This window comes from Paraburkholderia aromaticivorans (assembly GCF_012689525.1).
Classification (GTDB): Bacteria; Pseudomonadota; Gammaproteobacteria; order Burkholderiales; family Burkholderiaceae; genus Paraburkholderia; species Paraburkholderia aromaticivorans_A.
This window is the reverse complement of sequence record NZ_CP051516.1, coordinates 1,669,784-1,727,454: the sequence shown is the minus strand read 5'-3', so window position 1 is coordinate 1,727,454 and position 57,671 is coordinate 1,669,784. Positions and strand designations below refer to the sequence as shown.

48 protein-coding genes and 4 pseudogenes (2 of these 52 running past the window's edge) are annotated in these 57,671 nt (G+C 63.5%); 21 read left to right on the top strand and 31 right to left on the bottom strand.

Features of this window, described 5'->3' with window-relative positions:
- The 6 genes and pseudogenes from HF916_RS35600 to HF916_RS35575 form a co-directional block, all read left to right on the top strand.
- Positions 1-2,315: pseudogene (locus HF916_RS35600) on the top strand (acyl-CoA dehydrogenase); it begins 183 nt to the left of the window's first position.
- A gap of 156 nt (positions 2,316-2,471) precedes the next feature.
- Positions 2,472-3,893 carry a 3-oxoacyl-ACP reductase gene (locus HF916_RS35595; protein ID WP_168793479.1) on the top strand — a complete coding sequence of 474 codons (1,422 nt, stop codon included), beginning with the start codon at positions 2,472-2,474 and terminating at the stop codon, positions 3,891-3,893.
- A 2-nt stretch (positions 3,894-3,895) separates the two neighbouring features.
- Positions 3,896-4,831: a MaoC family dehydratase gene (locus tag HF916_RS35590; protein ID WP_168793478.1), complete on the top strand. Its 936-nt coding sequence runs from the start codon at positions 3,896-3,898 to the stop codon at positions 4,829-4,831.
- Between the two features lie 149 nt (positions 4,832-4,980).
- A complete protein-coding gene (locus HF916_RS35585; protein ID WP_168793477.1) occupies positions 4,981-6,282 on the top strand; it encodes an acetyl-CoA C-acetyltransferase in 1,302 nt (433 codons plus the stop codon).
- 135 nt (positions 6,283-6,417) lie between these two features.
- Positions 6,418-8,232 (top strand): AMP-binding protein, encoded by a 1,815-nt coding sequence (locus tag HF916_RS35580; RefSeq protein WP_168793476.1) that lies wholly within the window; start codon positions 6,418-6,420, stop codon positions 8,230-8,232.
- A 214-nt stretch (positions 8,233-8,446) separates the two neighbouring features.
- The gene (locus HF916_RS35575) at positions 8,447-9,352 is read left to right on the top strand and encodes a DUF1571 domain-containing protein (RefSeq protein ID WP_431311464.1); all 906 of its coding nucleotides are present in this window, start codon (positions 8,447-8,449) and stop codon (positions 9,350-9,352) included.
- On the opposite strand, the gene HF916_RS35570 is transcribed toward HF916_RS35575, so the two are convergent.
- The 6 genes from HF916_RS35570 to HF916_RS35545 form a co-directional block, all read right to left on the bottom strand.
- Positions 9,349-9,789 (bottom strand): hypothetical protein, encoded by a 441-nt coding sequence (locus HF916_RS35570; protein ID WP_168793474.1) that lies wholly within the window; start codon positions 9,787-9,789, stop codon positions 9,349-9,351. The genes HF916_RS35575 and HF916_RS35570 overlap by 4 nt on opposite strands.
- A 46-nt stretch (positions 9,790-9,835) precedes the next feature.
- A complete protein-coding gene (locus HF916_RS35565) occupies positions 9,836-11,413 on the bottom strand; it encodes an FAD-binding oxidoreductase (protein ID WP_168793473.1) in 1,578 nt (525 codons plus the stop codon).
- 92 nt (positions 11,414-11,505) lie between these two features.
- Positions 11,506-11,976 carry a hypothetical protein gene (locus tag HF916_RS35560; protein WP_168793472.1) on the bottom strand — a complete coding sequence of 157 codons (471 nt, stop codon included), beginning with the start codon at positions 11,974-11,976 and terminating at the stop codon, positions 11,506-11,508.
- 258 nt (positions 11,977-12,234) lie between these two features.
- Entirely contained in the window at positions 12,235-13,077 is an 843-nt protein-coding gene (locus tag HF916_RS35555; protein WP_168793471.1) for an anti-sigma factor family protein, read from the bottom strand.
- Positions 13,077-13,607: a sigma-70 family RNA polymerase sigma factor gene (locus tag HF916_RS35550; protein ID WP_168793470.1), complete on the bottom strand. Its 531-nt coding sequence runs from the start codon at positions 13,605-13,607 to the stop codon at positions 13,077-13,079. Before HF916_RS35550 ends, HF916_RS35555 begins: the two co-directional genes overlap by 1 nt.
- A 14-nt stretch (positions 13,608-13,621) precedes the next feature.
- Positions 13,622-13,762 (bottom strand): hypothetical protein, encoded by a 141-nt coding sequence (locus HF916_RS35545; RefSeq protein WP_168793469.1) that lies wholly within the window; start codon positions 13,760-13,762, stop codon positions 13,622-13,624.
- A 407-nt stretch (positions 13,763-14,169) separates the two neighbouring features.
- Here HF916_RS35545 and hfq point away from each other — a divergent pair, with 407 nt between their 5' ends.
- The gene (gene hfq, locus HF916_RS35540) at positions 14,170-14,721 is read left to right on the top strand and encodes an RNA chaperone Hfq (protein WP_168793468.1); all 552 of its coding nucleotides are present in this window, start codon (positions 14,170-14,172) and stop codon (positions 14,719-14,721) included.
- Positions 14,722-14,741: 20 nt separating this feature from the next.
- Here hfq and HF916_RS35535 read toward each other — a convergent pair whose 3' ends face one another.
- Positions 14,742-14,972 carry a hypothetical protein gene (locus HF916_RS35535; RefSeq protein WP_168793467.1) on the bottom strand — a complete coding sequence of 77 codons (231 nt, stop codon included), beginning with the start codon at positions 14,970-14,972 and terminating at the stop codon, positions 14,742-14,744.
- A gap of 330 nt (positions 14,973-15,302) precedes the next feature.
- On the opposite strand from HF916_RS35535, the gene HF916_RS35530 reads away from it, so the two are divergent.
- Positions 15,303-15,491: a hypothetical protein gene (locus HF916_RS35530; protein ID WP_168793466.1), complete on the top strand. Its 189-nt coding sequence runs from the start codon at positions 15,303-15,305 to the stop codon at positions 15,489-15,491.
- A 385-nt stretch (positions 15,492-15,876) separates the two neighbouring features.
- Here the strand turns inward: HF916_RS35530 and HF916_RS35525 are convergent, their stop codons facing one another.
- The 5 genes and pseudogenes from HF916_RS35525 to HF916_RS35510 form a co-directional block, all read right to left on the bottom strand.
- Positions 15,877-16,599, bottom strand: coding sequence for a DUF2968 domain-containing protein (locus HF916_RS35525; protein WP_168793465.1), 723 nt, complete (start codon positions 16,597-16,599; stop codon positions 15,877-15,879).
- Positions 16,600-16,646: 47 nt separating this feature from the next.
- Positions 16,647-18,038 (bottom strand): sigma 54-interacting transcriptional regulator, encoded by a 1,392-nt coding sequence (locus HF916_RS35520; protein ID WP_168793464.1) that lies wholly within the window; start codon positions 18,036-18,038, stop codon positions 16,647-16,649.
- A gap of 10 nt (positions 18,039-18,048) precedes the next feature.
- Complete coding sequence (locus tag HF916_RS35515) at positions 18,049-18,450, bottom strand: hypothetical protein (protein ID WP_206002039.1); 402 nt, start codon at positions 18,448-18,450, stop codon at positions 18,049-18,051.
- Complete coding sequence (locus tag HF916_RS49985; RefSeq protein ID WP_206002038.1) at positions 18,347-18,664, bottom strand: hypothetical protein; 318 nt, start codon at positions 18,662-18,664, stop codon at positions 18,347-18,349. Before HF916_RS49985 ends, HF916_RS35515 begins: the two co-directional genes overlap by 104 nt.
- 2 nt (positions 18,665-18,666) lie before the next feature.
- Positions 18,667-18,997 (bottom strand): annotated as a pseudogene (locus HF916_RS35510) (type II secretion system F family protein); the annotation flags it as partial.
- Positions 18,998-19,016: 19 nt separating this feature from the next.
- Here HF916_RS35510 and HF916_RS35505 point away from each other — a divergent pair.
- Together HF916_RS35505 and HF916_RS35500 are read left to right on the top strand one after the other, a co-directional pair.
- Positions 19,017-19,466: pseudogene (locus HF916_RS35505) on the top strand (ShlB/FhaC/HecB family hemolysin secretion/activation protein); the annotation flags it as partial.
- Between the two features lie 257 nt (positions 19,467-19,723).
- Complete coding sequence (locus HF916_RS35500) at positions 19,724-20,209, top strand: DUF2147 domain-containing protein (RefSeq protein ID WP_168793463.1); 486 nt, start codon at positions 19,724-19,726, stop codon at positions 20,207-20,209.
- 112 nt (positions 20,210-20,321) lie between these two features.
- Here the strand turns inward: HF916_RS35500 and HF916_RS35495 are convergent, their stop codons facing one another.
- The 6 genes from HF916_RS35495 to typA all read right to left on the bottom strand — a co-directional run bounded on the left by HF916_RS35495 (position 20,322) and on the right by typA (position 30,196).
- Positions 20,322-20,771, bottom strand: a complete 450-nt coding sequence (locus tag HF916_RS35495) for a transposase (protein ID WP_168793462.1) — start codon at positions 20,769-20,771, stop codon at positions 20,322-20,324.
- 160 nt (positions 20,772-20,931) lie between these two features.
- Entirely contained in the window at positions 20,932-22,029 is a 1,098-nt protein-coding gene (zapE, locus tag HF916_RS35490) for a cell division protein ZapE (protein ID WP_168793461.1), read from the bottom strand.
- An 88-nt stretch (positions 22,030-22,117) separates the two neighbouring features.
- Entirely contained in the window at positions 22,118-23,548 is a 1,431-nt protein-coding gene (gene lpdA, locus HF916_RS35485; protein ID WP_168793460.1) for a dihydrolipoyl dehydrogenase, read from the bottom strand.
- 146 nt (positions 23,549-23,694) lie between these two features.
- Positions 23,695-24,981: a 2-oxoglutarate dehydrogenase complex dihydrolipoyllysine-residue succinyltransferase gene (gene odhB / locus HF916_RS35480; RefSeq protein WP_168793459.1), complete on the bottom strand. Its 1,287-nt coding sequence runs from the start codon at positions 24,979-24,981 to the stop codon at positions 23,695-23,697.
- A gap of 151 nt (positions 24,982-25,132) precedes the next feature.
- On the bottom strand, positions 25,133-27,994 hold the full coding sequence (locus HF916_RS35475; RefSeq protein WP_168793458.1) for a 2-oxoglutarate dehydrogenase E1 component: 2,862 nt from the start codon (positions 27,992-27,994) through the stop codon (positions 25,133-25,135).
- 375 nt (positions 27,995-28,369) lie between these two features.
- Entirely contained in the window at positions 28,370-30,196 is a 1,827-nt protein-coding gene (gene typA, locus HF916_RS35470) for a translational GTPase TypA (RefSeq protein WP_168793457.1), read from the bottom strand.
- Positions 30,197-30,514: 318 nt separating this feature from the next.
- Between typA and HF916_RS35465 the strand changes: the two genes are divergently transcribed.
- From HF916_RS35465 to HF916_RS35450, 4 genes are all read left to right on the top strand, one after another.
- Positions 30,515-31,030 carry a MarR family winged helix-turn-helix transcriptional regulator gene (locus HF916_RS35465; protein ID WP_168793456.1) on the top strand — a complete coding sequence of 172 codons (516 nt, stop codon included), beginning with the start codon at positions 30,515-30,517 and terminating at the stop codon, positions 31,028-31,030.
- A gap of 49 nt (positions 31,031-31,079) precedes the next feature.
- Positions 31,080-32,588: an efflux transporter outer membrane subunit gene (locus HF916_RS35460; protein ID WP_168793455.1), complete on the top strand. Its 1,509-nt coding sequence runs from the start codon at positions 31,080-31,082 to the stop codon at positions 32,586-32,588.
- Between the two features lie 81 nt (positions 32,589-32,669).
- Positions 32,670-33,932 carry an EmrA/EmrK family multidrug efflux transporter periplasmic adaptor subunit gene (locus tag HF916_RS35455; RefSeq protein WP_168793454.1) on the top strand — a complete coding sequence of 421 codons (1,263 nt, stop codon included), beginning with the start codon at positions 32,670-32,672 and terminating at the stop codon, positions 33,930-33,932.
- Between the two features lie 31 nt (positions 33,933-33,963).
- On the top strand, positions 33,964-35,526 hold the full coding sequence (locus HF916_RS35450) for a DHA2 family efflux MFS transporter permease subunit (protein ID WP_168793453.1): 1,563 nt from the start codon (positions 33,964-33,966) through the stop codon (positions 35,524-35,526).
- A gap of 122 nt (positions 35,527-35,648) precedes the next feature.
- On the opposite strand, the gene truB is transcribed toward HF916_RS35450, so the two are convergent.
- From truB to HF916_RS35405, 9 genes are all read right to left on the bottom strand, one after another.
- Complete coding sequence (gene truB / locus HF916_RS35445) at positions 35,649-36,584, bottom strand: tRNA pseudouridine(55) synthase TruB (protein WP_168793452.1); 936 nt, start codon at positions 36,582-36,584, stop codon at positions 35,649-35,651.
- A 93-nt stretch (positions 36,585-36,677) separates the two neighbouring features.
- Complete coding sequence (rbfA, locus tag HF916_RS35440) at positions 36,678-37,043, bottom strand: 30S ribosome-binding factor RbfA (RefSeq protein ID WP_042324072.1); 366 nt, start codon at positions 37,041-37,043, stop codon at positions 36,678-36,680.
- A 218-nt stretch (positions 37,044-37,261) separates the two neighbouring features.
- Positions 37,262-40,219 carry a translation initiation factor IF-2 gene (gene infB, locus HF916_RS35435; RefSeq protein WP_168793451.1) on the bottom strand — a complete coding sequence of 986 codons (2,958 nt, stop codon included), beginning with the start codon at positions 40,217-40,219 and terminating at the stop codon, positions 37,262-37,264.
- A 93-nt stretch (positions 40,220-40,312) separates the two neighbouring features.
- Complete coding sequence (gene nusA / locus HF916_RS35430; protein ID WP_168793450.1) at positions 40,313-41,788, bottom strand: transcription termination factor NusA; 1,476 nt, start codon at positions 41,786-41,788, stop codon at positions 40,313-40,315.
- Positions 41,785-42,243, bottom strand: coding sequence for a ribosome maturation factor RimP (gene rimP, locus HF916_RS35425; RefSeq protein ID WP_168793449.1), 459 nt, complete (start codon positions 42,241-42,243; stop codon positions 41,785-41,787). The genes nusA and rimP overlap by 4 nt, the downstream gene beginning before the upstream one ends.
- A 537-nt stretch (positions 42,244-42,780) precedes the next feature.
- Positions 42,781-44,664: a 23S rRNA pseudouridine(2605) synthase RluB gene (gene rluB, locus HF916_RS35420; RefSeq protein ID WP_168793448.1), complete on the bottom strand. Its 1,884-nt coding sequence runs from the start codon at positions 44,662-44,664 to the stop codon at positions 42,781-42,783.
- A 64-nt stretch (positions 44,665-44,728) separates the two neighbouring features.
- A complete protein-coding gene (scpB, locus tag HF916_RS35415; RefSeq protein ID WP_168793447.1) occupies positions 44,729-45,925 on the bottom strand; it encodes an SMC-Scp complex subunit ScpB in 1,197 nt (398 codons plus the stop codon).
- A 370-nt stretch (positions 45,926-46,295) separates the two neighbouring features.
- Positions 46,296-47,522: a pyridoxal phosphate-dependent aminotransferase gene (locus HF916_RS35410; RefSeq protein WP_168793446.1), complete on the bottom strand. Its 1,227-nt coding sequence runs from the start codon at positions 47,520-47,522 to the stop codon at positions 46,296-46,298.
- A gap of 266 nt (positions 47,523-47,788) precedes the next feature.
- Positions 47,789-48,691, bottom strand: a complete 903-nt coding sequence (locus tag HF916_RS35405) for a LysR family transcriptional regulator (protein WP_168793445.1) — start codon at positions 48,689-48,691, stop codon at positions 47,789-47,791.
- 409 nt (positions 48,692-49,100) lie between these two features.
- On the opposite strand from HF916_RS35405, the pseudogene HF916_RS35400 reads away from it, so the two are divergent.
- A pseudogene (locus HF916_RS35400) lies at positions 49,101-49,496 on the top strand (transposase); the annotation flags it as partial.
- Between the two features lie 295 nt (positions 49,497-49,791).
- The gene (locus HF916_RS35395) at positions 49,792-50,046 is read left to right on the top strand and encodes a hypothetical protein (RefSeq protein ID WP_168793444.1); all 255 of its coding nucleotides are present in this window, start codon (positions 49,792-49,794) and stop codon (positions 50,044-50,046) included.
- Positions 50,047-50,358: 312 nt separating this feature from the next.
- On the opposite strand, the gene HF916_RS35390 is transcribed toward HF916_RS35395, so the two are convergent.
- A complete protein-coding gene (locus tag HF916_RS35390) occupies positions 50,359-50,682 on the bottom strand; it encodes a hypothetical protein (protein ID WP_132374957.1) in 324 nt (107 codons plus the stop codon).
- A gap of 266 nt (positions 50,683-50,948) precedes the next feature.
- On the opposite strand from HF916_RS35390, the gene HF916_RS35385 reads away from it, so the two are divergent.
- The 3 genes from HF916_RS35385 (at position 50,949) to HF916_RS35375 (ending at position 52,670) form a co-directional block, all read left to right on the top strand.
- Positions 50,949-51,668, top strand: a complete 720-nt coding sequence (locus HF916_RS35385; protein ID WP_431311455.1) for a YdcF family protein — start codon at positions 50,949-50,951, stop codon at positions 51,666-51,668.
- Between the two features lie 249 nt (positions 51,669-51,917).
- Positions 51,918-52,157 carry a hypothetical protein gene (locus HF916_RS35380; RefSeq protein WP_168793442.1) on the top strand — a complete coding sequence of 80 codons (240 nt, stop codon included), beginning with the start codon at positions 51,918-51,920 and terminating at the stop codon, positions 52,155-52,157.
- Positions 52,158-52,412: 255 nt separating this feature from the next.
- The gene (locus HF916_RS35375) at positions 52,413-52,670 is read left to right on the top strand and encodes a DNA-binding protein (protein WP_168793441.1); all 258 of its coding nucleotides are present in this window, start codon (positions 52,413-52,415) and stop codon (positions 52,668-52,670) included.
- 75 nt (positions 52,671-52,745) lie between these two features.
- Here the strand turns inward: HF916_RS35375 and HF916_RS35370 are convergent, their stop codons facing one another.
- The gene (locus HF916_RS35370; protein WP_106313988.1) at positions 52,746-53,036 is read right to left on the bottom strand and encodes a putative quinol monooxygenase; all 291 of its coding nucleotides are present in this window, start codon (positions 53,034-53,036) and stop codon (positions 52,746-52,748) included.
- 519 nt (positions 53,037-53,555) lie between these two features.
- On the opposite strand from HF916_RS35370, the gene HF916_RS35365 reads away from it, so the two are divergent.
- Positions 53,556-54,875, top strand: a complete 1,320-nt coding sequence (locus HF916_RS35365; RefSeq protein ID WP_240975811.1) for an EAL domain-containing protein — start codon at positions 53,556-53,558, stop codon at positions 54,873-54,875.
- Here the strand turns inward: HF916_RS35365 and arfB are convergent.
- Complete coding sequence (gene arfB, locus HF916_RS35360; protein ID WP_168793440.1) at positions 54,872-55,276, bottom strand: alternative ribosome rescue aminoacyl-tRNA hydrolase ArfB; 405 nt, start codon at positions 55,274-55,276, stop codon at positions 54,872-54,874. The genes HF916_RS35365 and arfB overlap by 4 nt on opposite strands.
- A 153-nt stretch (positions 55,277-55,429) precedes the next feature.
- Between arfB and HF916_RS35355 the strand changes: the two genes are divergently transcribed.
- Positions 55,430-56,071, top strand: a complete 642-nt coding sequence (locus HF916_RS35355) for a VC0807 family protein (RefSeq protein ID WP_168793439.1) — start codon at positions 55,430-55,432, stop codon at positions 56,069-56,071.
- A gap of 194 nt (positions 56,072-56,265) precedes the next feature.
- On the opposite strand, the gene HF916_RS35350 is transcribed toward HF916_RS35355, so the two are convergent.
- Positions 56,266-57,671: the 3' portion of an AAA family ATPase gene (locus HF916_RS35350; protein ID WP_168793438.1), read on the bottom strand. The gene runs 862 nt beyond the window's last position; 1,406 of the gene's 2,268 nt are visible here — the last part of the coding sequence; its start codon lies beyond the right edge, outside the window — the gene reads right to left on this strand; its stop codon occupies positions 56,266-56,268.

Genomic DNA, 57,671 nt, shown 5'->3' with positions numbered 1-57,671 from the left:
GCGCTCAAACCGTTGCGCCGCACGTGGCTCGCCAAGCCCGTGCTCGACATCTTCCGCAAGATCCTGCCGGAGATGTCGCCGACCGAGCGCGAGGCGATCGAAGCCGGCACGGTCTGGTGGGACGCCGAACTGTTCTCCGGACGTCCGCATTGGGACAAGCTGCTCGGCTACGGCCCCGCCACGCTGACGGCGGAAGAACAGTCGTTCCTCGACGTCGAATGCGAGAAGCTATGCGACCTCGCGAACGACTGGGAAACCACCATGGTCTGGCAGGACCTGTCGCCGCAAACCTGGCAGTACATCAAGGATCGCGGCTTTCTTGGCATGATCATTCCGAAGCAGTACGGCGGCAAACAGTTCTCTGCCTACGCGCACTCGCAGGTCATCATGAAGCTCGCCACGCGATGCTCGGCCGCCGCCGTTTCGGTGATGGTGCCGAACTCGCTCGGCCCCGCCGAACTGCTGATGCACTACGGCACCGACGAGCAGAAAAACCACTACCTGCCGCGCCTCGCACGCGGCGAGGAAATTCCCTGCTTCGCATTGACGAGCCCGTATGCCGGTTCCGATGCGGCGGCGATTCCCGACGTCGGCATCGTGTGCAAGGGCACGTTCGAGGGCCGCGAGACGCTGGGCTTTCGCGTCACGTGGGACAAGCGCTACATCACGCTCGGCCCGATTGCGACCGTGCTCGGCCTCGCGTTTCGCGCGCTCGATCCCGACCATCTGCTCGGCAACGACGACCAACCCGGCATCACCTGCGCGCTGATTCCGACCGACCATCCGGGCGTGAACATCGGCCGCCGTCACTGGCCGCTCAACGCGGTGTTCCAGAACGGCCCGAACTCGGGCAAGGACGTCTTCATTCCGCTCGACTGGGTGATCGGCGGACGCGCGCAGGTCGGCAACGGCTGGCGCATGCTGATGGAATGTCTCGCGGCGGGCCGGGCGATTTCGCTGCCGTCGTCGAATGTTGGGATGGCGAAGATCGCCGTGCGCGGCACCGGCGCCTACGCTGCGATTCGCCGCCAGTTCCGCACCGCCGTCGGCAAGTTCGAGGGCGTGCAGGAAGCGCTCGGCCGCATGGGCGGCAACCTGTACGTGATGGACGCCGCGCGCCGGCTGTCGGCGCACGCGGTGGACCTCGGCGAAAAGCCTTCGGTGATTTCGGCGATCGCGAAGTATCACATCACCGAGCGCGCCCGCATGGTCATCAACGACGGCATGGATATCGCCGCCGGCAAGGGCATCTGCATGGGGCCGTCGAACTTTCTCGCGCGCGCCTATCAGCAGGTGCCGATCGCGATCACCGTGGAAGGCGCGAACATTCTCACGCGTTGCCTGATCATCTTCGGCCAAGGGGCGATTCGTTGTCGTCCGTATGTGCTGAAGGAAATGGCCGCCACGCGCGAAACGGACCACGCCAAGGCGCTGCGCGATTTCGACGCGGCGTTCTTCGGCCACGTCAGCTTCACGCTCTCCAACGTGGTGCGCAGTTTCGTGTATGGCGTGACGGGCGGCGCCTTCATCGCCAAACCGCGCACGGCGCATGCGCCGCTGCATGCGTACTATCGCGCGGCCACTCGCCTCTCCACCGCGTTCGCGTTGCTCGCCGATGTCTCGATGTTCGTGCTCGGCGGCGATCTGAAACGCCGCGAGCGCCTCTCCGGGCGTCTGGGCGACGTGCTATCGCAGCTCTACCTGATCTCCGCCACGCTCAAGCGTTTCGAGGACGAAGGCCGTCAGGAAGAAGACTTGCCACTGGTGCGCTGGGGTGTCGAGGATTCGCTGTACAAGGCGCAACACGCGCTCGACGGCGTGCTCGCCAACTATCCGAACCGGCTCGCCGCCGGCCTCGTGCGCGTGCTCGCGTTCCGTTCGGACTGCCGTACCGCGAGCCGTCCGACCAACTCGGCAGCGAGATCGCCGAATTGATGCAAACGCCAGGCGCCGCACGCAATCGTCTGGTGTCCGATTCGTACGTGCCGCATCCGGATGTCGACGCGCTCGGCTACGGCGAGCTGGTGTTCGAGCTGAACCCGCGCTTCACGCAGATCGAGCAGAAGCTGCGCGACGCGGTCAAGCAAGGGCTGCTCGAACCGATGCCGCAGAGCCTGCCGCAACTGGCCGCCTGGACCGACGCCGCACAGAAGAAAGGCCTGATCGACGCCGACGACCGGCGCGTGCTCGACGACTACGCGCGTTACGGCGCGCGAGTCGTGAAGGTGGACGATTTCCCCGCCGACTTCGACATGCTCGCCAACCTGCAAAAGCGCAAGGAGGCGCTGGAAAAGGCGCTGGAGCTCGCGGCCTGAGTTCGGCGCCGGCTTAAAAAAACATCCGGGGAAGGCGCGCCGCGGGCGCCGAACTCGGTGCACACTGACACACGTTCGACGTCCCCTGGGAGACTTCCCACGGGGCGCCTCCCAAGGAGGCAACCTTGCGGCGTGGCCAGCGGAGCGACTAATAATATGAACGACTCGTATCTGAACTTCGTCAATTCGCCGTTCGGCGCGCGCCTCGCGCGGTCGCTCGGCTTACCCAAGCCCGAAGTGCTGCGCCGCTATCGTGCGGACCAGCCCGAGTTCGGCGGACTGGTGGCCATTGGCGCGGGACGCGAACCGCATCTGCTCGACGCGCTCGCGAGCCTCGTGGCGAGCATCGGCGTGACGAGCGTCGCACATCAAAGCGCCGGCTTGTGGGTGCCGCTTGCCAATCGCCACGGTCTCATGACGGGGCGTTTCGAGGCGGCCGAGTCAGGCTCGCAAGGCAAACTCGCGGCCCTGCTGTTCGACGCGAGCGGCATCGAAGACAGCACGCAACTCGAACCGCTGCACGGCTTCTTCCACGATACGTTGCGCTCGCTCGGCAAGTGCGGGCGCATCATCGTGCTGGGACGGCCGCCGGAAAGTTGCGCGACGCCGCGTCAATGGACCGCGCAACGCGCGCTCGAAGGTTTCACGCGTTCGCTTGGCAAGGAGGCACGGCGCGGCATCACCGCGAATCTCGTGTATGTGGAGCAAGGCGCCGAGAACCGCGTGGAAGCGACGCTGCGGTTCTTCCTGTCACCGCGCTCCGCGTATGTGTCGGGCCAGGTCGTACGCATCGCCGCTGCCAGTTCAATCACAAGCAGCGAGACTGCGCCCACATTCGACTGGCAGCAACCACTCGCGGGCCGGCGCGCGGTCGTGACCGGCGCCGCGCGCGGCATCGGCGCCTCGATTGCGAGCGTACTCGCCGCCGAAGGCGCGCACGTGATCGGCATCGACATCCCTTCGGCGCGAGGGGCGCTCGACGCGACCCTGCGTCAGTTGAACGGCACCGCCCTCGCCTTCGATATCGCCGCGCCCGAAGCGCCCGCGCAGATCGCCGCCGCGCTCGACGAACAGGGCGTGGATATCGTCGTGCACAACGCCGGCATCACCAAGGACAAAACCATCGCGAAGATGACCGAGGCCGCGTGGCAAAGCGTGATCGACATCAACCTGTCCGCGCAGGAGCGGATCGACGACGCCCTGCTCGCCGCCGGCATTCTGCGCGACGGCGGCCGGATCATCGGCGTGTCGTCGATCAGCGGCATCGCCGGCAATCTCGGCCAGACCAATTACGCCACCTCGAAGGCCGGCGTGATCGGCCGGGTGCAGAGCATGGCGCCGCATCTGCGCGCACGCGGCATCACGATCAATGCGGTCGCGCCCGGCTTCATCGAAACGCAGATGACCGCGAAGATCCCGCTGACCATCCGTGAAGCCGGCCGCCGCATGAATTCGATGAGCCAGGGCGGCCAGCCGGTCGACGTCGCGCAGACCATCGCGTGGCTCGCGCATCCGGGCTCGGCCGGCGTGAGCGGCCAGATCGTGCGCGTGTGCGGACAAAGCCTGATTGGAGCGTGACCATGGGTGAGCCCAGTGATCCGTTCGGCGGCAGTCCTCTATCGAACCCGACGCGGCCGGACGCGGTGCGGCCCAAGACCGTCGTGATCGACACCTTGCCCGCGCCCGCCAAGCTCTATGCACGCGCGTTGTCCGGCATTGTCAAACGCGGGCGCGAGACGCAACTGCCGCCGCTGCGGCTGGTGCGTCCCGCCGTCGCCCTCGATCCGGGGCCGATCTGGCGTTACGCGCGCGTGTGCGGTTTCATCCCCGAGCACGGCGTGCCGCTCACGTATCCGCATCTGCTCGCCTTTCCCTTGCATCTGCTGATGCTGACGGACCCGGCGTTTCCATGGCCGGCGCTCGGCCTCGTGCATCTGGCCAACCATGTGCGCCTGCGCCGGCCGCTCGCCTACAAGGAGATGCTGCGCGTCGAGGTGGAATTCGGCGCGCTGCTGCGCCACGACAAAGGTCAGGCGTTCGTGCTGCATACCCGCATGTACCGGCGCGGCGAAGCGGTCTGGGACGGCGACAGCGTCTATCTGAAACGCGGCGTGCCGGCGAGCGGCGGCGTGCTCGATCCGCTCGAACTCGGGCCCGAAGCGCTGCAACGTATCGCGCGCTGGCAACTCGCGTCGCAATTGGGCCGCGACTACGCGAACGTGTCCGGCGACTACAACCCGATTCATCTGACCGCGCTGTCCGCGAAGGCCTTCGGCTTTCCGCGCGCGATCGCGCACGGCATGTGGACGCTGGCGCGTGCCGCCTCCGCATTGCAGCCGCCGAAGCCGCTTGCCGAAGCCACGCTCAGCGCCGAATTCAAACTGCCGATGCTGCTGCCCGGCGAAGCGTCGCTGTGGAGCGCGTCGCCTTCGCTGATCGAACGCGACATCGAAGTGCGCGATATCGCCGGGCAGAAACCGCATTTGCGCGGCCGCATGCAATGGAGGCTGCAATGAGGCGCACGCATGTTGCGTCGAATCGTGGAACCGAGGGCGGCTGAAATCGTTGTTGGATCACAACCCTCGCGATCAACCGTCACACCAATCGCAGCATTCGCGCCATTCGCATCATTCAATAGCCAGGGAACGACCCGAAGGAGCCGAGCATGTCCAACCCGCTGCCAGCCGTACGCCGAGTCGCCATCGTCGGGGGCAACCGGCTTCCGTTTGCTCGCTCGAACACCGCCTACGCGACCGCATCGAATCAGGACATGCTGACCTTTACGCTGCAAGGCCTGATCGACCGCTACAACCTGCACGGCGAACGCCTGGGCGAAGTCGCGGCGGGCGCCGTCATCAAGCATTCGCGCGACTTCAATCTGACGCGCGAATCCGTCCTGTCCACCACGCTCGCCAAGGAAACGCCCGCCTACGACGTGCAGCAGGCCTGCGGCACCGGACTCGAAGCGGCGATTCTCGTCGCCAACAAGATCGCTTTGGGGCAGATCGAAGTGGGCATCGCGGGCGGCGTCGATACGACGTCCGATGCGCCGATCGGCGTCAACGAACGGATGCGCAAGATCCTGCTCGAAGCCAATCGCGGCAAGAGCACCGGGCAACGCGTCGGCGCGCTGAGCAAGCTGCGGCCCGGCATGTTTTTCAAGCTGCTCCTGCCGCGCAACGTTGAACCGCGCACGGGCCTTTCGATGGGCGAGCATTGCGAACTGATGGCCAAGCGCTGGAACATTTCGCGCGAGGCGCAGGACGTGCTCGCCTACGACAGCCACCGCAAGCTCACGGAGGCGTATGCGCGCGGCTTCGTCAACGACCTGATGACGCCGTACCGGGGCCTTGCGCGCGACAACAATCTGCGCTCCGATCTCACTCTAGAAAAACTCGCGAGCCTGAAACCCGTATTCGATCGCGACGCCGGCACGCTGACCGCGGGCAATTCGACGCCGCTCACCGACGGCGCTTCCGCCGTGCTGCTCGCGAGCGAGGAATGGGCCGCGCGTCATGGACTGCCGGTGCTCGCGTATCTGAGCTGGTCCGAGACCGCCGCCGTCGACTTCTTCGACAAGAAGGAAGGCCTGCTGATGGCGCCCGCCTACGCCGTGCCGCGCATGCTGGCGCGCGCCGGGCTCACGTTGCAGGCCTTCGACCTGTACGAAATCCACGAAGCGTTTGCCGCGCAGGTGTTGTGCACGCTCGCGGCATGGCAGGATGACGAGTATTGCCGCACGCAACTCGGTTTGGCCGGCCCGCTCGGCGCGATCGACCGGACAAAATTGAACGTGAACGGCAGTTCGCTGGCCACAGGCCATCCGTTCGCGGCGACGGGTGGACGTATCGTCGCGGGGCTCGCGAAAATGCTCGCGCAACTCGACAAACCGGCCGGCACCGCGCGCGGGCTGATTTCGATCTGCGCGGCGGGCGGCCAGGGGGTGGTCGCGATTCTGGAACGCTGAGCATGAGATGCGTTTCAGTGTTTGCTTCGCCGCATGCTTTTGCTTCACACGCTGCCACACTCGCGTGGATTGCTTCGATGACTGGCCGCAGGGCCGGCACACAAAGAGATGAAGCCACAGCGTCAGGAGACGACCATGACCCAGCGCACTCAAACCCCGCTTCCGCCTGGCGGCGAATCCGCGGCGCCGAACGCAGCGAACCCGGCGCCTGCTTTCACGCAGGGTCACTCGCCGCACCACGCGCCCAACACCGATGGCATCTGGTACGCGTCCTATCCGGCGGACGTGCCGCGTGAAATCGACGTGGCAAAATACGAGTCGGTCGTCCAGTTCTTCGACGAATGCATCGCGCAGTTCCGCGAGCGTGTCGCGTATGTGAGCGTGGGCGCGAACATGACCTACGGTGAACTCGGCCGCAAGGCCACCGCGTTCGCCGCCTATCTGCAAAGCCTCGGCGTGAAGCCTGGCGAACGCGTGGCGATCATGTTGCCGAATACATTCCAGTATCCGGTCTCGCTGTTCGGCATACTGAAGGCCGGGGGCGTGGTGGTCAACGTGAATCCGCTCTATACGGTGCGTGAACTCGCGCATCAGTTGAAGGACAGCGGCGCGCAAACCATCATCGTGTTCGAGAACTTCGCGAAGACGGTCGAAGACGCGCTGCCCGGCACCAAGGTGCAGAACGTCATCGTCACGGGCCTGGGCGATCTGCTCGCCAACGGCCCGAATCTGAAGGGACGTCTGCTCAATTTCATGCTGCGGCACGTGAAGAAGATGGTGCCCGCGTACAACCTCCCCAAGGCGGTGCCGCTGCTCGAAGCGCTTTCCATCGGCTACTCGCGGCCGTTGACGCCCGTGCGCCCCACGCACGACGACATCGCATTCCTGCAGTACACGGGCGGCACGACCGGCGTCGCCAAGGGCGCGATGCTCACGCACAAGAACATCATCGCCAATCTGCTGCAGGCGAAGGCGTGGTCCGAAGGTCAGTTGACCGGAGAGGTCGAAACGGTGCTCACACCGCTACCGCTCTATCACATCTATTCGTTGACGGTGAACGCGCTGATCTTCATGGGACTGGGCGGGCGCAATATTCTGATCGCCAATCCGCGCGACATGCAGCGCGTGATGATGATCATCCGTCACGAGAAATTCACCAGCATGACCGCCGTGAACACGCTCTATAACGCGTTCCTCGACAACGAGGAATTCTGCAAGCGCGACTTCTCCGATCTCAAGCTCGCGATGGCGGGCGGCATGGCCACGCAGAAGTCAGTGGCCGAGCGCTTCAAGGCGGTGACCGGCAAGCCGATCATCGAAGGCTATGGGCTCACGGAATGCTCGCCGATCGTGTCGATGAATCCGGTCGACCTCAGCAACATGCGCGACTTCGAAGGCTCGATCGGTTTGCCCGCGCCGTCCACACAAGTCCGTTTCAGGAAGGACGACGGCAATTGGGCGAACATCGGCGAGGCGGGCGAATTGTGCGTGAAGGGACCGCAGGTGATGAAAGGCTACTGGAATCGTCCGGACGAAACCGCCAAGGTGATCGACGACGACGGTTGGCTCGCCACCGGCGACATCGGCGTGATGGATTCGCGCGGCTTTATCCGGCTGATCGACCGGAAGAAGGACATGATCCTGGTGTCGGGCTTCAACGTCTATCCGAACGAAATCGAAGACGTGATCGCGGCGCATCCGGACGTGCGCGAAGTCGCCGCAATCGGCGTGCCCGATGCCGCGCAAGGTGAACGGGTGAAGGTGTTCATCGTCAAGCGCAATCCTTCCCTGACGGCGGAACAGGTGGTCGCCCACTGTCGCAAGAACCTGACCGGCTACAAGGTGCCGAAGCTCGTCGAGTTTCGCGACGCGCTGCCGCAAACCAATGTCGGCAAGATTCTGCGCCGCGCTCTGCGCGACGAGGAACTCGCGAAGCAAAAGCCTGCCTGACAGGGAAGGCGCTTCGCGTCACCTTTCGGAGAGATTCATGAAGCACCGCCTGTCCGCACGTTCACGCCGCACGCCCGTCTTCATGCGCCTCGCCCGTTTTTCGCCGCAGATTGCTGGTTTGCGTGCGGGCTCATCGGGTTTCACCGGCGGGACCTTCGCGGCCCTTAGTGCGCGGTTTCATGAGCCGTTTGCTGCGTCGCTGCGAAGCGTGCCGATGCTCAAGCTCCTGACCGCGCTGCTAATCGCAGGAGCGGCCGTACTGACCACGCCCGTGGCGTTCGCGCAAAACGACGACACGCCGCCCGCGCTCGATACCGCCAACGCGGTGAAGGCGCCGTCCACGCCCTCCTCGCAGGTCGGCAAGCTCACGCTGGATCAGCAGGTCAAGTGGCTGCGCGCCGCGCAACAAAGCGGCGCGATGGAAAAACTCGCCGACGCGCAACTGGTCGCGCTGTTCCAGTCGCTCGATCCACTCGCGTTGCCGCGCTATATCAAGGAAGGGCCGAACGGCTATCCATCGTATGAGTTCACGATGGCACGTTCGGAACGCATTCACGGCCAATGGCCCGACCAGCCCGATCACATGCTGGTGCGCGTCGCGCACGACCCGCTGCGCATCTACGCGAAGTGGTTGCCCGATGGCGCGCGCGCCGGCCAGGAAATCATCTACGACGAATCCAAGCGCACCGATGAGATGTACGGGCATCTGGGCGGCATCATGAATGTGATGCCGGTATGGACCTCGCTGACCGGCGCCCTCGCGCGCGCGCAATCGAATCATCAGGTGCGCGATCTCGGCACGGAATACATCGCGAACCAGTATCTCAGCGAGGGCAAGAAATATATCGAGGCCGGCTTGCCGCGTTCGACCCAGGTAGAAGTCAAAACGGTCGACGGCGTGCGCGTAGTGGCCTTCACCTTCGAAACACCGACCGGCCAGCCGCAGTTCTACGCGAAGAAAGAAACGCTCGGCCTCGATCTGCGGCATCCGTATTTCCGCACCGTCGAGTCTTATGACAACGACGGCAAGATCTTCGAAAAGATCGTGTTCGAAACCATCACGCCGAAAACATTCGACGACTCGACTTTCGATCCAAAGAACAAGGCGTACACGTTCTAACCCTTGCGCAACACGTGCGGCGCGAACGCGAATGCAAATGCGACATGACCACGCTGTGTGTCCGAGCCCGCGCTTTGCTCGTGACTGTGTTCGATGACATTTCCCGCGCTTTTAGCGAGCTGGTTCAACACGAAGTAATCGGACTCGCGTGTGAGGCCGATCAGCGAGGCCGACAAGAGCGTGGGCGTGGATGTCGGCGTTGCGCAAAGCAACGGGGCGAGTGTCGTGTACCAGAGCGCGCCGATATCGTCTCCGGTTTCGAATACGGGCAACTGCCGATGTGCGGCATAGCCGGCGAATGCGGCGCCATACGCCAGCGTGGAATCGACCACCGCCACCGTATTGCCGCGCGCCGCCGCCTGCGCGAGCCACGGCCACGCGCTGCCTGCCGCGGTCGAGAGGCATGCGCCGGTCATCATGAAAGTGCGCCGGTCCATTCATCGCTCCTGTCGTGATGGCGCGCATACGGCAAGCGCCGCGCCCTCAGGTGTAGCCGCGCCGGTCGCGCCACGCCGCCGGCCAGATGCCCTGCTTGCCCGGCGCGAGAATGCCGTTCGGGTCGAGCGCGTCCTTGATCGTCTCCGAGAGCCGCAGCAATGCACCGTCGTTGAAGCTGTATTGGGCCGCGGCAAAATCCATATACGCGAGATGCGCGCGATATTCGCCGTAACCCGCCGCGCGCGCGTCGCTCATCAGCGAACGCAATAGCGCGCCGGCCTGCTCGACCTGGTTTGCGTCGTCGCGGTCGAAGATCGCCGCGAAAATGTGATGCAGATGGCGCACGCCCGCCGTAAAACCGCCGTAGTAATCGAAGCCATATTCCGCGGCGCGCGCCTTGACCATCGTGTATTGACGCAACGCGTCGCGACCGGTCGCGGGACATACCGGCGCGAAGTCAACATGCGCGCCCGCACCGCCGCGCCAGTCGAGCATGCGAAACGCGCTCATCGCCGGAATGCCGGCGAGATTGCGGTCGCCACCCGCCGTGGGCTGCGCGTCGCCCGCGTAGCGCGCCGCCAGGAACCGCGCCTGCGGTACGCGCGCAAACGCGCGCTGCACGATCGCATGGCGCGTGTCGATCGATTCAGGCGTACCGTAGAGCGCGAAATGCAGATTCCAGCGGCCCACATTCAGTTTCTCGAGCATCGCGGTCACCGCGCTCTCAGGCATCGCGCCCGGTCCGTCGTACCACTGCGCGCGCGCCGACAAGCCGGCCGCGCGGCGCAAACCGCCTTCAATCACCGCGTGATTGCGGATCGTTTCATCGAGCCGCAACGGCCGCAAAATCTCCACGATCGCTTCGAGATCCGCTTCATGTCGAAACTGGATTTCGCCGAGCAGATACGCGGGCGGCGCGGGCATCAGCCAGACGCCCAGCTTGGTGACGATGCCGTAGTTCGACTGCATGAACATCGAATCGAATGAAGGTCCGTAACCCGGCTGGTACAACTGCCACGCGGTGCCGATTTCGATGCCGCCCATACCGGTGCGCAACACATCGCCGTTGGCGAGCACCACTTCCATGCCGCACTGCGACGCCGCGTGATCGCCGTACGCGGTATAGCCGAAGCCACGTTCGAGCGTATTGCCGACCACGCTGCCCCAACCGGCCGCGGGCGGATCGACCCACAGCTTGTAGCCTTTGTCGCGCAGATACGCGTAGAGATCGAAGTAACTGACGCCCGGCTCGACCAGCGCATACGCCATGGCCTCGTTCACTTCGATGATGCGGTTCATCCTATGCAGATCGAGCACGACCGACCCGGCGAGACGCGGCGCAGCGCCGCCATACGCGAAGTTGCGTCCGGTCGAGACGGTCCACAGCGGAATGCGAAATTGATTGGCAATGCGCAGCACCGCGCGGATTTCATCGACGGAGCCGGGCAAGACGGCGGCACTCGCCGAAAACGCTTCGCGCTCGCCGGGCGCGAACGGATCGAGATACGCGGCGAGGCCGTCCGCCGAGGTCACCACCTGCGGCTCGCCGACAATCGAACGCCAACCGGCGAGCGCGCGGTCGAACTGCGCGGCGGACACCTTCGGCGGCAAGTTGCGAATCAAAGCGTCTCCTTGGCCGCCGCGCGAATCCGCGGCAGTGAATCAGCGGCACGAGTCACTGGCACGAGTCATTGGCACGAGTCAGCGGCAGCGAGTCAGCGGCGCATTCCGCCGCCGCCGTGCGACATACCGCCCCATGTGTGCATGGGCGCCGCACCATGCCAACCACCGTGGCCGCCCATGCCGAACGATCCATGCACGCCATGCGCATAGCGCACATGATCCATGTGATGAAAATGATGAAAGCGGTCGACGAACACGAACGACACGCCGACACCGAACACCACCGGCGGCCCCCAATACCATGGATCGTAGTAGTAGACGGGGCCATTCGCCAAGGCCTGAGCGCCGGCATCGTCCTCGACGATCTGCCACGTGCCGTCCGGTTGCAGACACGCGCGGCCGGTGATCTGCTGCATGACGCCGTCGATTTCCGCCTGCCCCGCCACGAACCGGCACACCGACGCATCCGATTGCGCTTCGACCGGCGCCGCGCACGCGGCGCACAGGCACACACAGGCTACGCCGCAATACAGCCCGCTGCCGAACTGATGAAATGTGAGCATGATTTTGCTGCCTCGACGCGCCGGCGTTGCGACCCGCAAGAAACGTGTCGGCACCGTGAAGACACCGTCGGTTTGCCTTGCTGAAGACCTTGCCGTGAACGCGCACAAGCGCGCGGCGACGGCACGGTCCAGCAACAAGTAAACGTTGCGTCGCGCGACGCTATTCCGCGTGCGCGGCGGGCGCGCACGCAGTTTCTGTTACCGGGTGTTGCAGAGCCGGCCGATCAACGGGCGGACCGATCGGAGCGGCGAATGCCCCTACTGCCACGACTCCGGTTTGCCGCCGAGCGCGCTGCACACGTCGATGGCGATCGTGCGCAGCTTGCCTTCCGCGATCGGCCCGGACAGCGCGTAGCCCATGCCGTCGCTGACCCAGTAGAAGGTGCGCCGGTTGCCGTCGCGGAACAGGCGGAACGCGGTTTCGTCGCGTGAGATGCCGGTGACGTAGAGCGTGAGACGCGCGCCGCTGGTGTTCTCATACATGAACTGCGCCGCCGGTCCCGCTTCGCCGGGTAACAGCCGACCACCCACCAGCGAGTAGCCGTACTCCTGCAAGGACGGCACCGAGAGCGGCCGGTTCAGCCGTTTGGAGAGCCAGTTGATCAGATGCTCTTCTTCGTTCGCGGCAACTTCCACCGGATGGCGCCGCTCCGGTGTGTACACCGCGTAAGCGATGTCCGCGCGCTCGGCGAAGCTCGGCGGGCTGCCGCCCAGACCGCCCCACGCGCCGCCGGTCAGACGCGGCGCGAGCGGCCCGAGGGCGAGCGCGAGCCCGGCGCCGGCCGCCAGCCAGCACGCCGCGACGCCCACGCGCTGCCACCACGACGTCCGCCGGCGCAACACGATGAAGGCCGGCTCATTGGCCGTATCTTGCTCATCACGCTCATGACGCTCGCTGCGCTGCGGCGCGCCGCACAGCACACGCAACGCGGCTTTCTGCGCGCGCCATGCGGCCACGCGCGCGGCGGCCTGCGGATGCTGCGCCAGTTGAGCCTCGATCGCGGCACGCTCCGCGCCCGGCAATTCACCGTCGACAAACGCCGACAGCGCTCGCAGATCGAGCCCTTCGGGCAAGCTGGAATCGTAGTCGTCGCTGTTCATCACGGGTTTCTCACTACTTTCAACGGTGGACTTTTACGCGCCGGCCCCTGCGCCGGTCCCTCCGTCAGCAACGCGCGCATGTGTTCGCGCGCGCGAGAGAGCCGCGACATCACCGTGCCGATCGGCACGCCGAGCGCGCGTGACGCTTCCTGATAGGACAGCTCCTCCACGCAGACCAGCAACAGCACTTCGCGCTGTTCGACAGGCAGACAATACAACGCGCGCTGCAGATCGCGCAGCACGAGGCCGTCGACTTCCCCTTGCGGCGCTTCGAGATTGCGCCACGGCGCGCTCTCGTCGTCGACGGCAATCTCGCGGCGGCCGCGCAACTGGTCGATGTAGAGATGCCGCAGGATCGTCAGGAGCCATGCGCGCAGATTGCTGTCCGGCCGGAACGCCGCCCAACGGGCGAGCGCGCGCTCCGCCGTATCCTGCACGAGGTCGTCGGCCCACGCGCGGTCGCCCGTCAGTGCGCGCGCGTAGCGGCGCAGCTGTGGGAGCCACGAAATCACTTCGGCTTCGAAATTCACCCGGCGAGCGGCGTTCAGTAGCCGCCGCTGCTGCCGCTGCCGCTCGTGCTGGAGGCGCCGCTATCGGTCGCGGACGTGCACGCGCTCGTCGCGAGCGTACCGCCCGCGAGTGCCAGCAGAACGAAAACGGCGGAAAGGATGCGCGATACTTTCATGGTGAGTCTCCTGTCGGTCAGAGTTGGCGCTTTAGTGCCTTACTCTGGTCCCATGCACGATGCTTGCAGATGAGCGCCCGGACATCCGGTGCGGCCGGCAAGCCGATCGGCCACGCGCACGATGCAGCGTCGCCATGCCTGATATAACGCGGTCAGGCGGTGATTTATTCCACCCAATGCACGACCCTGCGCCATCTTTTTCCGCCACCCGCGCCGCGCAAGGCCGCGTGTGGCGGAAGAATGCGGCATTCGTCGGCACATTCGTAACTCAACGTTACAGTCAATAGTTATCAGATGCTTATGTGCCCACAAGCCGTTATAGTGGACGCAGTTCGCCCGCCGACGCGTTCCGCCCCCACACAGGGTAGAATCGCGGCGAACAACCGTCTTTCTAACCTGAATTGTCCATGGCTTCCGCAGAATCGCACCCGCAAAACGACTTCATGAACGCTGCGCGCAAAGAACGAAAGCGCGTCGAGATCTACCTTGTCAACGGCATCCGCCTGACGGGGTGCATCGAGTCGTTCGATCAGTATCTGGTGATGCTGCGCACGCCTGTCGGCCTGCAAGGCATCTACAAGCGCGCGATCTCGACGATCCAGCTCGACACCGGCACGCGTCCGGCTCCGCGCGCGGGGCGTCCCTCGCACGGTGAGCACACCACGCGCGGCCCGCACGGTTCGCGTGAACCGCGCGACCATCGTGAGCCGCGCGAACCGCGTGAACCGCGCGAGTCGTATGGCGCGCCGTCTTCGGACCGGCCTGCGTCGGATCGTAGCAGCGGCACGTCGGACGGCCCGGTGGTGGTTACGCGCCGCCGGCGTCTGTTCGGCACGGGCGGCGACGGTGGCAACCACGGTGGTGGTAACCATGGCGGCGGCAATCACGGCGGTAATGGTGGCGGCACTCAAGGTGGTAATGGTGGTGGCACTCAAGGCGGTAATGGCGGCAGCGAGTAAGCGGCCGCGGCAGCGCTCGGCTACTCCGGTGAATGGCCGAGCCGCTGCAAGATCTTTTCCAGACGCATCACCTGCAAGTCCGTCAGTTCGAATCCGCATTTGACCGCCAGCACGCGGCGCCTCCAGTACACGGCGTCCAGCAAGCGCTGCGCCGGTTGCTTCGTTGCCCAATCCAGGTGTTCCAATTCAGCTTCCACGACGTGCGACGCGTTGAGGCGCTGCGACGCGCACGCGGTTTTTTTCCGGTTCATTTTGTTCGCTGCCTTGTTGTTCGCGGGTTCTGGTTGCGCCCCTCCCGAGCGCGACACGGCCGATTCGCGGCATGCGTTGCGGTCTACCGGCCCACGCGGCCGGCGCTTGCTTTTCTTTTCCGCGTCGCACTGTGTCGACACACGGAAAACGAGTTACTGCGCAATGGTTTTAAGTTTCGGCTGATGAACCCGCATCGGTTCGTACAGCGTTCGGCTTGCGGTTTTGAAGCGGACGCTTACGGCGCGCGGTCCTAGGCCGTTCGGTCGATGTTCGCCGAGCCCCGCTTTGCGCTATGCTGATTTGCTGACTCTCTTCTTACGGAGCACGTCATGACCAGCAAGAAGCAACACGAATCGCAAACCGCCGCCACACAGGCATCCAACGAGTCCGCCGATAGCCGTCTCGACGAGGCGCTCGAGGAAAGCTTTCCCGCCAGCGATCCGATCGCCGTCGACATGGCGGACCCGCATCACGCGCCGGAGAAAGGAGCGTCTTCGGAGGGAAAGAAGCGGCATTAAAGTTGGCCGCATTGGTGGCTCGCGGAGCACAGGGAAACGAAGCAGCAGCCAAGGTCTGGCCGCCGCCACCGCACGGCCGGTACGTTGGGCGCAGGCGCTCGTGCGCGTACGCGTGCAAGACAATTGGGAAGATGTGCGCCGAGCCACTCGCGTGCCGCGCGTGAGACGTCACGCGAACACGCGTGGAATAAACGTGGCGGGCTGTTACTGCCGTGGGGATCGAGAATTGAGCGAGTCGTGAAACGGCGACACCGTTGGCCTGGACCTCGCGAACGACGCGCGTTGCACGAAGACAGCGGAATAACGAGTCATCGTTTCGATGAGCCGGGCAACACGTTCAACGCCGCGCCGCCCTGCCCACCGGATGCTCTTCAGACCACCGCACTCAGTGCGAAGGTAAACCGCTTTCCAGCTGGCGCTGCAGATCGCGCACCTGCCGCTGCGTGGCGCGCAACTGATCTTGCGCGGAGGCCTTCTGCTGAGCGAGCGTCAAGGCTTCGGCGTGAGTCTGCTGCTGCTGGGTCGCCACAATGGTCTGCTGCTGCCGCGCGACATCGAGGTCCGCTTGCAAGCGGTTGGCACGATCCTGCGACAACGCGATCATCCGCTCCGTGAACGCTTTTTGCGCCTCGAGTTGCGTGCGGCGAATCTCGACGTCCGACAGTTGCACCGTCTGACGCGCGAAATCCTTGTAGATCATGTCGGCACGCGCCGCGTCCTGCGTCTTGATGACACGCCAGAAATTTTTCTGCTGGAACAGCGCCACGTAGTACGTCATTTCCTTGCCGTAAAACAGCAAGCTCGCTCCGTAGCTGCCGTTATACGTGGTGCGCAATTCGCTCAGATCCGAGCCGTGGATCATCTGCTGCAATTCCGCTACGTTGCCCGCCGCGGATTGCTTCGCTTCGTCGGGCGTGAGCGCCGAGTTCGGTGCCTGTCCTGCCTGTGAGGTAGCCGGCAACGCCGCCGTCGTGCCTGGCTGGGAAACAACGCCGCCCCCGGCGCTGGCGTTGCTGTCAGACAGAGCCTGCGCATTGACGCCCTGCACTGCCCACATCGCGACGAACGCGGCGAAGGCAATCTGTCGTAGTTTCGACTTTCGGTCCATGTAATTCCTGCTTGAACAGTTTTTGTTTTAGTACAACCGTCTCATTATTACTCACTTTCGCGTGTTTCGGGCTCTTCGTCGAAAATTTGATACTTGAGCATTTTCTCCCACAGAACCTTGCGGCTAATGCCCAGATAGAGCGCCGTATCCTGGCGGCGCCACCCGTTTGCGTCGAGCGCGGCCAGCACGCGGTTACGCTCGGCCATGTCCCATTTGCTGCGGTCCACCAGCACCTCGGCGACGCTCTCGGCCGGCACCGGCTGGGTGGTGCGCGCGAGTGCGAGAAGCCGTTGCAGACGCGCCGCATCCCACACGCCGATCTGCCGCACGGTCACGCCGATGCGCTCGGCCAGGTTGCGCAACTCGCGCACATTGCCGGGGAAATACGTGTCGGCGACGGCATCGGCGAGCCAGTACGGCAGATCGGACAACGCGGCGAGACGCTCCGCGCCGACGATCTGTGCGATGAACGCCTTGAAGATCGCAATCTTGTCGACGGCGCCCCGTTCCTCCAGCGACGGAGTCTTCAACTCGATCACGGCAAGCCGGTAGTAGAGGTCGGCGTGAAACGTGCCGTCCTTCACCAGTTGCGGCAGCAGTTTGTTGGTCGCCGCCACCAGCCGGAAGTCGAGCTTGACCGGCGTCGTCGAACCGATGCGCGTGACCGCGCTGTCTTCGAGCACGCGCAGCAACTTGACCTGCTGATAGAGCGGCAAATCGCCGATTTCGTCGAGGAACAGCGTGCCGCCGTCGGCCTGCTCGAAGTAGCCTTTGTGCGCGACCACCGCGCCGGTGAATGAGCCTTTCGAGTGACCGAAGAACAGCGATTCGAACAGGCCGTCCGGAATCGCGCCGCAGTTCACCGCGACGAACGGGCCTTGCCCGTAGCGGCGATGTTTTTCGTGCAGCAGTTGCGCGATGCGCTCCTTGCCGACGCCGGTTTCGCCGTGCACCAGCACGCTCGTGTCGCAATCGGCAAAGGTGTCGACTTCGTGCAGCAGCGCCTGCATGCACTCCGAGTTGGCGATCATCGCATCGGACTCGTGCGTCTTCGCGCTGTGCGCGCGCATTTGCAGCACGAGCTTCATGACCATGCCGCGCAGTTCGGCGCAGGTGAAGTCGAGCGGCAGAATATGCGAGTACTCGGACGGATAGGTGGCCGGATCATGTTCGCGCGGCGCGGCGCCGAACCAGACCACTGGAATGCCGTGCGCGGCCTGCCAGTCGTGCAGAATCAGCGCGCCGCTGTCGATCACCGACACGCTGATGATCGCAAGCGACGGCCGCAGCGCGGTCCGTTCGGGCGAGATCGCGATATCGTCCGCACGGATCACTTCGACATCGAAGCTCGCCATGCAGCGCGCGACCCGGTCGACGATGTCGGCCTTGCCTTCCCAGACGTAGATATCGAGTTCCTCGATTTTGGTGGTAGTTCTCATCTTGGATTGGCTAGTTGACCAGTTGCGAAACGCCGCACGTCAGCGACATGTTATGGACCGTGGCGGTGCCGACCTGAACGCCCAATAGGGAAAGTGTGGGGACCAGGATGGTGTCGAGCAGTTTGAAGATCGGTTTGAGGACCGGCCTGATGAGCCCCGTCACGCCGGAAAGAATCGGCGTCAGGACCGCGCTGAGATCGTAGCCCAGGGGCGCGACTTGTAGCGCGCCCGGCAGCCGCGCCAGCAGAAAGAGGGCGCGCGTGCGCGTATCCACGAAGCCGCATTGTTCGAGCAGCCGGCGATCTTCTTCAGCGACAACCTGGCGTCCGAACGGCGTGTCGAGCCAGCGAATCCCGGTATGCGCGAAGCGTTCGAGCAGGCCCTTGAAACCCGTGGGCGGCACGCTGCGCACGGCTTGCCTTCGCGCCACCCTGCGCGCCCTCTGCGCCACGTGCCGCCGCGGCCGCGAGCGCCGCGCTTTGCAACGCACGCTCGTCGAGCGCGTGCCGCAGCGTGCGTTCGCTGCGCCGCGCGGCCGCCACGCGCGCCAGCACCAGGCCGGCGATCAGCAGCAAACCGAGCGCGGCCAGAGCCAGTGCGAGTGCGACGAGTTGTTGGGTCTGCATCGTCAATTCCTCAGATTCGCGAGGCGGTACAGCAGATACGCCCCGACCACCTGCAGCACGAACGCCAGATAGACGAGTTGCCGGCCAGCCGGGTCGAACCACATCGAAGCGAAATACTTAGGATTGGAGAGAATCAGAAAACCGCCGATGCCGACCGGGCAACATGGCCAGCACCCACGACGAAAGCCGCGTTTCCGCCGACATCGCCACCAGTTCGCGCACGGCATGTTCGAGATCGCGCATGAACGAGGCCGTCCGTTCGAGCATCACGTCGGCGCGGCCGCCATATTTGACCGACAGACGCAGCACGGCGCCAACCAGTTCGAGTTCGCGCACGCCGTAGATCAGCGCGACCTGCGCCAGCTTCTCGCAAACCAACGAGTGGCCGTTGAAGATCGGCACGGCGGTCTCTCTGACAGGTCAATACAGCGGCGTGTCGCTGCCGACTTCGGAGCAGATCTCGTTCGGCGCGCAGCGTTTCGCGCAGGGCTATCAGCCGGGCCAGGCATCAGGCGATTCGGGCTGGGGCGCGATGCTGGAAGTCAACCGTGCGTTCACACCAGGCTTCACGTATCTGCGCACGCTCACACCTTACGTCTCGTTCGATATGGCGCGCGTCTATCTGCATGCGGGCACGCCCTCGCCGTCGAAGCTTTCGTCGATCGCGTTCGGCTTCCGCATCTCGGATGCGAAGTACTACAGCCTCGATCTCTCGGTGGCCAAAGCGATCGGCGACGCGCCGGTGGAGAGCGCGTCGCGCAGTCCGCGCATCAACGCGACGTTTTCGTATCAGCTGAATTGATCGGTAAAAGTGCCGCGTCCTGATTAGAGGGTCCACTATCAAACGACGCGCGCACTTTCACGTATTCTGCGCTGACGATGTGTCGCCGGCGGCGGGCAAGCCGTCATCCACAAGCCGCGCGTGGCACACGAGGGCAGCAGAAGTCGAACCTGAGGGGCCATGCCAGGCATCACGGCGGCCGGCGTCTGAAGACCGCCCGAGATGCCAATAACGCCGCGCGACCATGATCGCGCCGTCTTTAATCAAGGAGGAAGACAATGATGCAATTCACACACCGCGCGCGCGCAGTCGCGCTTCGCACAGCCAAACATGCCGCGCTCGCCGGCGTATTGCTCGCCAGTGCCGTCACGGCCATGGCACAGGCTGACAGTCCGGTCGGCACCTGGCAAACCATCGACGATCATACCGGCCAGCCCAAGGCGCTCGTGCAGATCTCGCAAGACGGCAGCGGCGCGATCAGCGGCAAGGTCATCAAGGGGCTCGGCGCGAACGACCAGCCGGACCGCCGCTGCACCGCTTGTACCGACGCGCGCAAGGATCAGCCAATTCTCGGCATGACGATCATCAGCGATCTGAAGAAGGACGGCGATGCCTGGGATCACGGGCAGATTCTCGACCCGGAAAACGGCAAGCTCTACAAGTGCAAGATGCACCTGGAAGACGGTGGGAACAAACTGGTCGTGCGAGGCTATATCGGCGTGTCGCTGCTGGGCCGCTCGCAGACCTGGATTCGTCAACAATGATGCGCGGGTAGTTCGGGGGCTCGTTGCAGAGCCCGCATGGAACGATGAGAGACGGCCGACGATCGCAATCGTTCGGCCGTTTCCTTTATTGGAAGACGCTGGGTTGAATGGGTCATGCAGCGTGTTTGAAGGGCGAATGGAACGCGAACGGCGAGGACGGCAGTGGTTGGCTCGTAGGCGGGCTGTACACCGCAGGTGCGACAACCGGAGCCTTTTCGGCTTCGACGCTCTGCGGTTTCTCGTTCACGTGCGTACGCATGCGCGCTTCCATCAGGCCGCAAAGCTCTTCGCTCGCCGCACCGAACAGTTGTTCCATGACACGGTTAAGCACGCCGGATTCATACCACACCTTGAAGCGGCGATGACAGGTCTGGTAGGACGGGTACTTGCGCGGCATGGCGGACCAGGTGGCGCCGCTATACATGATCCACAGCACGCCGTTGAGCACCGAGCGTGTATTGGCAAGCGGCCGGCCACGCAATTCTGAGCGCGGCCGCAGTTCGGGAAGCAACGGTGCGACACGTTGCCATTCTTCGTCGTTGATATCACGGTACGGATTCATGGTTTCTCCTTTGTCAAAACCTCGACAAAAGATATCCAGTCGTCCGCGGACGGAATATAAGACCAATCCGAATCTTGAAAATACGCCGGACGACAGCGCGTCATCGGCGAACGGCGCGCGATCTATCGTAAAAGCACCGCCGGCCGTGACGCGCGACGCCTCAGGTCAGCGATGTATCGACGATCCGCCGTGGTGTGTCGAGATATTCCTTCGACTGCATTTCGACGATGCGCGACACCGTACGCGTGAACTCGTTGGCCATCGGACCGTCCATGTACAACTCTTCAGGCGGCACCGCAGCGGACATCAGCAGCTTCACCTTGTGGTCGTAGAACACGTCGATCAGCCACGTGAAGCGGCGCGCCTCCGACGCCATGCGTACGGACATCTGCGGCACGCCGGAAAGGACCACCGCGTGAAAGCGGCTCGCCAGTTCCAGATAGTCGTTCTGCGAGCGCGGGCCGCCGCACAAGGTGGCGAAGTCGAACCACACGACGCCGTCGGCGCGGCGCAGCGCCTTCAACTCACGCTTTTCGATACGCAGGATCGGGCTTTCGTCGGGCACCGCGGCGAGGCGCGCGAACGCATCGCGCAACGCCTTGTCGGCGGCGGCGCCGAGCGGCGTGTGATACATCTCGACCTGAGCCAGCGTCCGTTGCCGGTAGTCGATACCCGCATCGACGTTGATCACGTCGAGCTTTGCCTTGATGAGGTCGATCGCCGGCAGCATCCGGTCGCGATGCAGCCCGTCCGGATACAGCGTGTCCGGATCGTAGTTGGAGGTCATCACGAACTGCACGCCGTTTTCGAACAGCTTGTCGAGCAGGCGGTACAGGATCATCGCGTCGGCGATATCCGACACGTGGAATTCGTCGAAACAGATCATCCGGTAGCGTTTGGCAATGCGGCGCGCGAGTTCGTCTAGCGGATCGGCGGTGCCCTTCAGGTCTTCCAGCTCACGGTGCACTTCGCGCATGAACTCGTGGAAATGCAGGCGTGTTTTGCGATGCAACGGCACGATCATGTAAAAGCTGTCCATCAGGAAGCTCTTGCCCCGCCCTACGCCGCCCCACATGTACACGCCGCGCGGCAGATCCGGGTGGATCAGCAGTTTCTTGAACGCGTTCGAGCGGCGCGACTTGTACTCGGTCCACTCTTCATAGCACCGCTGCAGACGGTCGACCGCCGCGCGCTGCGCCGGGTCCGATTGGTAACCCCGCGTCTGCAGTTCTTTTTCGTAGTATTCGGTGACGTTCATTGTGTTGCTGCAAATAGAAAGGCGGGGGGAATGAACCCGCCCGCCTTCGTGGTAATGCCGGAGTACTGTCAGTCAGGCGTGCGCGGAATTACATGTTCAGCGCGCGCTTGTCGACAGCGAGTGCCGCCTCGCGCATGACTTCCGACAGCGACGGGTGCGGATGGCAAATGCGGCCGATGTCTTCCGACGCCGCCTTGAATTCCATCGCCACCACGGCTTCCGCGATCAGGTCCGACGCGTTGGCCGAGATGATGTGCACGCCGAGCAGTTCGTCGGTCTTGGCGTCGGCGATCATCTTGACGAAACCATCCGCCTTGTTGATGCCGAGCGCGCGGCCGTTCGCCATGAACGGGAACTGGCCCGTCTTGATCTCGCGGCCTTCGGCCTTCAGTTGCTGTTCGGTCTTGCCGACCCACGCGATTTCCGGTTCGGTGTAAATCACCCACGGTACGCAGTTGTAGTCGATATGCGGCTTCTGACCGTCGATGATTTCGGCGACCAGCACGCCTTCGTCTTCTGCCTTGTGCGCGAGCATCGGGCCGCGCACCACGTCGCCGATCGCGTACACGTTCGGCACGGCCGTCGCGCAATGATCGTCGATGTCGATGAAGCCACGCTCGTTGGCCTTCAGGCCGATTGCTTCGAGACCGAGGTTGTCGGTGTTCGGCACGCGGCCGATCGACACGATCAGGCGGTCGGCTTCGAGCTTCTGCGCGTTGCCGTCCTTGTCCGTGTAATTGATCGTCACGCTCTGGTCGGTCGTCGTCACTTCGCCGACCTTCACGCCGACGTGGATGTCCAGACCTTGTTTCTTGAACTGCTTAGCCGCTTCTTTCGCCAGCGCCTGGTCAGCCGCGCCGAGGAATTCCGGCAGCGCTTCGAGCACGGTCACTTCCGCGCCAAGACGGCGCCACACCGAACCCAGTTCCAGACCGATCACGCCTGCGCCGATCACAGCCAGTTTCTTCGGCGTGGAGTCGAAGCTCAACGCGCCTTCGTTGTCGGCGACGATCTTGTTGTCGACCGGAATGTTCGGCAGATGGCGCGCCTTCGAACCCGTGGCGATGATCACGTTCTTCGCCGTGACCACTTCGGCTTCGCCTTCGCCGCTCACTTCGATCTGCACGCCGGCGTCCGTCTTGCCGGTGAACTTGCCGTGGCCCTTGAGCCACGTGATCTTGTTCTTGCGGAACAGGAATTCGATGCCCTTGGTCATCTTTTCGACGATGCCTTCTTTACGGGCCATCATCTTCGCGACGTCGACCGTCACGTTTTCCACGGAGATGCCGTGGTCAGACAGGTGATGCGACGCGTTTTCAAACTCTTCCGACGACGCGAGCAGCGCCTTCGACGGAATGCAACCCACGTTCAGGCACGTGCCGCCGAGCTTCAGCGTGCCGGCCGGGTTCTTCCATTTTTCGATACAGGCGACGGTCTTGCCGAGCTGCGCTGCGCGGATGGCGGCGATGTAACCGCCAGGGCCTGCGCCGATCACGACGACGTCAAATTCTTTGGACATGACAATCCTTTTGATGACGGAACGGCGCGCGGCCACGCTTCGTGGCGCGCGGCGTTCCTGTACTGCGGAATGCGAAAGACGTGCTGACTGCTTGGTGCATATATGGCGCCGGCTTGCGCAATGACAAGCCGGTGCCGAACCGACGCTTACAGGTCGAGCAGCAGGCGCGCCGGGTCTTCCAGCGCATCCTTCATGGCGACCAGCGACAGCACCGCTTCGCGACCGTCGATGATGCGGTGGTCGTACGACAGCGCCAGGTAGTTCATCGGGCGGATCACGATCTGGCCGTTTTCGACCACAGCGCGTTCCTTGGTGGCGTGCACGCCCAGAATCGCCGACTGCGGCGGGTTGATGATCGGGGTCGACAGCATCGAACCGAACACACCACCGTTCGAGATCGAGAACGTACCGCCGGTCATGTCTTCGATCGACAGCTTGCCGTCCTTGGCCTTCTGGCCGAATTCAGCGATCTTCTTCTCGATGTCGGCGAGGCTCAGCTGATCTGCATTGCGCAGGATCGGCACCACCAGACCGCGCGGCGAACCGACAGCGATACCGATGTCGAAGTAGCCGTGATAGACGATATCGTTACCGTCGATCGACGCGTTCACCAGCGGGAACTTCTTCAGCGCGTGAACCGCCGCCTTCACGAAGAACGACATGAAGCCGAGCTTCACGCCATGTTCTTTCTCGAACCGGTCTTTGTACTTGTTGCGCAGATCCATCACCGGGGCCATGTTCACTTCGTTGAACGTGGTCAGGATGGCGTTGGTTTGCTGCGACTCGAGCAGACGCTCGGCGATACGCGCACGCAGACGCGACATCGGCACGCGTTGTTCCGGACGATCCTTCAGCCATTGGTCAGCCGAAGCCGGCGCCTTGACGTCCGGCAGCGAAGGCCTGGCAGCCTTCGGTGCGGCGGCCGGTGCCGGAGCCGGTGCGGCCTTGGCAGCCGGTGCACCCGCGGTCAGCACGTCGCCCTTGGTGATGCGGCCGTCGCGGCCCGTGCCGGCGACATCGCCCGCGCCCAGACCCTTTTCGGCCATCAGCTTGCCGGCAGCCGGCGAAGCAGCGGTATTCGCACCCGTTGCGGATGCGGCTTGAGCCGCCGGAGCCGCTGCAGCGGCGGGTGCCGGTGCGGCTTCCGGAGCGGGCTTCACTTCGGCTTCGACAGCAGCGGCGCCTGCCGTGCCTTCGGTGTCGATCTTGGCGATCACTTGCTCAGCCGTGACGGTGTCGCCGTCGTTCGCGATGACTTGCGCGAGTACGCCGGCCGAGGGTGCCGGCACTTCGAGCACGACCTTGTCGGTCTCGATTTCGATGAGAATTTCGTCTACAGCAACCGCTTCGCCCGGCTTCTTCTTCCACTGCAGCATCGTGGCTTCCGAGACCGACTCGGAGAGCTGGGGGACCTTGACTTCAACAATAGCCATTATGAATATCCTGAATACGTATCGGGTGACGGCGCGCGATCCGTGGATCCGACGACCGCCTGCGAACCTCAAATGCCGCGAGCGATCCTTATTGGGTCACTGAAGGCGGCACGGGAAAGCGCGTTGCGCTTTCCCGGTTCGGTTCTAATGTTTATTTAGCGATCGACGCGCTCTTGAGGCGGCCGAAAGCGCCTTCGACCAGCGCCTTCTGCTGCTCGTAGTGCTTCGCGTAGTAGCCGACTGCCGGCGAAGCCGAAGCCGGACGTCCGCTGTATGCCAGCTTTTGCCCGTCCTTCATGCCTTCCTTCAGGTGGTGCTCGATGTAGAACCACGGGCCTTGATTCTGCGGCTCGTCCTGCACCCAGACCACTTCGGTCGCGTTGTCGTACTTCTTCATTTCCGTTTCGAACTGCTTATGCGCGAACGGATACAGCTGTTCGATACGGATGATCGCGACGTCGTTCGACTTCGATTCGCGGCGATGTGCGAGCAGGTCGTAATAGACGCGACCCGAACAGGCGACCACGCGCTTGACCTTCTTCGCCTCGATGGCTTCGTCGATTTCGCTGAGGATCGGCTGGAACGCACCCTTCGCCAGTTCCGACAGATCGGACACGGCTTCCTTGTGTCGCAGCAGCGACTTCGGCGTAGCGACGATCAGCGGCTTGCGGAACAGGCGGATCATCTGACGGCGCAACAGGTGGAAAATCTGCGCCGGCGTGGTCGGTTGAACGACCTGCATGTTGTGGTCTGCGCACAGTTGCAGGAAACGTTCGATACGCGTCGACGAGTGCTCCGGACCCTGGCCTTCGTAGCCATGCGGCAGCAGCATCGTCAGACCCGACACGCGGCCCCACTTCACTTCGCCCGACGAGATGAACTGGTCGATCACGACTTGCGCGCCGTTCACGAAGTCGCCGAACTGCGCTTCCCACGCGACGAACGTGTTCGGCTCAGCCGTCGAGTAACCGTATTCGAAGCCCAGCACCGCTTCTTCCGACAGCACCGAGTCGATCACCGTGAACTTCGCCTGACCTTCGGCGATGTTCTGCAGCGGCACGTACGTGCCGTCGTTCCAGCGTTCGCGGTTCTGATCGTGCAGCACCGCGTGACGGTGCGTGAACGTGCCGCGGCCCGAGTCCTGACCCGTCAGGCGCACGGCGTAGCCCGATGCGACCAGCGACGCGAATGCGAGGTGTTCGCCCATGCCCCAGTCGAGCTTCGCTTCGCCACGGCCCATTGCGCGACGGTCGTTGATGACGCGCTCAACTAGCGGGTGAACCTTGAAGTTTTCCGGGACCGTGGTGACGCGTTCCGCGAGGCGCTTCAGTTCCGCCAGCGGCACGGCCGTATCGGCTGCGTCGGTCCACTTGCGGTTCAGGAACGGCACCCAGTCCACCGCGTACTTGCTCTTGTAGTTCGAGAGCACCGGGTCAACCGTGTGATGGCCTTCGTCCATCGCCTTGCGGTAAGCCTTGACGAATTCGTCGCCTTCTTCCGCGCTGATCACGCCTTGCTGCACCAGCTTTTCAGCGTACAGTGCGCGCGTGCCCGGGTGCTTGGCGATCGTCTTGTACATCAGCGGCTGCGTGACGGCCGGCGTGTCCTGCTCGTTATGGCCCAGCTTGCGGAAGCAGACGATGTCGACGACGACGTCCTTGTGGAACTGCATCCGGAAGTCGATAGCCAGTTGCGTAGCCAGCACGACCGCTTCAGGATCGTCACCGTTCACGTGCAGCACCGGCGCTTCGATCATCTTGACGACGTCCGAGCAGTACAACGTGGAGCGCGAGTCGCGCGGGTCCGACGTCGTGAAGCCGATCTGGTTGTTGATGACGATGTGCAGCGTGCCGTGCGTGCCGTAACCGCGCGTTTGCGCGAGGTTCAGCGTTTCCATCACGACGCCCTGGCCCGCGAAGGCCGCGTCGCCGTGGATCTGCACCGGCAGCACTTGCAGGCCGCTGTCGTCGCCGCGACGGTCCATACGGGCCTTCGCCGAACCTTCGACCACCGGGTTGACGATTTCGAGGTGCGACGGGTTGAACGCGAGCGACAGGTGAACCGGGCCGCCTTCGGTCGAGACGTCCGACGAGAAGCCCTTGTGGTACTTCACGTCGCCGGCCGGCAGGTCGTCGTGGTGCTTGCCTTCGAATTCGGCGAACAGATCAGCCGGCATCTTGCCGAGCGTATTGACCAGCACGTTCAGACGGCCACGGTGAGCCATGCCGATGACGATTTCCTGAACGCCGTTGGCGCCGCCATGACGCACGACTTCGTCCATCGACGCGATGAAGCTCTCGCCGCCTTCGAGCGAGAAGCGTTTCTGGCCGACGTACTTGGTGTGCAGGAAGCGCTCGAGGCCTTCAGCGGCCGTCAGGCGATTCAGGATGTGCTTTTTCTTTTCGTTCGAGAAGTTCGGCGTCGAACGGATCGATTCGAGCTTCTCTTTCCACCAGCGCTTCTGTTCCGGATCGCTGATGTACATGTACTCGGCGCCGATCGTGCCGCAGTACGTGTCGCGCAACGCCTTGACGATCTCACGCAGCGACGCGCGCTCGAATCCGAAATACAGATTCGTTGCGCTGAACTCCTGGTCCATGTCGGCTTCGGTGAAGTCGTAGAACGCGGGTTCGAGTTCGGGGATCGCGGGACGTTCGCGGCGCTTCAGGGGATCGAGATTGGCCCATTGTGAGCCGAGGAAGCGATATGCGCCGATGAGGGACTGCACATAGACTTGCTTGCGAGCGGTAGCGAGATCTTCGCCGCCGGTTGCCGTGCGAGGGATGAAGGCATTAGCCTTGGCCCGTTGAGCAAACGATTCGACGATCGGGCCGTGGGCCACGTCGTTGGCATTGCTGCCATCCGATGCAGGGACGTTCTGCAACGCGTCGAAATAGCTGCGCCAGTTCTCGGGCACTGACGCCGGATTATCGAGATACGCTTCGTACATTTCTTCTACGTACGGAGCATTGCCGCCGAACAGGTAAGAGTTCGACTGGAATTGCTTCATCATTTTTACGCTCACCTTTCTTCGAGTTTCTCGAGAAATAGCGGGTTACAGAACCTTCCGCGACACGGCCTGACCGTTTAGCGGATTGCGCGAATCAAGTCTTGCTTGGAAGGACCTAAAACTTTGCACCCGGGGAGCATATCACAGAACGGATAGTGCAGATAGCAGACGGACTGCCGCTCAAGCCCGTCGCGGCGGGCTTTCGGGCGACTTTCACGGCTCGCAACAATCTTCTGCGAGAAACAGGGACAAAGGAATGGCGAACCGCCGGCAGCGGGTCATCAAGCTGCCGAAGCCCAGAAACGGCAAAAGCCACCCGGAGGTGGCTTTTGCTTGACTGCTAAAGCGTCGTACCGGCTAACGCCGATGCCCGCTCGCTTAGTCCACTGCGCCCTTGCGGCTTGCGCTGCGACGCTCGTGTTCCTTCAGGTAACGCTTGCGCAGACGGATCGATTGCGGCGTGACTTCGACGAGTTCGTCGTCGTCGATGAATTCGACCGCGTATTCCAGCGACATCTGGATCGGCGGCACGAGGCGCACCGCTTCGTCCGTACCCGACGAACGCACGTTGGTCAGTTGCTTGCCCTTGATCGGGTTCACGACCAGGTCGTTGTCACGGCTGTGAATGCCGATGATCATGCCTTCGTACAGCGGCTCGCCCGGCGACACGAACATACGGCCGCGATCCTGCAGCTTCCACAACGCGTAGGCCACGGCCGCGCCGTCGTCCTGCGAAATCAGCACGCCGTTGCGACGCTCGCCGACCGCGCCTTCCCGCACCGGCTGATACGAGTCGAACGTGTGGCTCATCAGACCTGTGCCGCGCGTGAGCGTCAGGAATTCCGACTGGAAGCCGATCAGGCCACGCGCCGAAATACGGTACTCGAGACGAGTACGACCACGGCCGTCCGACGCCATGTCGAGCATTTCGCCCTTGCGGCGGCCCAACTCTTCCATCACGCCGCCTTGGTGGCCGTCTTCCATGTCGACGGTCAGGTTTTCGTACGGCTCGTGCTTCACGCCGTCGACTTCCGTCATCACCACGCGCGGACGCGACACGGCCAACTCGTAGCCTTCGCGACGCATGTTTTCCACGAGAATGGTCAGGTGCAGTTCACCGCGGCCCGCCACTTCGAACGTGGTTTCGTCGCCGGTTTCCTTCACGCGCAGCGCGACGTTGTGGTTCAGTTCCTTCATCAGGCGGTCACGGATCTGACGGCTCGTGACGAACTTGCCTTCGCGGCCGGCCAGCGGCGACGAATTGACGAGGAAGTTCATGGTCAGCGTCGGTTCGTCGACGGTGATCATGGGCAGCGCTTCCGGTTGTTCCGGTGCGCAGATGGTCACACCGATACCGATTTCTTCGATGCCGTTGATTAGCACGATGTCGCCGGCTTCAGCCAAGTCGACCTGGACGCGCTCCAGCCCCTTGAACGACAGCACCTGGTTGATCTTGCGGTTCAGAATCGCGCCATCGGGACCCGAACGCACGGCAACGGACATGCCCGGCCTGATCGTGCCGCGCGTGATGCGGCCCACGCCGATACGGCCGACATACGACGAGTAGTCGAGCGACGTGATCTGCAGTTGCAGCGGAGCCGACGAATCAGCCGGGCGAACCGGCACGTGTTCCAGCACTGCCTCGAACAGCGGGCGCATGTCGCCTTCGCGCACGTCCGAGTTCAAGCCTGCGTAGCCATTCAGACCCGATGCGTACACGATCGGGAAGTCAAGTTGTTCCTCGGTTGCGCCCAGCTTGTCGAACAGGTCAAACGTCTGGTTGATCACCCAGTCGATCCGCGCGCCCGGCCGGTCGACCTTGTTGATCACAACGATCGGCTTCAGACCGAGCGCCAGCGCTTTCTTGGTCACGAAGCGCGTTTGCGGCATCGGGCCTTCGACGGCATCGACCAGCAGCAGCACCGAGTCCACCATCGACAGCACGCGCTCCACTTCGCCGCCGAAGTCGGCGTGGCCCGGCGTGTCGACGATGTTGATGTGCGTGCCTTCGTACTCGACCGCGCAGTTCTTCGAAAGAATCGTGATGCCACGTTCTTTTTCGATGTCGTTCGAGTCCATCACGCGCTCAGCGATCTGCTGGTTGTCACGGAACGTGGCGGTCTGGCGGAGGAGCTGGTCGACGAGCGTGGTTTTGCCGTGGTCGACGTGAGCAATGATGGCGATGTTGCGTAGGGCGCGAGTCATAGGAACCTGGAGACAGTTGAGTGCGCCAGCAGCAGCATTGTGTACAAAGCCAACAAAGCCCAAAGCGCACTTTTGGGAACCCAATATTGTAGCACGTGCAAATGAACCTATCTGGTATTCCCTGATAGACCCACCGTCGTCGGCGCAGCGGCGCGTCAGAAATGAAACGTAAGCTTGCGGGCGAAATCCTACGCAAAATCACGCGGATTATGACTTGAGCGGGGAAAGTTCCTTGCCTAAGCTGTAATAACACTTGCCGCGTCAACCAACCGACCTCTATAATCCTGCCTAGTCAACCATTGCATTCGCACGAGAATCATGACGGAGCCGTCCGCTACACCCGCGTCGGACCTCAGCGAATATCAGCTAGGCGAAAGCGTCGGCTATCTGATCTCGCGAGTGAAATCGACCCTGTCGAACCTGGTCACCCAGCGCAGCATGGCCGAGCTGGGCATCACCAGCCAGCAAGGCAGCATCCTGTTCATGGTGGCGAGCGGCAAATGCCTGCTGGCGGCCGAACTGGCCCGTGAATACGGCATCGACGCGAGCGCCGTCACGCGTCTGATCGACCGGTTGGAGAAACGCGGCCTGCTGACGCGGGTGCGCAGCAATGAGGACCGGCGGGTCGTGCGCCTCGCGCTGACGCCGGAAGGTCATGCCATCGCCGCCAAGATGCCGGCTATTTTCACCGGGGTGCTGGACAGCCTGCTAGGCGGCTTCACCCCGGAAGAAGTGGGTTTTCTGAAGAGCATGCTGCGTCGCGTGCTCATCAATTCCGGCGAACAAACGGGACTAGCCCGTGATGCAGCGAGCAATTTCGACGGCAAATCGTAAGAAATTGCTTGCAGTGTCCATCATTACATTCCACTCAAAGAGTCGAGCGATGAAATCCCTTTCCCTGTCCGCGCCCGCGCTTTCGAGCCGGGCCGCTGTCGCCGCCGCGGTGACGGCGCTCGCCCTCACGGGGTGCGCGAACTACTTCGGCATGAAAAGCGACAAGCAGATCTCGTCGCCCGCTCAGTACGAGTCCACGCAGAGCCTCGCCGGCCAGGGCGGCCAGTGGCCGTCGCTCGACTGGGCCAACCAGTTCGGCGACCCGCAACTGCCCAAGCTGATCACTGAAGCGCTGGAAGGCAGCCCGTCGATCGCGCAGGCGCAGGCGCGTCTCGCCAAGGCCTCGTCCTATATCGAGAGCTCGCGCTCGGCGCTGTACCCGAAGGTGAACGGCAGCTATTCGTGGACCCGCGAGATCTTTTCCGCCAATGCGCTCTACCCGCCTCCGTACGGCGGCACCTGGTACAGCGAAAACAACGTGCTCGCGAGCGCGTCGTGGGACCTGGACCTGTGGGGCAAGAATCGCCAGCGTCTGGGCCAAGCCGTGTCGCAGGCAAAGGCCGCTGAGGCCGACATGCAGCAGGCACGCGTGACGCTCGCGGCGTCGGTGGCCAGCACGTATAACCAGCTCGCGCAGCTGTACGCGTTCCGCGACATCGCCGCGCGCGAAATCGCGAACCGCCAGGATATCGGCCGCATCACCAATGGCCGCGTGACGGCCGGCCTCGACACCAATGTCGAGCGGCAGACAGCGAACGGCAACATCGCGACCAGCCAGTCCAATTTGACCGATCTCGACGGCCAGATCACCGTCGTGCGCTATCAGTTGGGCGCCCTGCTCGGCAAAGGTCCGGATCGCGGCCTGCAAATCGCCCAGCCCGTGCTGACCAACGGCAACGTCGTGGCGCTGCCGAACAATTTGCCGGCTGATCTCGTCGCGCGCCGCGCGGATATCGTCGCCGCGCGCTGGCAAGTCGAAGCCGCGATGCACGATGTGAAGGAAGCAAAAGCCGAATTCTTCCCGGATGTCAACCTCGCGGCCGGCTTCGGTTTCGACGCGTTCGGCTGGGGCCGCTTTCTCACCGCGGGCAGCCGCCAGATCCAGTTCGGCCCAGCGATCCACCTGCCGATCTTCGACGCGGGCGCGCTACGCTCGCAACTGAAGGGCCGCTACGCCGACTTCGACCTGGACGTGGCGAACTACAACCAGACGCTGATCGGCGCCCTCTCGGACGTCGCGACGCAAGTGTCGTCGATCCGTTCGATCGACCAGCAGCAAGGCGACGCACAACGCGCGCTCGACGCATCGACCAAGGCGTACCAGCTGGCAGTGATCCGCTACAAGGCCGGTTTGTCGCCGCAGTTGCAGGTGCTGACCGCCGACCAGAACCGCCTCGCCGCCGACCAAACGGTGACCGGCCTGAAAATGCGCCGCCGCGACCTGCAGATCGGGCTCATCAAGGCGCTCGGCGGCGGTTTCGACGCGACGCAGACCGGCCTCGTGGTGCCGACCGATGCTCCGGCATCGGCCACCGCCGCGACTGCCGCGGCGAACTGAGCGCGCGAGCCACAGGCCGATCGAACCCACGTACGAACATCCGAATAAACGACGACGTTTGAAAGAACCCGGAGCACATCAATGAGCACCACCCAACAGCCCGCGGCTACCACACAACCGACTCAGTCGGCCCCGCAGCCGAAGCAGCCACCGGCGAACAACGGCAAACGCAAGCTCATGATGACGCTGCTCGTCATCGTGATCCTGATCGCCGCGATCGCTTATGGCTTTTATTACTTCCTCGTCGCGCGCTTCCATGAAGAGACCGACGACGCGTACGTGAACGGCAACGTCGTGCAGATCACGCCGCAAGTCACCGGCACGGTCGTCGCCGTGAATGCGGACGACACGCAAACGGTGAAGGCCGGCGACCCGCTCGTCGTGCTCGATCCGGCCGACGCCCGCGTCGCGCTGGAACAGGCCGAAGCGAATCTCGCGCAGACGGTGCGCCAGGTGCGCGGCCTGTTCGCCGACGACAATCAATACCAGGCGCAAGTCGCCGTGCGCCAGGCCGATCTGTCCCGCGCCCAGGACGACCTGAAACGCCGTATGACGGTCGCGCAAACCGGTGCCGTGTCGCAGGAAGAAATCTCGCACGCCCGCGACGCCGTGAAGAGCGCGCAAGCCGCCGTCGACGCCGCCCAGCAGCAACTGGCGTCGAACCGCGCGTTGACCGCCAACACCACGATCGCGAATCACCCGAACGTGCATGCCGCCGCCGCGAAGGTCCGCGACGCGTACCTGAACAACGCGCGTAACAACCTGCCGGCGCCGGTCACGGGCTACGTGGCGAAGCGCTCGGTGCAGGTCGGCCAGCGCGTCTCGCCGGGTACGCCGTTGATGGCGATCGTGCCGCTCGGCGGCGTGTGGGTCGACGCGAACTTCAAGGAAGTGCAGCTCAAGCACATGCACATCGGCCAGCCGGTCGAACTGACGGCCGACGTGTACGGTTCGTCGGTGGTGTATCACGGCAAGGTGGTCGGCTTCTCGGCGGGCACGGGTTCGGCGTTCTCGCTGCTGCCCGCGCAGAACGCGACCGGCAACTGGATCAAGGTGGTGCAGCGTCTGCCGGTACGGATCGCGCTCGACCCGAAGGAACTTGAACAGCATCCGCTGCGTATCGGCCTGTCCATGCAAGCCGACGTCAGCATCAAGGACGACAACGGCGGCCAGCTCGGCCAGGCGCCGAACACGGTCTATCAGACCAACGTGTTCGAGAAGTACGGCGACCAGGCTGACGCGGAAATCGCTCGCATCATTTCGGAAAACGCAGGTCCGAACGGCGGCTCGCAAAAGTCGACCCAGGCCGGCGGCGCGAAGCCTGTCGTAGCAAAGCAGATGTAAGCCGCGCGACGAATCAGACAAGGCTTCTTTAATGGCTCAGGCTCAGGCGCAAGTCCCTCATCCGCCGCTCGAGGGCGCGCAACTGGTGATCGGCACCATCGCGGTGTCGCTCGCCGTTTTCATGAACGTGCTCGACACGTCGATCGCCAACGTGTCGATTCCTTCGATTTCGGGCGACCTCGGCGTGTCGTCCGACCAGGGCACGTGGGTAATCACCTCGTTCGCGGTTGCCAACGCGATCTCCGTGCCGCTCACCGGCTGGCTGACCGAACGCATCGGTCAGGTGCGGCTGTTCATGGCGTCGATCATCCTGTTCGTGATCTCGTCGTGGATGTGCGGCCTCGCGCCGACCCTGCCGTTCCTGCTCGCTTCGCGCGTCTTGCAGGGCGCGGTGGCCGGTCCGATGATTCCGCTGTCGCAGACGCTGCTGCTGGCGAGCTATCCACGCGCCAAGGCGCCCATGGCGTTATCCATGTGGGCAATGACCACGCTGATCGCGCCGGTGGCCGGCCCGATTCTCGGCGGCTGGATCTCGGACAACATCTCGTGGCCGTGGATTTTCTACGTCAATATTCCGGTCGGCGCGATTGCCGCCGTGGCCACGTGGATGATCTTCCGCAACCGCGATTCGGTCATCAGAAAAGCGCCGATCGACGGCGTCGGTCTCGGCCTCTTGATCGTCTGGGTCGGCTCGCTGCAGGTCATGCTCGACAAAGGCAAGGATCTCGACTGGTTTTCGTCGACGACCGTCGTCGTGCTGGCGCTGGTCGCGGTGGTCGCGCTCGCGTTCTTTATCGTGTGGGAATTGACGGCCGAGCATCCGGTGGTCGACCTGTCGCTGTTCAGCCGGCGCAATTTCACGGGCGGTACCGTCGCGTTATCGATTGGATACGGACTTTACTTCGGCAATCTGGTGCTGCTGCCCTTGTGGCTGCAAACCGATATCGGTTATACCGCGACCCAAGCCGGCCTCGTCATGGCGCCGGTCGGGCTGTTTGCCGTGCTGTTGTCGCCGATCACGGGCAAGGTTTTGCCGCGTACCGATCCGCGCTATATCGCGACCCTGTCGTTCCTCGTGTTCGCGCTGTGTTTCTGGATGCGCTCGCGTTATACGACCGGCGTCGATACATATTCGCTGCTAATGCCCACCTTGATTCAAGGAATCGGCATGGCCGGGTTCTTTATCCCGCTGGTGTCGATCACCCTGTCGGGGCTGCCGGGCAACCGGATTCCGGCGGCATCGGGCTTGTCGAATTTCGTGCGGATCATGTGCGGCGGCATCGGCACGTCGATCTTCCAGACGGCGTGGGATCACCGCACGATCATGCATCACGCGCAACTGGCCGAACAGGCTAACGCGTACAACCCGGTGTTCGACCAGTCGATCCGGCAAATGGGCGCGGCGGGTTTCAGTCAACCGCAGGCTTATGGGCTGTTCAACACGATGGCGACGCAACAGGCCGCGCAACTCGGTGTGAACGATCTGTTCTTCGTTTCCGCCGGCATTTTTATCGCGCTGATCGCGTTGATTTGGGTCACGAGGCCTGAGCGCGCCGGTGGCGACGCGGGTGCGGCGGCTGCGGCGGCGCACTGAGTTTTCGACGCTGGTCCGAATCCGGCAAAACGATATGAAAAAAGGCGGGACCGCTTCTTCTGAGCGGTCCCGCCTTTTTCTTTGCAGCGCGTTTGTCGCGCGCTTCGCCACCTGCACGGCTTTCAGTTCGCCGTCGTGACGACCAGCCGTTCGGGCGCCAGTACACCCTCACCTTGTTTTGCGACTCCGAGCAGACGCCCTTCCGCCGCATACACTCGGACGCGCGGCGCATTCACTGCTTCGCCCGTGATCGTCAATTCGGACAACTTCAACCGCTGACCGTGCAGGAAGCGGCGCGTCGCGTCTTCGTCCAACTGCACGAGAGGGAATGTCGACAGCAATGCATCCACCGGTTGCAGCCACGCATCGCGTTCGCCTTCAGCGGCGTCGGACAACGCGTCGAGCGTCACCGAATTGTCGAGCGTCAACGCGCCGACGCCGGTGCGCCGCAGCGCCACCAGATGCGCGCCACAACCCAACGCTTCGCCGATATCCTCAGCCAGCGTGCGCACATAGGTGCCCTTGCTGCACGTCACGCGAAACGTCACATCCGGCAACGCGCAAGCGAGCATCTCGAGCGCGAGGATCGTCACCTGACGCCCTTCCCGCTCCACGGTCTGGCCCGCACGCGCGTATTCGTACAGCGGCTTACCGTCACGCTTGAGCGCCGAATACATCGGCGGAACCTGCGTGATCTCGCCAAGGAATGTCGGCAGAACCGCCTGAACCGCGGCCTCGTCGCAGGTCACTTCACGTGTGTCGATCGCTTCGCCTTCGGCGTCGCCGGTGGTCGTGCGAATGCCGAGGCGCATGGTGGCCTCATACGTCTTGTCGGCTTCGAGCAGGTCTTGCGAAAACTTGGTGGCTTCGCCGAAACAGAGCGGCAGCAAACCGGTCGCCAGTGGATCGAGCGTGCCGGTGTGGCCCGCCTTTTTCGCCAGATAGAGACGCTTCGCGCGAATCAGCGCGTCGTTGCTCGACAGGCCGAGCGGCTTGTCGAGCAGCAGGACGCCGTCGAGCGCGCGACGCGGCACGCGGGGGCGTTGAGGTGCGGTCATGTCAGAAAGACAAAAGTCTTCGATGGATACGGAAACAGCACTGAGCGCATGGCGACTCAGGCATGGCAGCGAGCGCCGCAACAAACAGCGCGCTCAGTCTTCTTTCGCGCGATTGGCGTTGGCTTCGTCGATCAAACGCGACATCTCGACGGCGCGCTCGATCGTTTTGTCGTAATGGAAATGCAGCGTCGGCACGGTGTGGATATGCAGGCGCTTGAACAACTGATTATGCAGATGGCCGGCCGCATGCGTGAGCGCTTCGAGCGTCTGCTGCGGATCGCCGGTGAGCGTCGTGAAATAGACTTTGGCGTGCGCATAGTCGGGCGTCAGCTCGACGCTTTGAATCGTGACGATGCCGATGCGCGGATCCTTGACCTCGCGCAGCAGCTCGGACAAATCGCGCTGGATCTGATCGGCGATCTGCACGTTGCGATTGGGAGAAGAACGTTTTTTAGGCATGGTGTGATGTGATCCGTTCTGACGGATGCAAAAAGTGGTTCGCGCCGCCGCGTTTTGGGCTTTTAATCCTTGCTGCATTCAAGCGGCGCAAGGTGACCAGAAGAAGCTCGACTGCGGGCGCTCTGCGCGACGGGCACGGACAAAAGCGCGTGGCCCCAAAAACAACGGGCGGAGCGGGCGTTAAAGCCCGCTCCGCCCCTTGAGCCGTGCCGCGTGAATTACAGCGTACGGGCGACTTCGGTGATCTCGAAGACTTCGAACTGATCGCCTTCGACGATATCGTTGAAGTTCTTGATCGACATACCGCACTCGAAGCCCTGACGGACTTCCTTCACGTCGTCCTTGAAGCGCTTGAGCGAATCGAGCTCGCCCGTAAAGATGACGACGTTGTTGCGCAGCACGCGCACCGACGACGAGCGCTTGACGAAACCGTCCGTGACCATACAGCCGGCCACCGCGCCGATCTTCGGTACCTTGAAGACCTGACGCACTTCGACCGTACCCGTGACGATTTCGCGCTTCTCCGGTGCCAGCATGCCCGACATCGCGGCCTTCACGTCATCCACTGCGTCATAGATGATGTTGTAGTAGCGAATATCGACGCCGTTGCTTTCCGCCAGCTTGCGAGCCTGGGCATCCGCACGGGTGTTGAAGCCGATGATGACCGCCTTCGAAGCCGTTGCCAGGTTGACGTCGGACTCGCTGATGCCGCCCACGGCGCCGTGCACGATCTGCACGCGCACTTCGTCGGTGGACAGCTTGAGCAGCGACTGCACCAACGCTTCCTGCGAACCTTGTACGTCGGCCTTGACGATGAGCGGCATATACGCCACTTCGCCTTCGCTCATCTGTTCCAGCATGTTCTCGAGCTTCGCGGCCTGTTGCTTGGCCAGCTTGACGTCGCGGAACTTGCCTTGACGGAACAGTGCGACTTCACGCGCCTTGCGGTCGTCCGGCATGACGATGACTTCTTCGCCAGCCTGCGGCACTTCCGACAGACCCTGAATTTCCACTGGGATCGACGGACCCGCCGACTTGGTCGGCTTGCCGGTTTCGTCGAGCATGGCTCGCACGCGACCGTATGCGCTACCTGCCAGCACCACGTCGCCGCGATTCAGCGTACCCGACTGGACCAGGATCGTTGCGACCGGACCCTTACCCTTGTCGAGCTTCGCTTCAATGACGAGACCCTTGGCCGGCGCTTCGACCGGTGCCTTCAGTTCCAGCACTTCGGCTTGCAGCAGCACGTTTTCGAGCAGATCGTCGATGCCCGCGCCGGTCTTGGCCGACACCGGTACGAACGGCGATTCGCCACCGTATTCTTCCGGCACGACGCCTTCCGCAACGAGTTCCTGCTTGACACGCTCCAGATTCGCATCCGGCTTGTCGATCTTGTTGATCGCGACGACGAGCGGCACGCCGCCGGCCTTCGCGTGAGCGATCGCTTCCTTCGTTTGCGGCATCACGCCGTCGTCGGCTGCCACCACCAGAATCACGATGTCGGTTGCCTTCGCACCGCGGGCACGCATAGCCGTAAAGGCTTCGTGACCCGGCGTGTCGAGGAACGTGATGACGCCACGCGGCGTTTCGACGTGGTAAGCGCCGATGTGCTGCGTAATCCCGCCCGCTTCGCCCGCTGCGACCTTGGCGCGGCGGATGTAGTCGAGCAGCGACGTCTTGCCGTGGTCGACGTGACCCATGACCGTGACGACCGGCGGACGCGGCAGCGATTCCGCATCGGAAATCTCGCCTTCGACCAGCATGGCTTCCGGATCGTCCAGCTTGGCCGCAACCGCGTGGTGACCCAGTTCCTCGACGATGATCATCGCCGTTTCCTGGTCCAGCATCTGGTTGATCGTGACCATCTGGCCGAGCTTCATCATCGACTTGATGACTTCCGACGCCTTCACCGCCATCTTGTGCGCCAGATCGGCGACCGTGATGGTTTCCGGCACGTGCACTTCACGCACGATCGGTTCCGTCGGCGCCTGGAACGTGGTGTTCTGATCCTGATGCTTGCCGCGACCCTTCGGGCCACCGCGCCAGCCGCGATCGACACCGCCGCTCGTATCGCCACGCGTCTTGATGCCGCGGCGCTTCGCTGCGTCGTCTTGCCAGCCGCCCTTGCCGCCTGGCTTCTTCTTGTCGCCGGCGGAAGGCGTGGTCGTGGCAGCCGGAGCCGCAGCAGCCGGCTTCTTGGCTGCCGGACGCGCCGGTGCTTCACCCGCCGGACGCGCCGGCTTGTGCAGCGTGCCCTTGGCTTCCGCGGCCTTGGCCGGCTCAGCGGGCTTCGGTGCCGGTTCCGGCGCCTTGACCTGAGCCTTGCGCGGCGTATTCATCATTTCACGAATCGCGCGCGCTTCGGCTTCGGCCGCGGCACGGCGCTTGGCGATTTGTTCCTGCTCAGCACGCGCTTTTTCGGCAGCCTGACGCGCCGCGTCTTCTGCTTTCTTCGCGGCTTCGCGTTGCGCGGCGCGCTCTGCTGCGGCGCGCTCGTCGTCCTGCTCGCTTTGCTTGGCGACCGCCGGCTCCGCTGCCTTGGCAGCTACCGGTTCAGCCTTCGCGGCCGCGGGTTGCGCAGCTTGTGCCGGCTTGGCAGCCTGTGCCTGATCGCGAGCCGCCGCCTCAGCCGCTGCGCGCTTCTTCGCCGCTTCTTCTTCCGCACGACGGCGCTCGGCTTCAGCAGCCTGCTCGCGCGCCTGACGTTCAGCTTCTTCGCGTTCGAGTTGTTCCTGACGCGCCTTCAACTCCTGAGCCTGCTTTTCGAGCAGCTCGGCTTCGTGACGAGCTTCCTCTTCACGACGTTGGAGTTCGAGATCGTCGACGTCGGCCTCGGCCACATGATTCGATGCATCCCCGTTTTCAGCAGAGGTTTCGTCGCGGCGGACGAAAGTGCGCTTCTTACGCACCTCGACCTGAATGGTGCGAGCTTTGCCCGTCGCATCGGATTGCTTGATTTCCGACGTATGCCGTTTCGTCAGCGTGATCTTGCGCTTGTCAGCATCAGTCGAGCCGTGAGACTTGCGCAAGTGGTCGAGCAGACGCGCCTTGTCCGTTTCGGACAAGCTATCGTCTTCGCTCGCTTTTGTGACGCCCGCCGCCTGCAGCTGCTCAAGCAGCACGCCTGCAGGCATTTTCAGTTCCGCGGCAAATTGGGCTACGTTGTTACTCGCCATTCATTCCTCTTAATGCAAGGACCGATTCCTTGCGGTTAGCATCGGGTCATGCGGCCTGACGGCCGCTTCAATTTAGTGCGCCATGGTCATTTCTCACTGGAACCAGTGTTCACGTGCTTTCATGATCAACGCCTTAGCGGCATCCTCTTCCATTCCGGTCATCTCGACCAGTTCATCCACAGCCAGCTCGGCGAGTTCGTCGCGCGTCTGGATCTGATGTTCGGCCAGCTTGGCGAGCAGGTCGGCATCCATGCCGTCCAGGCTCTTCAGGTCGAGCGCTACATTTTCGACCTTTTCTTCATTTGCGATCGCCAGCGTCAACAGCGCGTCGCGCGAGCGATTACGCAGTTCGTGAACGGTGTCTTCGTCGAATGCCTCGATTTCAAGCATTTCGTTGAGCGGCACATAAGCGATCTCTTCGAGGCTCGTAAAGCCTTCGTCGATCAGGATGTCGGCGACTTCTTCGTCGACATCGAGACGCGCCATGAACAGGTCACGCAGTACACCGCGTTCCTGATTCTGCTTTTGCGCAGATTCGTCCGGCGTCATGATGTTGATCTGCCAGCCGGTGAGTTCGCTGGCAAGACGCACGTTCTGGCCGCTGCGGCCGATCGCGACCGCCAGTTCGTTTTCGTCTACGACGACGTCCATCGAATGTTTTTCTTCATCGACGACGATCGACTGGACGGCTGCCGGCGCGAGCGCGCCGATCACAAACTGTGCGGGATCCTCCGACCATAGCACGATGTCGACGTTTTCGCCACCGAGCTCGTTACGCACCGCCTGCACGCGCGAACCGCGAATGCCGACACAAGTGCCGATCGGATCGATGCGCTTGTCATATGCGACCACGCCGATCTTCGCGCGCACGCCCGGATCCCGCGCGGCCGCCTTGATTTCCAGCAGGCCCTGTTCGATTTCCGGCACTTCCATCTCGAACAGCTTCATCAGGAATTCGGGCGCCGTACGCGACAGTTCGATCTGCGGACCGCGCGCGGTGCGATCGACCTTCGCGATGTAAGCGCGCACGCGGTCGCCCACGCGCAGGTTTTCCTTCGGAATCAGCTGGTCGCGGCGCAGCAGCGCTTCGACACGGCCGGTTTCGACGATGAAATTGCCCTTGTCGAGACGCTTTACCGAGCCGGTCATGATGTGCTCGCCGCGCTCGAGGAAGTCGTTCAGGATCTGTTCGCGTTCAGCGTCGCGCACCTTCTGCAGGATCACCTGCTTGGCGGCCTGCGCGCCGATACGACCGAATTCGATCGACGGCACCGGTTCCTCGATGAACTCGTCGAGCTGGATTTCGGGCTTCTGCTCGCGTGCTTCGAACAGCAGGATTTCCTGATCCGGCTCCTGCAAGCCGGCTTCGTCCGGCACCACTTTCCAGCGTCGAAACGTTTCGTGTTCGCCGCTTTCACGATCGATCTGGACGCGAATATCCGCGTCTTCTTCGAAGAGTTTCTTGGAGGCCGAAGCGAGGGCCGCCTCGAGCGCGGCAAATACCACGTCTTTGTCGACGTTCTTCTCGCGTGCCAGCGCATCCACCAGCATCAACACTTCGCGACTCATTGTTTGCGGCTCCTAAAGTCAAACGTCGGAACGAGGCGTGCCTTATCGATATCCGCGAGCGTGAAATCGAGCATCGCGGCGCCTTCCTTCCCTTCAAATTCCAGACCGATCGTCTCGCCTTGCGGAGCATGCAGGATGCCCCGGTACGATTTCCGTCCGTCCAATGGCTTTTTCAATGTGATTACCACTTCGCTGCCTGCGAAGCGTTCAAAATCCGCCAGTTTTTTCAGCGGGCGGTCGAGCCCCGGCGACGATACTTCAAGCCGCTCGTAATCGATATTTTCGACCGTCAAAACGTGCTGGAGCTGACGCGTGACTTTCTCGCAGTCTTCGATCGCGATGCCGGCTGGCTGGTCGATATAGATACACAACATGCCGCGCCCGGTGCGCTCGAGATCGACGAGCTCGTAGCCGAGTCCCACGACCGTGGTTTCAATCAGTTCCGTCAGTTGCACAGTGCCCTCTTAGATGTTCGCGCAGCGAGCCTGCCGCTTGTTTTGCAAACAACCAATGCGGGCCGCGCGCCAAGCCGGCGCACGTTCGTGCTACCCGAGATGCCGAACCACTGAGAACTGAGCGGCAAAAAAAAATGGGCTAAACGCCCATCATCTTATTGCCGGTGGTCGCACCTGAGCCGCACATAAAAAGCCGCACGCCCAGCGACTTCGCGATTGTAGCCATTTTTCGGGACAAACGCAAACCGCAAAGCGCCGCCCAACACGCTTTTCCGCTTGATTTCATGGGGATCTTGCAACGATATTGCGGTGTTTCGGGCCTTTTGCAAGGCGGCTCACGCCGCCTCGAACCCGCACCGGGCAAGCGGGGCAAATGAAATCCGCCCCCACTTCCATTTACGCAGCGGTTCTATGCGTCACATGAAACCGCGTGACGCTAAACCGATGGCGTTCGTCGATCGATTCTGGTGGTGGCCGGCGAGAAACCGTTGTGAACAACGATCCGCGGCCGACCGCCGGGCGTGCCTGGCGTGCTGCTTAACGGCCGCGCGAACGGCCGCGCGGTGCGCCGCCGCCACGGTTGACGCCGCCGGCATTGGCGTTGCCGCCGCCCGCACGGCTGCCGGCGCCGCCACGATTGCCGCCCGGCCCGCGGTTGCCGCCGCTGTTGCCCGGATTGGCGCCACTGCCGCCGACGGTGCGCTTGCCACCGCCAGCCGCACGATTGCCATTGCCCGACGGTGCGCGATTGCCGTCGACTTCACGGCCGCCACGCGGGCCGCCCGCGCCGCCGCCCATCGGACCGCTGAAACCACCGGCGCCACGGCCGGCGCCGCGATTGCCGTAACCACGATCGCCACCGAAGCCGGCACCCGCGCCGCCGCTAAAACCACCGCCCGCCGCACCGCGCCGGCCCTGGCCACGCGGTTGCTGCTGGTCGAACCGGCCATGCGACATCAGCACGGGTTCGCGGCTAATAAAGCCCATCGACGTCTGCATCGGATCCGGCTGCTTGCGCTCCGGCGCTTCCCTGCGTCCGCCCTTTTCTTCCGTCGGCGCCTTCAGGCCGACCGATGCCATCAGCGCGCGCACCTGATTGTCTTCAAGCTCCTCCCAACGGCCGCGCTTGAGGCCCTTCGGCAGCGAGATCGGACCGTGACGGGTACGGATCAGGCGGCTGACCATCAGGCCGGCCGCTTCGAACATACGGCGCACTTCGCGGTTACGCCCTTCGGCGAGCGCGACGTGGTACCAATGATTAGTGCCTTCGCCGCCGCCATCGCGGATACGCAGGAAGTTTGCCGGGCCGTCTTCCAGCTCGACGCCGTGCAGCAGCTTCTGACGCATGCCTTCCGCGAGTTCGCCGACCACGCGCACCGCATATTCACGCTCGACGCTATAACGCGGGTGCATGAAACGGTTTGCCAGATCGCCCGACGTGGTCAGCATCAGCAGACCTTCCGTGTTGAAGTCGAGACGGCCGACCGCGAGCCACTTGGCGGTTTTCATCGGCGGCAGATTGTCGAACACCGACGGACGGCCTTCCGGATCGGCGTGACTGACGATTTCGCCGGCCGGTTTGTGATACAGCAGCACGCGGGGCGGCTTGTTGGCCAGCTTGCGCTTGACCGGCTTGCCGTTGATGCGGACCTGGTCGGTCGGCATGATGCGCTGGCCGATGTGAGCCGGCTCACCGTTCACCGACACGCGGCCGGCGACGATCAGCTCTTCCATGTCGCGGCGCGAACCCATGCCGGCTTCAGCCAGCACTTTGTGCAGCTTGGGCGCGTCGTCGTCGGCTGCGAGAACGCGCTTGGGCGCGGCCGGCTTGCCACTGCGCAGCATGGGCGCGCGCACGCCGCCGGTGGTGCTGTTGTCCGCGTCGAACGCGGGCGATGTGACATACGAGAACAGGTCGTCCTGACCGGTGGCCGCTGCTGCTGCCGCCGGCGCTTCGCCGCCGCGACGGTTCTGACGCTGGCCGCCTTCGCGCGGCTGACGCTCGCGCTGACCTTCCCGCGGTGCGCCCTCGCGGGGGGCGCCGTCACGCGGTGCGCCCTCGCGCTTCGCGCCGCCCGCATTGCGGCGCGGCCCTTGACCCTTGGCGCCCGCGTCCTTGCGCGGCATACGCACTTGCGCGACGACTTCGCCGTCCGGCGGCGCCTCGCTGACGACCGGCGCCCCTTGCGCGGGCGCGCCTTCGGCGCCCTTCGTCTTCGCGCCGGCGCGGCGCCGCGCGATCAGGCTGCGCGGGCCGCGACGCAGGCCGCGGCGCGGACGGTCTTCACCGTCTGCTTCCGTGGTCTGCGCCGGGCGCTCGCCCTCGCCTGCCGACGCTTGCGTGGTGCGCGTTTCGTCAGCGCGCGCCGACGGCACGGCGCGCTCGGATTCGGACGAATCGGTGTCGTGGGTATGTGTCAAAACAACCTCAAAATGTCAGGTCGCGCACGCCCGTTGCGGGCGTGGCAAAAAAAGTTCGGTTACGTCAGGCGCTGCGCGACTCGGGTTCGTCGTCGGTCAGAATGCCTGCGTCCTGCGCCGCATCGCGACGATCCTCAGGATCGCCGCGCGCCGCGTTGGTCGGGTTCGGCTCGGCGGCGTGCTCCGTATTGCGGAGTACGCCCGAGTCGTGCGCGGGTATTGCCGGATCGGCCTGGGAGACCGGATCGTGATTCTGTGCGGACTCGGCGACGCCGGTCTGCGGTACAACGTTTGCCGGGTGCGCCGTTTCAGCATGTTCCTGCGCGGCCGGCGTGGCAGCGGCGTCCGGATGCGCCCCGGATGATGCCGATGCGTTTTGTGCCGCGACTTCCGCTGTGCTGTCGGCCGCCTGCGCCGATTCCACCGGCTCAGCGTGCTGCGTCTGATGCTCTTCAGCGAGTTCGTTAGCGATTTCTGTTCCTGACGCCTCGTCTACTGCTTCAGGCGGGCTGTCAATGGTATGGCCAGCTGCGTCAGCGGAGTCGAATTGCGGCGCCTCGCTCGCGGCTTGCGGAATATTCTCCGACTTGCCATCGGCAACTGCGCTCACAAATTCGTCTGCAACGGCGCCTGCTTCAATTACCACGCCGGAATCCACCTGCCCTTCTTCCGGAGCCAAAGCCTGTGCGACATCGGCGTCGGCGAACTCGATTGCGTGCTGGCCGAGCAGATCCGCGTTCAACTGCGCCGACGGATCGGAGAGCGGCGGCAATTCGTCCAACGCTGTCAGCCCGAGGTCGTCGAGGAACTGCCGCGTGGTCGCGTACAGCGCCGGGCGGCCCGGGACATCGCGGTGACCGATCACTTCGATCCAGCCGCGATCCTCGAGCTGCTTGACGACCTGCGTATTCACCGTAACGCCGCGAATCTCTTCAATATCGCCACGCGTCACCGGTTGCCGGTATGCAATGATCGCGAGCGTTTCGAGTACCGCGCGCGAATATTTCGGCGGTTTCTCAGGATGCAAACGATCCAGATACGAACGCATCGCGGGCTTGCTTTGAAACCGCCAGCCCGACGCCAGCCCGACCAACTCCACACCGCGCCCAGACCAGTCCTGCTTGAGGTCTTCGAGCAAAGTCCGAACGGTGTCTGCCGACACGCCGTCGGCAAAGAGTTTGCGTAACTCGCCGAGCTTTAATGGCTCCTGCGCGCAGATCAAGGCAGTCTCGAGGACGATCTTCGCCTCTTGGGTATTCATGCAGCTAGGTCAGACCCTGTGGTCAAAGAACCGGATCAAACAGACGATGTGGAACTGAAGACGCGCTCGCCCGATTCTGATCGGTCATATTGATGGGAGCACGCACCGGGGGGAGGCGAAACAGACAATCGAGCCAAACCCAGCCGGACGGAGCAGCGATATTCCTGAAGGGAACCGCGTGACTGAGCGCCATATTACGCAAAAACAATCAGTGCGTAAAGACGAAATCCCCCGTGCATTTTCCAACCACGGCTTGGCGGACGCGTTTTTGTGAAAAAGCAGGCTTAATTTGGTAAAAACCCGCTTTCTTCGGCTGTTCTTCGCCTGGTTAGTTCAATAGCTTTACGCAGCCACCTTTTCCGCCACGCGTTCACTGTGCCGTTCCGTGTTCCGCCAGGAACCGTTTCAGACGCTCGACGCCCGCGTCCAGCCGCGCCGTGTCGCATGCGTAGCACCAGCGCACGAAGCCCTCGCCTTGCGGACCGAACGCGCTGCCCGGCGCCACGCCGAGCCCGACGTCACACACCATCGCCTTGCAAAGCTCCAGGCTGCGCGAGGCGCCCGGCATCGAGAAAAACAGATACATCGCGCCGGGCGGCGCCTTGACGTCGACGCCAGGCACCGTGGCGAGCGCGCGCACCAGATGGTCGCGCGACGCCTTCAGGTCGCGCACCAGTTCCTGCGTAAAACGCTCGCCATGCTCGATGGCCGCGATGCCCGCCTGCTGAACGAAGGCCGGCGCGCACGAAGTGTTGTACTCGACGAGCTTGCCCAGATCGTCCATCAACGAGGCCGGCGCGACGATCCAGCCGAGCCGCCAGCCCGTCATCAACCATGCTTTCGAAAACGAATTGACGCAGATCACGCGTTCTTCGCGGGTGGCCAGATCGAGGAACGACGGCGCCGTGCGCGAGGGCGCGCCGGCCGCGCCGGGCTCGGCGTCTGCATAGTAAAGGCGCTCGTAGACCTCGTCCGCCACGATCCAGATACCGTGGCGCCGGCAATGCGCCAGCACGGCGCGCTGCTCGTCGCGGCTCATCACCCAGCCGGTCGGATTGTTCGGCGAGTTGATCAGCAGCATTTTCGTGTCGGGCGTCAGCGCTGCCAGCAATTGCCCGAGGTCGAGTTGCCAGCCGCGCTCGCCGTAGCCCAGCGCGACCGTTTCGACGTGCGCGCCGAGAATCTTCGGGATCTCGACCAGATTCGGCCAGAGCGGCGTCACCGCGACGACGCGGTCGCCGGCGCCCACCACGAGTTGCGCCGCGAGCATCAGCGCATTGACGCCCGCGCTCGTCACCGCGATATGCTCCGCCGACGTCGCGCCGTGCAGATCGCTGACGTAGCCCGCCAGCGTGGCGCGCAGCGGCGCGATGCCGAGGTTGTGCGTGTAGAACGTCGCGCCGGCCGCCAGCGATGCGCTAGCGGCGTCGCGGATAAACGCCGGCGTGACGCGGTCGGATTCGCCGAACCAGAACGGCAGCACGTCGGCGACGCCGAAACCGGCGTTGGCGACTTCGCGAATCTGGGAAGGACGCAGTGCGCGCACGGCATCGCGCGCGTTCGGGATGGATGGCACGGGCAGATCCGATTCGCTCATCGAGGTTTCCAGGCGGGTGAAGGGCATGGGTTGAAGTTCAGCAGCGGCGACAGTTTAACTTGGGGCGTCTTTTCGGGACCGCGAAGTCGGCGGCCAAGAAGGCATGGCGAGGCGATCAGTCGCGGACGGATTGCGGCGAGGCACCGTGCCTCGAAAACTGCACCGCTCGTCCATCGCGCCGTTTCCGACCACGGGGATGTCTTACGCACCACACGACCGCGCCTTTGCCGCCCGCGTGCACATCGCGCACGTCCCACGACAACAAACTAGTTCAAATCCTCCGCCCGTCCCGGCAACTGGCGAATCAGTCCCCACACCGCCTCCGCCGCCGGCGACAGCGAGCGGTCGCGCCGCCGCACCAGTTCGACCGTACGCTCCGCGCGTGGCACGAGCGGCCGGGCCACCAGCGCAGCGCCCGCCGGCAGCGGCAACGCCAGCCAGGGCAGCACGCTTACGCCGACGCCCGCCTCGACCAGCCCAAAAACGGTCGCGGAATGCCCCAGCTCCTGCACCACCGTGGCGCTCACGCCGTATTCCTGCATCGCGGCGTCGATGATCGGCCGGCTTCCCGACGCGTAATCGAGCATTACGAGTTGCTGGCCGTCCAGGTCCGTCCACGCCACCCGCTCCTGCGCCGCCAACGGATGATCGTCGCGCGAGACGACACAGAACGAATCCGTCATTAGCGATTCGCTCAGCAGGTCGTCGGCGGAAAACGGGCCGATGATCACGCCGAAGTCGACCTCGCCCGACTTGACCTTGCGCACCACGTCGCTCTGCACATCGTCGCGCAAGCCAAGCGCGATATAGGGGAATTGCTGCCCGCACGAGGCCACCACGCGCGGCATGAGCCGGCATGCCACCGTCGGGCTGGCGGCTACCACCACGCGTCCGCGGCGCTGTTCGCCGATTTCGCGGATCTCGCGCAACGCGTCGTCCAGATCCGTCAGCAGACGCGACACGCTCGACACCAGGTTGCCGCCGACATCCGTGAGCTGCACCTCGCGGGTGGTGCGATCGATCAGCTTGAGGCCGATCTCGCTCTCCAGTTCCCGCACGCAGCGGCTGACCGCCGACTGCGTCAGGCCGATTTCATCGCCGGCCCGGCTGAAGCTCTGCAAACGGGCGACCTCAATGAAAACCCTTAGCTGCCGCAGCGTGACATTCATTTACACTCCTCATCAATTGCATTGTTTAATGCGCATTGTAAGGCGAAAGACAGCACCACAGCCGCTTTTTCCAGTCTCGCTGCAATGCAGCAATAAGGCGCAAACGCACGCTGGTCGGGCCTGATTGCACAAGATTGGTGATTGTCCCGATTTGCGAGATGGGTTTTTTGGATTCTTATACGCCCCTAGCTAGCGCCCGCGCTGGCCCGCTGTCACAGGGCTTTCAGGTAGTTGGACTCAACTTGGCACACTTCCTGCATTTATCTGCAGACAAGGGTCGGCGCCATGATTCTGACTGCATAGCAGACCGTGGCAAGCCCGACCCTCCTTGGCACTCGCCTATCGAGTGCATGGAGAGTGCGCGGCGCGGGGCAGCGCACCGGAGTTAGCTTCGCTGAGGTGAAACATGATGCTGTTCGACGATTTGAGAGACAACGAGTGGGCGCTGGTCGAGGCGTTGTTCTGTGCAGAGCCTGCACGGAGCGAACGGCGCGGTCGGCCACGCGTGGAAGCGCGCGCGGTTGTCAACGCCGTTCTGTGGGTGCTATCGACGGGCGAAGGCTGGTCCAAACTGCCGGGCCGCTATCCGTCGCCGCCGACTTGCCGCCGTCGTTTCGACGAGTGGCAAGCCGATGGTACGCTCGCCGAAATAGTTAAGCGACTCGGCACGAGCGGCCGTGAAATTTCGCTGCGCGGCCGGATTGGGGCGACCGCAGCGAAACCGCCGGCACCGCCGAGCCGTGACCGCCTGCGCGGCGCATTCTGGACCAATCCGGAATCGTGGCGCGCGCCGGTCAAGATGGCCTGACGCATACTGTTTTTCCTCCGGGCGCCTGCGGGCGCCCGGCATGTATCAAACCCAGGTCGACGCGTCTTGACGTACGCCGTACCTGTCATGGGCACCGCTCTTCGGCGCGCCCAACACAGTCGTCCCTTCCCGTTACACCCAGCCTGCCTGCGCGCTGCTTCAAACGTTTGAAGCAGCGCGATAGTTGCCGGTGAAACATCCATTTACTATTACTTACAGCGTGCTTTCGTGACTGGGCATACCTTATGTGTATGCAAACAGGCCTTGTCGATCGGCTTGACGGGAGCTCAGCATGAAACCAATGTCACTGCTTCTGTGCGGCATTGTCGTTTCATCAATGGCCGCACCGGCGCTTGCCCAGCAGCGCCAACAGGCTTGGAACTGGAGGCCGGATCGTCCGGCTACCCTTGAAGCCTGGCAGCAAAGCGATACGCGCGCCCGCGACTTCACCCCGCCGGCGCCGCGCGGAGATTTGCGCGGCGATATCGCCAGCAATGTGCGTACGCGGCCGGAGGCGCCTCGGCAGGATCCGACGCGCCGACGCTAGGCGGAGTTGAACGTGAGCGAAGCCCATGCGCCGCGCTCACGAAACTCACTAGCGCATATTGAATAATTGGGGGAACCACCGCGCGTCGTACCAGTCTGATTCAACGCCATTAGCACAGCGTGGCAGTAGTAATTCCGGTACGCCCGTATCCTCGCGATACGGGCTTTTTTTTGCGGTTGCGTTGCGCAAACGGCGCCTGCGGGCGCGTACGACGCACGGTGCGAAGCAAGTGCAATGAGGCGGGACGGGGCAATGGGGACGCCGCCAGCCGCTCAAAGCGGGCGGGAAACAACGCCTGCCAGCCCGCCTTAGCTAAGGCCGGACTTCGAGCGCGGCGGTAGGCCGCGTGTCGGCGGTGGCGACGACGTAGTCGTTCATGCGCTGGGCTGTCCAGGTGAGCAGACGTTCGTCATGGGCGAGGCGCGCAAACTCGGCTCTGCCCCGCTCCGTGAGCACGGCGATATCAACAGGTGCGTGGAAACCTGGAGCCGGCGCGACAGTGCGCTGCCGAACGGTGTCCATCAAGCCTAGTGCGCGAAGATATTGGAAAACACCCGGCCTTCTAGCCCATGGGACCTGGCGATATTGCGCCCGCCGCAGCGCTTCAAGTACCGCTTCGTTGGAATACGTGGTCATCTCACTTCTTTCTTAAAGTGCAGCTATGACACATTTATGCCCAACACGTCACCGCGCCACCAGTGACGCGCGTAGCACCCGCCCTTGGCTGGAAGCTGACTGCAACGTGTGCAGTCGAATTCCGCCAGGTGCTGCCTGGTCTCGTATTCGGAACCCCCGTCTGAACGGCATGTTAGCGTTCTGTCCAAGAGCCGGCGATGCAACCGCTGCGGCGCGATAGCAAGCCCGTGGATTTGTCCCGAAAGACATACGTTACCCCATTTAAATTGATTCTATTCACTTTATTAGCGCTTTTTTTTGCAGCAATCGTGCTATGGAAAGGCGCCCGCCGCCCTCTCGCCATCTGCACGGTCGCCGTCTTCTGGCTGCTCGCCGCCGGCTGGCTCACCGCCCCCTTGCTGCAATTGGCGCAGCCGCGCTGGCGGACCGAGACGCCCGCCACGTTCGCGCCGCGCACCGCGATCATCATGCTGGGCGGCGGCACGATCTACGACGACGACCACCTCCTCGTGCCCCCGCGCGACGTGCTTGCGCGCATTGCGGCGAGCGCCGAAAACTACGCCGCCTGCAAACGCGCGGCGGACACATGCCATGTGATCGTGAGCGGCGGCAATCCGCAGCGGCATCGCGCAACCGAAGCCGACACCTATCTGCCCTACCTGCTGCGCCAACAGGTGCCGCGCGCGGACATCGTGCTGGAAAACAGCAGCCTCACGACCTACGAAAACGCGCGCAACGTCTCCACCATTCTGCAGGGCTCACGTTACGATTCGCTGATCCTCATCACTTCCGCCTATCAGATGCCGCGCGCCTTGCTCGATTTCCACCGCTTCGGCCTCGCGCCGCAGCCGATGATTTCGAACGCGATAGGCGCACGTCTCGGTGTACTACCGCGATATGACAACTTGGCGTCTGCGGAGATAGCGCTGCATGAATTGATCGGCATCGCGCAATTTCACGTCTATCGCGCGATCGGCTGGTTCTGAATTTCAAGCCTCATCACAGAACGACCTATTTAGAGATGCGAATAATGTGCCCGAGCGGCGACGCGTTATCGTGACTTCCCACTCAAGCCACCGCGCATTGCAACTGCTGGCCGAACGTAACAAGATGTAACGATTTGTCATTGCAGTTACAAAACCCTCTGTTGGAGCGGATATTGCTGACTAGAATGCATTGTCTTTCCGTTTGGACAGGCAAGTACTCGGGTCCACAACCACTCTGCGGAGGTAGCAATGAAGAAAGTGTCCCTGGCGATCCTGGTTTCCCTCAGTGCCGTAACGGGCGCGGCTTATGCGCAGGACAACGGCGTCATGATGAGCACCGATCCGGCCAAGGCCGCCGACGTCGAGCAGCGTGCGCAAGATTTGCAAAACCGCCAGCAAGCAATGGAAAGCGCACCGGCCATGCCGATGAAACACCACAAGGCAGCCCCGCATCACAAGAAAGCCCCCAAGGCCGACGCCGGATCCTAAGCGCAATTACCCGACTCACCCGCGGCCGCGCCGCGAAGGTGAAAAGCCGAAGCCGGCACCGCCGGCTTCGGCTTTTTTGTTGTCTAATGGGTTGGCGAAGGACTTGCGAGCCTCCGGACAGCGCGGCGCGCCGACCGGCCTCACGGCCACCGCTTCAGCCCCACGGCGCCCGGCTGGCGGTGTGCTAAAGTCGCGCACCGACCGGCGCCTGGCCGGAACCCCCTAACCCGTGCGCACCTTGGTGCGGAGGACAGCATGAGCAACATCCAGCTTGATATCGAATGGACTGAAGCAGCATCTCGCAAAATCGAAAAACTGATGCCGCGCGGCGGTCAGGAAGCGTTTCTGGCGCTACCGCCCGTCGAATGCCTGCCGATGGAAGGCGACGTGCTGTTTCTCGGCCCGGACGGCAAGCGGCAGCCGTTCATCGTCGCGGAACGTCAGTATCACCATGACGGCGACGCCGACTGGACCATCATCCTGATTCTCGACGTTCCACAAGCCACGCATTAAAAACAAACGGCGAGCGCCGTGCCGGGCTGATCGTGCCCGGCAATTCGCTCGCCGTTGTCCAATTCGCCTGAAGGTTCAGGCGATTTTCGACACGACGCGAATTTCCGCATGTTCCACCCAGTCCGCCACCGCTTTCCTGTAAGCCTCGATGTGTGCTGATTTCGCATGCACCGCCAGCGCTTCCTGACTTTCCCAACGCTCGACAAATACGAACCGGCGCGGCTCCTGCAGGTCGCGGTGCAGATCGTACTGAAGCGCTCCCTGCTCCTTGCGCGTCGGCCCGACAAGCCCTTCGAGCGCCTGCCGGAGTTGCTCTTCATAGCCCGGCTTCGCCACCGAGATTGCGACCACCGCGATTTCCGACATGCCTGACCTCCCTTTTCACGAAAAGCAGCAGCATACCCGGCGCTCGCCAAAGCTGCAGGCGGCCTGCGCGCAAGCCGACGGCGTGCCTGTTCAGGCTTCGTCTGCGCTAACCGGATAACCGGTTCGAGCGTCCATACGTCTGAGTTCCGTCCTTGCCTGGAGTTTGGCGGGTGTCCGCTTGCCGCCCTGTTACGCTCGGTTTCATACAGGCGATTGATTGCGCCAGGCGCAATCGGGTTTGCGCGAGACAAGCGGGCGTCAAACTCATGCCGGACGGCCGATTGGCGTGGAGATCGGCATCACCGCGGATATGACCCCGCGTCTGTGATTACCCGCACATTCACCCGAATTGCAAACTGTTAGACTGGTTTTGACTAATTCGCCGGAGTCCAGCATGGCTGGCATCGCTCTCCGCGTTCCCGGGCTTTATCCGAGCTGCCCTGCGCACGCGTGGGCCGTGCATCCGTTGCGCGCCGAATTGCCTGGCGCGTCCCGTCACCCGCTTGCCGCGATGTCGCCATGTCCGCTCTCTTTCCTGCCTTTATGCCATCCGTCAGCGAACTGACCCTGAGCGGCCTGCTCCCGCATCTGGTCCGGGACGAGTCCGGCTGGACCGCGACGTGGCGCGCGCTGACTTTGCACAGCGTGTTCCAACCGGTGCTGTCGGTGACGCACCAGCGCGTAGTCGGCTATGAGGGATTGCTGCGCGCCGTCGATCCAGTCGGTTTGCCGGTCTCGCCCGACGTGCTGTTTTCGGGCACCCGCTCGGCCGCCGACGCCCGCGAACTCGACCGCATCGCCCGTTGCCTGCATGTGGCGAATTTCATGGAGCAAGGCATCAGCACCGGCTGGCTCTTTCTGAATACGCGCCCGCAGGTGTTCGAAACCGGCTGGCCGCAACGCGCGTTCATCGACGAACTGTCGGCGCACTTCGGTCTGCCGCAGGAACGCATTGTGATCGAAGTGCTCGAGCAGCCCGCCGACGACGAATCCGCTGTCGCCAGCATGCTCGCCGCGTCGCAGCCGCGCGACTTCCTGATCGCGATCGATGACTTCGGCACCGGCTTCTCGAACTTCGACCGCGTGTGGCGCTTCCGCCCCGACATCGTCAAGCTCGACCGTTCGCTGGTCGCGCGCGCCGGCAAGCGCGAAGGCGACGACTCGATGATCGGCCATCTGGTCTCGATGCTGCATCAGTCCGGCACGCTGGTGCTGGCCGAAGGTGTCGAAACCGATGAAGAGCTGATGATCCTGATGGAAGCCGACGTCGATTTCGTGCAGGGTTTCTGGCTCGGTCAGCCGAAGAGTTCCGTGCAGGCGGCATGCGCCAAGGTGCCGGCGCTGATCGAATCGATGTGGAGCAAGTTCGCCGACTACGAACGCGAGCATGCCGGCCACCAGCGGCTTGGTTTCGAAGGTTTTGCTGAAGCGGTGCTGGCCGCCGCCGAGACCTACAAGGCCACCGGCGATCTGCGCCAGGCGGCGCAAAAGGTCTGGCATCTGCGCGAAGCACGCCGCGTGTTCATCACCGACGGGCTGGGTGAGCAAACCCTGCCCTCAGTGACGGCCGCCTCGGTGCCGCCGCCGCCGCTGCGGCTTGCGCCGCTCTACACCGATACGCGCAGCAACTGGTCGCGGCGGGCCTATTTCAAGCACGCGCTCGCCGCGCCGGGGCGCGTCGCGATGATGGGTCCGCATTATTCGCTCGCCGACGGTCAGGACTGCTACACCGCGGCCCTCGCCTTCGAGCATGACGGCACGCATGTGCTGTGCGTCGACTTCGTGCCGACCGCCACGACCGCCGTTGCGCGTCCTTCGGGACGCGGCAGCAAGCGCTAATCGTCCACCCGGCCACGGCCGGATTTGATCTCACTGCGTTTGGCTTTGCCGTCGAGGCGCCGACGGTTCGACGCGCGCGTCGGCCGGGTCGCGACGCGCGGCTTGCGCGTCACGCTGACGCTTTCGATCAGTTCATCGAGCCGCGCCAGCGCCGCCGCCCGGTTCATCTCCTGCGTCCGATGCTGCTGCGCCTTGATGATCACCACGCCGTCGCGCGTGAGCCGATGATCGGACAGCGCAAGCAGGCGCATTTTCAACACTTCCGGTAACGAAGATGCCTGCACATCGAAGCGCAGGTGAATGGCGCTCGAAACCTTGTTGACGTTCTGGCCGCCCGCTCCTTGCGCGCGCACTGCGGTCAGTTCGATTTCGTTCAGCGGGATTGGATAGCGGGATGTCATGACGCGAGCTTGAATCGGGAAACATGAGTGTACACAGCGCGCGACCGATCACTGATTGCGGACTATCGGGCGCGTCTGCCGATGCGAAAAACTATTTGCGTCGACGCGGCCAGTTCATCGATACTGCGTTTTTCGCTTACAGCGTAAATTCACATGAAACTCCATCCAGGGTTTGTGCTGGAACTGGCTGTCAACTTTCTGTTGCCGTGGCTCGCCTACCGGCTTGCGCTGCCGCATCTGGGCGAGACCGGCGCGTTGATCGCGTCGGCCGTGCCGCCGATCGTGTGGAGTCTGATCGAACTCGCGCGTTTTCGGCGCGTCGACGCGCTGAGCGTGATGGTGGTGGCCGGCATCGTGCTCTCGGTCGCGGCGATGGCGCTCGGCGGCAGTCCGCGCATGCTGCTGTTGCGCGAGTCGCTGGTGTCCGGCGCGGTCGGCGTGGTGTTTCTGCTCTCGTTGCCGATGCGCCGCCCGCTGATCTTCTATCTCGCGCGCGCCACCGTCGCTCGCGAAATGGAAGGTGGCGCGGCGCGCTTCGAGGCACTGTGGCAAGAGCGGCCGGCTCTCGTCAGCGCGATGCGGTTGATGACGCTGGTGTGGGGCGTCGGCCTGACCGGCGAAACGGCGCTGCGTGCGTGGATGGCGCTCACGTGGCCGATCGAGCGCTTCCTGGTGGTGTCGCCGTTTATCGGCTACGGCATTTATGGTGGCCTTACGTTGTGGACGTTCTGGTATCGAAAGACCATGCGTGGTCGGGTCGAGGCGCACGTGCAGTCGGGTGGCGCTGCTGGTTGAGCGGGTTCGGCGCGAAATGCGCCTGGGCCGTTCTGCGTTCTGCGTTCTGCGTTCTGCGTTCTGCCGTTCTGCCGTTCTGCCGTTCTGCCGTTCTGCCGTTCTGCCGCTCCGCCGCTCCCGCCGCTCCGCCACTCTGCCGTTCTGCCACTTACTTTGCGTAATCTAACCGCGAAGCAGCCCCTTACCCGCACCTGCTATTTAGCGCCGCGCCACACCTCCGCTATCCGCGCGGCTAACCCGGAGTCGCGCTGTGTCGGCGTCGCAATAGCTTGAGCCAGCACGGCGCGCCCGCCGATCACTTCGACCCGTTCACGCGCGCGGGTGATCGCCGTGTACACCAGTTCGCGCGACAACACCCGGCTGAATACCGAAGGCAGCATCAGCACCGCGTGCTCGAACTCCGAGCCCTGCGATTTGTGAACCGTAAGCGCGAACGCGGTGTCGTGCGGTGGAAGCGCCGCCGGCGAAACCGCTCGCAAACCGCCATCACCGGTCCGGAAATACACGCGCAACGCGCCGCTCGCGCCCGGCAGCGCAATGCCGATGTCGCCGTTGAAGAGACCGAGCGCGTAATCGTTGCGCGTCACCATCACCGGACGCCCGGCGAACCACTGCGCGCCCACTGCCAGCGTCACGCCCGCCGCGCGCCGCACCTGCGCCGCCATCGCCGCATTCACCTGATCGACGCCGCGCGGCCCGGACCGGGTCGCACACAAAATGCGAAACCGGTTCAACGCGTCGAACAGCGGCAACGGGTCGGGTGTTTCGGCTGCTAGCGCTGTGGCAAGCGCGTCGGCGTACGGCGCGAATCCTGCGGCGAGCCGCGCGACGGTGCGCTCGGCAAGCGTCGCGTGCGTATCTTCGTGAAGCGCCGCTGCGCACGTTTCCGTGGGATCGGTGCGCAGGACATCGAGCGCGGCGCTCGCCGAGCCGTTGCGAATCGCGAGCGACAGACGGCCGATCGGCGACTCCAGGCCGAACCGATAGTTGCGCTCGAGCCAGACGACACAATCGGCGAGCGGGTTCTGCATGGGCGACGCCGTGGTTACGTGCGAAGGCCGTGGCGCTGCGCTTTCGAAAAGATCGCCAACGGGTAGTTCGTCGAAAGGACGAGGTGACTCCGTGTGTGCAAACAGATCGTAGTCGGGCGCATCGGGCTGCGCGAAAAAATCCGCAGGCTCCTCGCCGAAGCCCCGCGATGCGCCCGGCAATGCCTGCGTGAGCCGCGTTTCGTCGATGCCGAGCGCCTCGGCGATCCGCCGCAAACCGTCTTGCGTAAAAGCCGGACGCGCGCTGAGTTCGGCGAACACCGCGCCGGCCTCGACGGCGGCGAGCTGGTCCTTGTCGCCGAGCATCACGAGACGCGCCTGCGGGGCGATGGCGTCGAGCAGATGCGCGGCCATGGCGACGTCGATCATCGACGCCTCGTCGATCACGACGACGTCGTAAGGCAGCGGATTGTCCCGATGATGCCGGAAGCGTCCACCCGGACCGGAGCCGAGCAGACGATGCAAGGTGTACGACGTCTGCGGCAAACGCGCGGCGAGTTCAGGCGGCAAATCGCCGGCGCGCGCGAGCAAGGCCTCCTGCATGCGCTGCG

What these genes read in the sequence shown, in the direction of transcription:
- HF916_RS35590 (WP_168793478.1), top strand. Translation starts at nt 3,896, where the DNA reads ATGGGTGAGCCCAGTGATCCGTTCGGCGGCAGTCCTCTATCGAACCCG.
- HF916_RS35475 (WP_168793458.1), bottom strand. Translation starts at nt 27,994, where the DNA reads ATGATGAAGCAATTCCAGTCGAACTCTTACCTGTTCGGCGGCAATGCT.
- HF916_RS49985 (WP_206002038.1), bottom strand. Translation starts at nt 18,664, where the DNA reads ATGCAGACCCAACAACTCGTCGCACTCGCACTGGCTCTGGCCGCGCTC.
- HF916_RS35365 (WP_240975811.1), top strand. Translation starts at nt 53,556, where the DNA reads ATGTCCGCTCTCTTTCCTGCCTTTATGCCATCCGTCAGCGAACTGACC.
- HF916_RS35455 (WP_168793454.1), top strand. Translation starts at nt 32,670, where the DNA reads ATGAGCACCACCCAACAGCCCGCGGCTACCACACAACCGACTCAGTCG.
- HF916_RS35390 (WP_132374957.1), bottom strand. Translation starts at nt 50,682, where the DNA reads ATGACCACGTATTCCAACGAAGCGGTACTTGAAGCGCTGCGGCGGGCG.
- HF916_RS35535 (WP_168793467.1), bottom strand. Translation starts at nt 14,972, where the DNA reads ATGAACCGGAAAAAAACCGCGTGCGCGTCGCAGCGCCTCAACGCGTCG.
- odhB (WP_168793459.1), bottom strand. Translation starts at nt 24,981, where the DNA reads ATGGCTATTGTTGAAGTCAAGGTCCCCCAGCTCTCCGAGTCGGTCTCG.
- infB (WP_168793451.1), bottom strand. Translation starts at nt 40,219, where the DNA reads ATGGCGAGTAACAACGTAGCCCAATTTGCCGCGGAACTGAAAATGCCT.
- HF916_RS35395 (WP_168793444.1), top strand. Translation starts at nt 49,792, where the DNA reads ATGAAACCAATGTCACTGCTTCTGTGCGGCATTGTCGTTTCATCAATG.
- truB (WP_168793452.1), bottom strand. Translation starts at nt 36,584, where the DNA reads ATGACCGCACCTCAACGCCCCCGCGTGCCGCGTCGCGCGCTCGACGGC.
- HF916_RS35555 (WP_168793471.1), bottom strand. Translation starts at nt 13,077, where the DNA reads ATGAACAGCGACGACTACGATTCCAGCTTGCCCGAAGGGCTCGATCTG.
- HF916_RS35560 (WP_168793472.1), bottom strand. Translation starts at nt 11,976, where the DNA reads ATGCTCACATTTCATCAGTTCGGCAGCGGGCTGTATTGCGGCGTAGCC.
- typA (WP_168793457.1), bottom strand. Translation starts at nt 30,196, where the DNA reads ATGACTCGCGCCCTACGCAACATCGCCATCATTGCTCACGTCGACCAC.
- HF916_RS35500 (WP_168793463.1), top strand. Translation starts at nt 19,724, where the DNA reads ATGATGCAATTCACACACCGCGCGCGCGCAGTCGCGCTTCGCACAGCC.
- HF916_RS35355 (WP_168793439.1), top strand. Translation starts at nt 55,430, where the DNA reads ATGAAACTCCATCCAGGGTTTGTGCTGGAACTGGCTGTCAACTTTCTG.
- HF916_RS35595 (WP_168793479.1), top strand. Translation starts at nt 2,472, where the DNA reads ATGAACGACTCGTATCTGAACTTCGTCAATTCGCCGTTCGGCGCGCGC.
- HF916_RS35460 (WP_168793455.1), top strand. Translation starts at nt 31,080, where the DNA reads ATGAAATCCCTTTCCCTGTCCGCGCCCGCGCTTTCGAGCCGGGCCGCT.
- nusA (WP_168793450.1), bottom strand. Translation starts at nt 41,788, where the DNA reads ATGAGTCGCGAAGTGTTGATGCTGGTGGATGCGCTGGCACGCGAGAAG.
- HF916_RS35375 (WP_168793441.1), top strand. Translation starts at nt 52,413, where the DNA reads ATGAGCAACATCCAGCTTGATATCGAATGGACTGAAGCAGCATCTCGC.
- HF916_RS35575 (WP_431311464.1), top strand. Translation starts at nt 8,447, where the DNA reads ATGCTCAAGCTCCTGACCGCGCTGCTAATCGCAGGAGCGGCCGTACTG.
- HF916_RS35580 (WP_168793476.1), top strand. Translation starts at nt 6,418, where the DNA reads ATGACCCAGCGCACTCAAACCCCGCTTCCGCCTGGCGGCGAATCCGCG.
- HF916_RS35520 (WP_168793464.1), bottom strand. Translation starts at nt 18,038, where the DNA reads ATGAGAACTACCACCAAAATCGAGGAACTCGATATCTACGTCTGGGAA.
- lpdA (WP_168793460.1), bottom strand. Translation starts at nt 23,548, where the DNA reads ATGTCCAAAGAATTTGACGTCGTCGTGATCGGCGCAGGCCCTGGCGGT.
- scpB (WP_168793447.1), bottom strand. Translation starts at nt 45,925, where the DNA reads ATGAATACCCAAGAGGCGAAGATCGTCCTCGAGACTGCCTTGATCTGC.
- HF916_RS35585 (WP_168793477.1), top strand. Translation starts at nt 4,981, where the DNA reads ATGTCCAACCCGCTGCCAGCCGTACGCCGAGTCGCCATCGTCGGGGGC.
- zapE (WP_168793461.1), bottom strand. Translation starts at nt 22,029, where the DNA reads ATGAACGTCACCGAATACTACGAAAAAGAACTGCAGACGCGGGGTTAC.
- arfB (WP_168793440.1), bottom strand. Translation starts at nt 55,276, where the DNA reads ATGACATCCCGCTATCCAATCCCGCTGAACGAAATCGAACTGACCGCA.
- HF916_RS35495 (WP_168793462.1), bottom strand. Translation starts at nt 20,771, where the DNA reads ATGAATCCGTACCGTGATATCAACGACGAAGAATGGCAACGTGTCGCA.
- HF916_RS35530 (WP_168793466.1), top strand. Translation starts at nt 15,303, where the DNA reads ATGACCAGCAAGAAGCAACACGAATCGCAAACCGCCGCCACACAGGCA.
- HF916_RS35525 (WP_168793465.1), bottom strand. Translation starts at nt 16,599, where the DNA reads ATGGACCGAAAGTCGAAACTACGACAGATTGCCTTCGCCGCGTTCGTC.
- HF916_RS35450 (WP_168793453.1), top strand. Translation starts at nt 33,964, where the DNA reads ATGGCTCAGGCTCAGGCGCAAGTCCCTCATCCGCCGCTCGAGGGCGCG.
- HF916_RS35545 (WP_168793469.1), bottom strand. Translation starts at nt 13,762, where the DNA reads ATGAAAGTATCGCGCATCCTTTCCGCCGTTTTCGTTCTGCTGGCACTC.
- HF916_RS35405 (WP_168793445.1), bottom strand. Translation starts at nt 48,691, where the DNA reads ATGAATGTCACGCTGCGGCAGCTAAGGGTTTTCATTGAGGTCGCCCGT.
- HF916_RS35570 (WP_168793474.1), bottom strand. Translation starts at nt 9,789, where the DNA reads ATGGACCGGCGCACTTTCATGATGACCGGCGCATGCCTCTCGACCGCG.
- HF916_RS35370 (WP_106313988.1), bottom strand. Translation starts at nt 53,036, where the DNA reads ATGTCGGAAATCGCGGTGGTCGCAATCTCGGTGGCGAAGCCGGGCTAT.
- HF916_RS35410 (WP_168793446.1), bottom strand. Translation starts at nt 47,522, where the DNA reads ATGAGCGAATCGGATCTGCCCGTGCCATCCATCCCGAACGCGCGCGAT.
- hfq (WP_168793468.1), top strand. Translation starts at nt 14,170, where the DNA reads ATGGCTTCCGCAGAATCGCACCCGCAAAACGACTTCATGAACGCTGCG.
- HF916_RS35380 (WP_168793442.1), top strand. Translation starts at nt 51,918, where the DNA reads ATGAAGAAAGTGTCCCTGGCGATCCTGGTTTCCCTCAGTGCCGTAACG.
- HF916_RS35465 (WP_168793456.1), top strand. Translation starts at nt 30,515, where the DNA reads ATGACGGAGCCGTCCGCTACACCCGCGTCGGACCTCAGCGAATATCAG.
- rbfA (WP_042324072.1), bottom strand. Translation starts at nt 37,043, where the DNA reads ATGCCTAAAAAACGTTCTTCTCCCAATCGCAACGTGCAGATCGCCGAT.